Origin of the sequence: Actinoplanes sp. TBRC 11911 (assembly GCF_012933445.1) — a bacterium.
GTDB lineage: Bacteria > Actinomycetota > Actinomycetes > Mycobacteriales > Micromonosporaceae > Actinoplanes.
In genome coordinates, this window is record NZ_JABBNC010000001.1 from 171760 (window position 1) to 228092 (window position 56333).

General features: G+C 70.6%; 53 protein-coding genes (2 of these 53 only partly in view). 27 read left to right on the top strand and 26 right to left on the bottom strand.

All coding sequences use genetic code 11. From position 1 onward, the window contains the following. Positions 1 to 75, top strand: the end of a protein-coding gene (locus HH310_RS00745; RefSeq protein WP_169173391.1) for an ABC transporter permease. Its footprint begins 720 nt before the window's first position; the window shows 75 of its 795 coding nt (coding positions 721-795); its start codon lies off the left edge, out of view; it ends in the stop codon at positions 73 to 75. Here HH310_RS00745 and HH310_RS00750 read toward each other — a convergent pair. From HH310_RS00750 to HH310_RS00760, 3 genes are read right to left on the bottom strand one after another with little or no spacing between them, the layout of a single operon-like run. After that, positions 57 to 590, bottom strand: coding sequence for an HD domain-containing protein (locus HH310_RS00750; protein WP_169173392.1), 534 nt, complete (start codon positions 588 to 590; stop codon positions 57 to 59). The genes HH310_RS00745 and HH310_RS00750 overlap by 19 nt on opposite strands. After that, the gene (locus HH310_RS00755) at positions 584 to 1051 is read right to left on the bottom strand and encodes a hypothetical protein (RefSeq protein WP_169173393.1); all 468 of its coding nucleotides are present in this window, start codon (positions 1049 to 1051) and stop codon (positions 584 to 586) included. Before HH310_RS00755 ends, HH310_RS00750 begins: the two co-directional genes overlap by 7 nt. A 46-nt stretch (positions 1052 to 1097) precedes the next feature. After that, on the bottom strand, positions 1098 to 4955 hold the full coding sequence (locus tag HH310_RS00760; protein ID WP_169173394.1) for an AAA family ATPase: 3858 nt from the start codon (positions 4953 to 4955) through the stop codon (positions 1098 to 1100). Between the two features lie 115 nt (positions 4956 to 5070). Here HH310_RS00760 and HH310_RS00765 point away from each other — a divergent pair, with 115 nt between their 5' ends. Continuing rightward, positions 5071 to 6135 (top strand): trans-aconitate 2-methyltransferase, encoded by a 1065-nt coding sequence (locus HH310_RS00765; protein ID WP_169173395.1) that lies wholly within the window; start codon positions 5071 to 5073, stop codon positions 6133 to 6135. Here HH310_RS00765 and HH310_RS00770 read toward each other — a convergent pair. Beyond that, on the bottom strand, positions 6107 to 6712 hold the full coding sequence (locus tag HH310_RS00770; protein ID WP_169173396.1) for a TetR/AcrR family transcriptional regulator: 606 nt from the start codon (positions 6710 to 6712) through the stop codon (positions 6107 to 6109). The genes HH310_RS00765 and HH310_RS00770 overlap by 29 nt on opposite strands. 99 nt (positions 6713 to 6811) lie before the next feature. On the opposite strand from HH310_RS00770, the gene HH310_RS00775 reads away from it, so the two are divergent. After that, positions 6812 to 7252 (top strand): universal stress protein, encoded by a 441-nt coding sequence (locus HH310_RS00775; RefSeq protein ID WP_312033735.1) that lies wholly within the window; start codon positions 6812 to 6814, stop codon positions 7250 to 7252. Between the two features lie 17 nt (positions 7253 to 7269). On the opposite strand, the gene HH310_RS00780 is transcribed toward HH310_RS00775, so the two are convergent. Next, positions 7270 to 7608: a DUF4440 domain-containing protein gene (locus HH310_RS00780; RefSeq protein WP_169173398.1), complete on the bottom strand. Its 339-nt coding sequence runs from the start codon at positions 7606 to 7608 to the stop codon at positions 7270 to 7272. Between the two features lie 159 nt (positions 7609 to 7767). On the opposite strand from HH310_RS00780, the gene HH310_RS00785 reads away from it, so the two are divergent. From HH310_RS00785 to HH310_RS00805, 5 genes are all read left to right on the top strand, one after another. Then, positions 7768 to 8649: a LysR family transcriptional regulator gene (locus HH310_RS00785; protein WP_169173399.1), complete on the top strand. Its 882-nt coding sequence runs from the start codon at positions 7768 to 7770 to the stop codon at positions 8647 to 8649. Positions 8650 to 8831: 182 nt separating this feature from the next. Beyond that, a complete protein-coding gene (locus tag HH310_RS45165; protein WP_169173400.1) occupies positions 8832 to 9935 on the top strand; it encodes a glycosyltransferase in 1104 nt (367 codons plus the stop codon). Between the two features lie 112 nt (positions 9936 to 10047). Further along, positions 10048 to 11091, top strand: a complete 1044-nt coding sequence (locus tag HH310_RS00795) for a serine/threonine-protein kinase (protein ID WP_169173401.1) — start codon at positions 10048 to 10050, stop codon at positions 11089 to 11091. Then, positions 11088 to 12191 (top strand): hypothetical protein, encoded by a 1104-nt coding sequence (locus HH310_RS00800; RefSeq protein WP_169173402.1) that lies wholly within the window; start codon positions 11088 to 11090, stop codon positions 12189 to 12191. Before HH310_RS00795 ends, HH310_RS00800 begins: the two co-directional genes overlap by 4 nt. After that, positions 12179 to 13780, top strand: coding sequence for a substrate-binding domain-containing protein (locus tag HH310_RS00805; protein ID WP_211191595.1), 1602 nt, complete (start codon positions 12179 to 12181; stop codon positions 13778 to 13780). The genes HH310_RS00800 and HH310_RS00805 overlap by 13 nt, the downstream gene beginning before the upstream one ends. Before the next feature lie 118 nt (positions 13781 to 13898). Here HH310_RS00805 and HH310_RS00810 read toward each other — a convergent pair whose 3' ends face one another. The 6 genes from HH310_RS00810 to HH310_RS00835 all read right to left on the bottom strand — a co-directional run bounded on the left by HH310_RS00810 (position 13899) and on the right by HH310_RS00835 (position 23042). Then, positions 13899 to 15290: an FAD-binding oxidoreductase gene (locus HH310_RS00810; RefSeq protein WP_169173403.1), complete on the bottom strand. Its 1392-nt coding sequence runs from the start codon at positions 15288 to 15290 to the stop codon at positions 13899 to 13901. Positions 15291 to 15417: 127 nt separating this feature from the next. Next, entirely contained in the window at positions 15418 to 18138 is a 2721-nt protein-coding gene (locus tag HH310_RS00815; protein WP_312033736.1) for an AAA family ATPase, read from the bottom strand. 91 nt (positions 18139 to 18229) lie between these two features. Beyond that, on the bottom strand, positions 18230 to 18994 hold the full coding sequence (locus tag HH310_RS00820; RefSeq protein WP_169173404.1) for an alpha/beta fold hydrolase: 765 nt from the start codon (positions 18992 to 18994) through the stop codon (positions 18230 to 18232). A 164-nt stretch (positions 18995 to 19158) separates the two neighbouring features. After that, positions 19159 to 20400 (bottom strand): GMC family oxidoreductase, encoded by a 1242-nt coding sequence (locus tag HH310_RS00825; protein ID WP_169173405.1) that lies wholly within the window; start codon positions 20398 to 20400, stop codon positions 19159 to 19161. 72 nt (positions 20401 to 20472) lie between these two features. Next, positions 20473 to 21036, bottom strand: a complete 564-nt coding sequence (locus tag HH310_RS45170; RefSeq protein WP_169173406.1) for a sigma-70 family RNA polymerase sigma factor — start codon at positions 21034 to 21036, stop codon at positions 20473 to 20475. An 851-nt stretch (positions 21037 to 21887) separates the two neighbouring features. Continuing rightward, positions 21888 to 23042, bottom strand: coding sequence for an MFS transporter (locus HH310_RS00835; protein WP_169173407.1), 1155 nt, complete (start codon positions 23040 to 23042; stop codon positions 21888 to 21890). Between the two features lie 235 nt (positions 23043 to 23277). Between HH310_RS00835 and HH310_RS00840 the strand changes: the two genes are divergently transcribed. Then, a complete protein-coding gene (locus HH310_RS00840) occupies positions 23278 to 24126 on the top strand; it encodes a helix-turn-helix domain-containing protein (protein ID WP_169173408.1) in 849 nt (282 codons plus the stop codon). 487 nt (positions 24127 to 24613) lie between these two features. Next, positions 24614 to 25141: a F0F1 ATP synthase subunit B gene (locus HH310_RS00845; RefSeq protein WP_169173409.1), complete on the top strand. Its 528-nt coding sequence runs from the start codon at positions 24614 to 24616 to the stop codon at positions 25139 to 25141. Positions 25142 to 27079: 1938 nt separating this feature from the next. Here the strand turns inward: HH310_RS00845 and HH310_RS00850 are convergent. Further along, entirely contained in the window at positions 27080 to 28405 is a 1326-nt protein-coding gene (locus tag HH310_RS00850) for a DUF1996 domain-containing protein (protein WP_169173410.1), read from the bottom strand. Between the two features lie 232 nt (positions 28406 to 28637). Here HH310_RS00850 and HH310_RS00855 point away from each other — a divergent pair, with 232 nt between their 5' ends. The 4 genes from HH310_RS00855 to HH310_RS00870 all read left to right on the top strand — a co-directional run bounded on the left by HH310_RS00855 (position 28638) and on the right by HH310_RS00870 (position 31955). Next, positions 28638 to 29675, top strand: a complete 1038-nt coding sequence (locus tag HH310_RS00855) for a M4 family metallopeptidase (protein WP_169173411.1) — start codon at positions 28638 to 28640, stop codon at positions 29673 to 29675. Next, positions 29676 to 29966, top strand: a complete 291-nt coding sequence (locus HH310_RS00860; RefSeq protein ID WP_169173412.1) for a protealysin inhibitor emfourin — start codon at positions 29676 to 29678, stop codon at positions 29964 to 29966. Between the two features lie 127 nt (positions 29967 to 30093). Continuing rightward, positions 30094 to 31155 (top strand): lipocalin-like domain-containing protein, encoded by a 1062-nt coding sequence (locus tag HH310_RS00865; RefSeq protein ID WP_169173413.1) that lies wholly within the window; start codon positions 30094 to 30096, stop codon positions 31153 to 31155. A 119-nt stretch (positions 31156 to 31274) separates the two neighbouring features. Then, positions 31275 to 31955 carry a hypothetical protein gene (locus HH310_RS00870; protein ID WP_169173414.1) on the top strand — a complete coding sequence of 227 codons (681 nt, stop codon included), beginning with the start codon at positions 31275 to 31277 and terminating at the stop codon, positions 31953 to 31955. Between the two features lie 33 nt (positions 31956 to 31988). Here HH310_RS00870 and aceE read toward each other — a convergent pair whose 3' ends face one another. Both aceE and HH310_RS00880 read right to left on the bottom strand, forming a co-directional pair. Beyond that, positions 31989 to 34634, bottom strand: coding sequence for a pyruvate dehydrogenase (acetyl-transferring), homodimeric type (gene aceE, locus HH310_RS00875; protein WP_396027483.1), 2646 nt, complete (start codon positions 34632 to 34634; stop codon positions 31989 to 31991). 79 nt (positions 34635 to 34713) lie between these two features. Next, positions 34714 to 35337, bottom strand: coding sequence for a GntR family transcriptional regulator (locus HH310_RS00880; protein WP_169173416.1), 624 nt, complete (start codon positions 35335 to 35337; stop codon positions 34714 to 34716). A 197-nt stretch (positions 35338 to 35534) separates the two neighbouring features. Here HH310_RS00880 and sigJ point away from each other — a divergent pair, with 197 nt between their 5' ends. The 3 genes from sigJ to HH310_RS00895 are packed head-to-tail and all read left to right on the top strand — an operon-like array spanning position 35535 to position 37930. Further along, entirely contained in the window at positions 35535 to 36434 is a 900-nt protein-coding gene (gene sigJ, locus HH310_RS00885; protein WP_211191596.1) for an RNA polymerase sigma factor SigJ, read from the top strand. Next, the gene (locus HH310_RS00890) at positions 36431 to 37012 is read left to right on the top strand and encodes a TetR/AcrR family transcriptional regulator (RefSeq protein WP_169173418.1); all 582 of its coding nucleotides are present in this window, start codon (positions 36431 to 36433) and stop codon (positions 37010 to 37012) included. The genes sigJ and HH310_RS00890 overlap by 4 nt, the downstream gene beginning before the upstream one ends. Positions 37013 to 37024: 12 nt before the next feature. Beyond that, positions 37025 to 37930 (top strand): NADP-dependent oxidoreductase, encoded by a 906-nt coding sequence (locus HH310_RS00895; protein WP_169173419.1) that lies wholly within the window; start codon positions 37025 to 37027, stop codon positions 37928 to 37930. A gap of 5 nt (positions 37931 to 37935) precedes the next feature. Here HH310_RS00895 and HH310_RS00900 read toward each other — a convergent pair whose 3' ends face one another. The 3 genes from HH310_RS00900 to HH310_RS00910 are packed head-to-tail and all read right to left on the bottom strand — an operon-like array spanning position 37936 to position 41426. Next, positions 37936 to 39354 (bottom strand): serine hydrolase, encoded by a 1419-nt coding sequence (locus tag HH310_RS00900; protein ID WP_211191597.1) that lies wholly within the window; start codon positions 39352 to 39354, stop codon positions 37936 to 37938. A gap of 57 nt (positions 39355 to 39411) precedes the next feature. After that, entirely contained in the window at positions 39412 to 41010 is a 1599-nt protein-coding gene (locus HH310_RS00905) for a cytochrome bc complex cytochrome b subunit (RefSeq protein ID WP_169173420.1), read from the bottom strand. Positions 41011 to 41033: 23 nt separating this feature from the next. Continuing rightward, positions 41034 to 41426, bottom strand: coding sequence for a hypothetical protein (locus tag HH310_RS00910; protein WP_169173421.1), 393 nt, complete (start codon positions 41424 to 41426; stop codon positions 41034 to 41036). Between the two features lie 97 nt (positions 41427 to 41523). On the opposite strand from HH310_RS00910, the gene HH310_RS00915 reads away from it, so the two are divergent. After that, a complete protein-coding gene (locus HH310_RS00915; RefSeq protein ID WP_211191648.1) occupies positions 41524 to 42348 on the top strand; it encodes an SCO6745 family protein in 825 nt (274 codons plus the stop codon). On the opposite strand, the gene HH310_RS00920 is transcribed toward HH310_RS00915, so the two are convergent. From HH310_RS00920 to HH310_RS00930, 3 genes are all read right to left on the bottom strand, one after another. Continuing rightward, positions 42264 to 43211: an alpha/beta hydrolase gene (locus HH310_RS00920; RefSeq protein ID WP_169173423.1), complete on the bottom strand. Its 948-nt coding sequence runs from the start codon at positions 43209 to 43211 to the stop codon at positions 42264 to 42266. The two genes, HH310_RS00915 and HH310_RS00920, sit on opposite strands and share 85 nt — an antisense overlap. Continuing rightward, positions 43211 to 44056, bottom strand: coding sequence for a helix-turn-helix domain-containing protein (locus tag HH310_RS00925; protein WP_169173424.1), 846 nt, complete (start codon positions 44054 to 44056; stop codon positions 43211 to 43213). Before HH310_RS00925 ends, HH310_RS00920 begins: the two co-directional genes overlap by 1 nt. A gap of 126 nt (positions 44057 to 44182) precedes the next feature. Continuing rightward, entirely contained in the window at positions 44183 to 45595 is a 1413-nt protein-coding gene (locus tag HH310_RS00930; protein WP_169173425.1) for an MFS transporter, read from the bottom strand. A 143-nt stretch (positions 45596 to 45738) separates the two neighbouring features. Here HH310_RS00930 and HH310_RS00935 point away from each other — a divergent pair, with 143 nt between their 5' ends. The 4 genes from HH310_RS00935 to HH310_RS00950 are packed head-to-tail and all read left to right on the top strand — an operon-like array spanning position 45739 to position 48268. After that, positions 45739 to 46071, top strand: coding sequence for a YciI family protein (locus HH310_RS00935; protein WP_169173426.1), 333 nt, complete (start codon positions 45739 to 45741; stop codon positions 46069 to 46071). After that, positions 46061 to 47350: an RNA polymerase sigma factor gene (locus tag HH310_RS00940; RefSeq protein ID WP_169173427.1), complete on the top strand. Its 1290-nt coding sequence runs from the start codon at positions 46061 to 46063 to the stop codon at positions 47348 to 47350. The genes HH310_RS00935 and HH310_RS00940 overlap by 11 nt, the downstream gene beginning before the upstream one ends. A gap of 14 nt (positions 47351 to 47364) precedes the next feature. Next, a complete protein-coding gene (locus HH310_RS00945; protein WP_169173428.1) occupies positions 47365 to 47883 on the top strand; it encodes a hypothetical protein in 519 nt (172 codons plus the stop codon). Between the two features lie 25 nt (positions 47884 to 47908). Beyond that, positions 47909 to 48268, top strand: a complete 360-nt coding sequence (locus HH310_RS00950; RefSeq protein WP_169173429.1) for a hypothetical protein — start codon at positions 47909 to 47911, stop codon at positions 48266 to 48268. Between the two features lie 23 nt (positions 48269 to 48291). Here HH310_RS00950 and rpmG (HH310_RS00955) read toward each other — a convergent pair whose 3' ends face one another. The 3 genes from rpmG (HH310_RS00955) to rpmG (HH310_RS00965) form a co-directional block, all read right to left on the bottom strand. Next, positions 48292 to 48459 carry a 50S ribosomal protein L33 gene (gene rpmG / locus HH310_RS00955; RefSeq protein WP_169173430.1) on the bottom strand — a complete coding sequence of 56 codons (168 nt, stop codon included), beginning with the start codon at positions 48457 to 48459 and terminating at the stop codon, positions 48292 to 48294. Further along, complete coding sequence (gene rpmB, locus HH310_RS00960) at positions 48459 to 48692, bottom strand: 50S ribosomal protein L28 (protein ID WP_169173431.1); 234 nt, start codon at positions 48690 to 48692, stop codon at positions 48459 to 48461. Before rpmB ends, rpmG (HH310_RS00955) begins: the two co-directional genes overlap by 1 nt. Before the next feature lie 133 nt (positions 48693 to 48825). After that, positions 48826 to 48993 (bottom strand): 50S ribosomal protein L33, encoded by a 168-nt coding sequence (gene rpmG, locus HH310_RS00965; RefSeq protein WP_169173432.1) that lies wholly within the window; start codon positions 48991 to 48993, stop codon positions 48826 to 48828. A gap of 279 nt (positions 48994 to 49272) precedes the next feature. Between rpmG (HH310_RS00965) and msrB the strand changes: the two genes are divergently transcribed. The 3 genes from msrB (at position 49273) to HH310_RS00980 (ending at position 51909) form a co-directional block, all read left to right on the top strand. Then, complete coding sequence (gene msrB, locus HH310_RS00970) at positions 49273 to 49743, top strand: peptide-methionine (R)-S-oxide reductase MsrB (RefSeq protein ID WP_211191598.1); 471 nt, start codon at positions 49273 to 49275, stop codon at positions 49741 to 49743. Continuing rightward, positions 49740 to 50300 carry a peptide-methionine (S)-S-oxide reductase MsrA gene (msrA, locus tag HH310_RS00975; RefSeq protein WP_169173434.1) on the top strand — a complete coding sequence of 187 codons (561 nt, stop codon included), beginning with the start codon at positions 49740 to 49742 and terminating at the stop codon, positions 50298 to 50300. Before msrB ends, msrA begins: the two co-directional genes overlap by 4 nt. A 400-nt stretch (positions 50301 to 50700) precedes the next feature. Beyond that, complete coding sequence (locus tag HH310_RS00980; protein WP_169173435.1) at positions 50701 to 51909, top strand: MFS transporter; 1209 nt, start codon at positions 50701 to 50703, stop codon at positions 51907 to 51909. A 3-nt stretch (positions 51910 to 51912) separates the two neighbouring features. On the opposite strand, the gene HH310_RS00985 is transcribed toward HH310_RS00980, so the two are convergent. Further along, positions 51913 to 52770: a helix-turn-helix transcriptional regulator gene (locus HH310_RS00985; RefSeq protein WP_169173436.1), complete on the bottom strand. Its 858-nt coding sequence runs from the start codon at positions 52768 to 52770 to the stop codon at positions 51913 to 51915. A gap of 136 nt (positions 52771 to 52906) precedes the next feature. On the opposite strand from HH310_RS00985, the gene HH310_RS00990 reads away from it, so the two are divergent. After that, positions 52907 to 53830, top strand: coding sequence for an SDR family oxidoreductase (locus tag HH310_RS00990; protein ID WP_169173437.1), 924 nt, complete (start codon positions 52907 to 52909; stop codon positions 53828 to 53830). A gap of 55 nt (positions 53831 to 53885) precedes the next feature. Further along, entirely contained in the window at positions 53886 to 54629 is a 744-nt protein-coding gene (locus HH310_RS00995) for a phosphotransferase (protein ID WP_169173438.1), read from the top strand. A 691-nt stretch (positions 54630 to 55320) separates the two neighbouring features. On the opposite strand, the gene HH310_RS01000 is transcribed toward HH310_RS00995, so the two are convergent. Both HH310_RS01000 and HH310_RS01005 read right to left on the bottom strand, forming a co-directional pair. Beyond that, positions 55321 to 55485 (bottom strand): hypothetical protein, encoded by a 165-nt coding sequence (locus HH310_RS01000; RefSeq protein ID WP_169173439.1) that lies wholly within the window; start codon positions 55483 to 55485, stop codon positions 55321 to 55323. 287 nt (positions 55486 to 55772) lie between these two features. Beyond that, a protein-coding gene (locus tag HH310_RS01005) for a helix-turn-helix transcriptional regulator (protein WP_396027484.1) crosses the window boundary here: on the bottom strand, positions 55773 to 56333 show its 3' portion. Its footprint extends 204 nt past the window's final position; the window shows 561 of its 765 coding nt (coding positions 205-765); its start codon lies off the right edge, out of view; it ends in the stop codon at positions 55773 to 55775.

Consider the following 56333-nt stretch of genomic DNA (forward strand, 5'->3'; position numbering starts at 1 on the left):
ACGCTGCTGTTGCTGGTGGCGACCGGGGTGCTGCTCCTGCTGATCGGGCGGATCCGTCAGCGGGTGCGCACGTAGTCGCGGACGCGCGGTGCCCAGGTCGCCAGGCCCGGCACCGCGCGCCCGACCTCCTTGGCGGCCTCGTCGGCGCGGCGCAACGCGACCGCGTCGGCGCTGCCCGGCCGGGCCTCGAACGCTTCGATCTCCGCGCGGGTCATGGCCGCGCCCTGCCGGCCGAGGCTGAGTTCGCTGGCCGGCGACAGCTCGTACGCCTCGGTGGCCGCGAGGTAGCGCTTGGCCTGCACGTGCAACCCCACCAGATCGGCCACCCGGTCGCCGAACAGCGGCCGGACCGCGTCGGCGCCCGCGCGGGCGTGGTCGGGGCCGTCGCCGGTCGCGTGCCCGATGTCGTGGACCAGCCCGGCCAGGTGCAGGCCGAGGTCCGCGGGATGCCGGGCGCGCAGCACGTCGGCGCATTGCAGCCCGTGCGCGAGCAGGTCGACCGGGTCGCCCTCGGGTGGCGGCGCGTCGAACACCCCGTCGAGCGCGGCGAACCAGTCCAGAAAGGCGTCGGCGTCCGCGAAGATCACCATGTGGCCAGCGTACGGCTGTCCCCGTCCGAGGTCACCGTGAGCTTCCACCCGGTGGTGGACGACACCAGCCGCACCTTGCCGATGGTCTCGTGCTGGTCGTCCGGGCACGGCTGGCCCGGCGCCGGCGGCACCGAGGTGCCGGAGATCCCGGAACGCGCCCCGCTGATCCGGAAACCCTGATATCCGGCAGTGTCGATCAGGTCGAAGCGTCCGAAGTCCCGGTGGTGCACCACCGGGACCACGCGTTCGCCGCAGGTGGCCCGATACGTGTCGTCGGTCCAGAAGTCGTGCTCGAAGACCAGCCCGGACGCCTTCGACGCCAGCTCCCGGCCGGTCCAGCCGAAGGCCTCGCGCACGTCGGCCGCGCCGACGAACCCGGTCTTGGTCTCCGGGTCGTAACGCACCGACGCGGGCGCCGGGGTCGCGGCGGTGAGAAGGGCGAGGGCGAGCGGGAAAAGCATGTCTGGCTCCTGAATGACCGGCGGATTCCTAACACCCAACGCCGGATCAGCGATTCCGGACACGCTCGGCGTCCGGCTCGGCCCCCAATCTCGTGTACGCCTCGAGCGCCGCGGCCCGGAGCTGCCCCGAGCGCCGCGGGCTGACCGTGGCGAGCCGCTCCCGGGCGCGGGCGGCGGCCAGCGGCATGGACAGCCGGTCGAAGCCCGCCACGGCCCGGGTGAAGAGCGCCTGTGCCGTCGCCCGGTCACCGGCCGCCGCCCGGACGACGCCCTCGGCCCGGTCGCACGTGGGCGTGACGGTCGCGAGGAACCCGGCCGTGGCGCGCACCGACGGGAGGAGCCGGGCCAGGGCCTCGTGCTCGCCGAGCGCTTCGAGAGCCTCGACCAGAACCAGCGTCTCGTACGGGATCTCCTCCGGTCCGGGACGGCGCCCGCGGCGTACGAGCAATTCGGCAAGGTTGCGCCCGGCCCGCGCGTCACCCAGCTCGATGGCCAATTGCCCGCGCAGCGCCTCGGTGTTGCCGGGATGCTCCAGATCGACGGGCACGCCGGCGGCCACCGACCGCGCGCCCGGCCGGTCACCTCGACGAGCCATCCCGAGGGCGCCGATCAGCGGCCCACCCTTGATGTACGGGCAGCTCATCTCCCGTTCCGGACCGTCCCGCAAGGTCAGGTGCTCGTCGAGGTACGGCTCCATCTCGGACCATCGGCCGAGCTGGAGAAGGTTGGCCATGACGAGATAGGTGGCGTGCAGCCGGTCGTGCGGCGACAACGGCCGGGCCGTCTCGTACGACCGCAGGGCATGGTTCAGCGACAGCCGATAGTCGCCGCGGACGTCGGCCAGCACCAGACCGGCGATCGTGTGCCCGAGCGCCCGATCCCGGTCGCGGCCGTCGCGCTCGACGAGCTTGACCTCGTCCAGGATGACCTCGACCGCCTCCGGGTAGCGGCCGTCGAGGAAATGCACCGCCGCGCGCCCGAGCAGCGCCAGCCCGCGCAGCGACGGCGAGGCGAGCCGATCGGCCAGGGTGAACGCCGCCGCCGCGGCCGCACGGCGCTGCTCCACCGCGACCGGGTCGGCCAGACCCGTCCACGCCCAGCGGCCGCCGCACAGTGCCCGCAGGGACAGCAGCTGAGCCTTCGTCGGCGGGTCGCTCACCGCGGCCAGGCCCTCGTCGATGACCCGGTCGGCCATCGCGGGCTCGGCCGGCGCCCGGAACCCGCCCCACCGGGCCACCGCCATCCGCGCGGTCTTGAGGCACAGCTCGGCGCGGCGGTCGTCGAAGCCCGGCGAGGTGCGCAGGATCGTGATGGCCTCCCGCCACGCGCGCGCCGCCTCGTCCCCGGCGTACGCGGTTTCGTGGTCGTCGCCGATCGCCTCCATGGCCTCGGCGCGCTCGCCCGCGCCCGAGGCGTACCGGAGCGCTCGTTTGTGCAGGTCGAGCGCCTTGGCGATGGCGTACCGGCGGCGGGCGCCGGTCCCGGCGGCGACGAGCGAGCGGAACGCCTTGCCGCGCACCCAGTCGCCCTTGCGATCCTCGCCGGGGATCGCGTGCCAGGTGTCGGCCGCCGCCGCGTAGTGGAACGCGACCAGCTCGATGACCTCGCCGACCCGCTCGCGGGACAGTTCCTCGAGCCAGGCCGCGACGTCCGCGTGGCCGTGGGCGCGGCGCGCGGCGGGCAGACTCGCGTACGCCACATCGCGCAGCAACGCGTGTTTGAAGGCGAACTCGTTGTCTCGCGCGACGATCAGCCCGCGCGCCTCCAGCGCGCCCAGCTCGTCGTCGAGGTCCTCGCCGAGCGGCTCGGTCCGGAACACCCGGCCCATCACCGACGCCGCCTGCAGCAACCGTTTCTCCGGCGCCGGCAGGGCGTCGACCCGGGCCGCCAGCAAGGCGTGCAACGTGTCCGGCAGCGTGACCGCGCCGCCCTCCGCCAGGTGCGCCGCGAGCTCGTCGAGGAAGTACGGGTTGCCCTCGGCCCGGGCCAGGATCTCGTCGCGGCGGCGGGGATCGACCGCCTTCGCGGTGAGCAGTTCCCGGCTGGCCTCGTCGGTCAGCGCGCCCAGCGACACCGTCGACACGTCCGCGGCGCCGAACCCGCCGAACTCGGGACGCGCGGTGGCCAGCACCACCACCGGTCCGGTCGAGCGCGCCACCAGCCGGATCAGCATGTCCACCAACGGTTTCCCGGCCCAGTGCAGGTCCTCGACCACCATGATGACCGGGCCGTCCTGAGCGAACGCGCTGGCGAACCGCGGCCACGCCCGGCCCAGCTCCTCGGCGACCGCGCGCGGGTCGGCGGCGTCCAGCGGGTTGTCCGGCAGCCGCACGGCCGCGGTGGTGGCCAGCGCGAAGATGGTCGCATCCACATCGGACCGACCACGGAACAGCTGTGCCAGGCGGGTCCGCAACCGTTGCTGCGTCTGCGGTCCGGAGTCGCCGAGCGGGATGCCGCACGCCTCGCGCAGAATCTCGCCGAGCGCCCAATAGGTGATGCCGTCGCCGGCCGCGAGGCATCGCCCGCGCAACACCCGGGTGTCCGGCCGCGCCAGCAACACCTCACGGACCAGCCGGGTCTTCCCGATCCCGGCGGCACCGGTGATGGTGAGCAGTCGCGGGCGCCGGCTGGCCTCGGCCTCCTCGATGAGGCCGAGCACCGCGCGGATCTCGCCGGTGCGGCCCACCATCGGCGCCTCGTGCTCGCGCCGCCGCTCGTCCGGCGCCCAGGACGCGGACAGCAGCCGGCCGCCGCGGAACCGGAAATGGCCGTGCCGCGCGGCGAGCCGGGTCCGTTCGGCGGCGAGCAACGTGTGCGGGCCGGCCGCCTCGCGCAGCCGGGCCGCGCCGTCGAGCACCGCGCCGCCGATGTCCGGCAGCAGGGCGGGCGCGATGATCTCGCCGGTGTCCACGCCGAGCCGGATCGCCACCGGCAGCCGTTGCAGGATCTCGAAACCGGCCCACAGCGCGCGGTCGGCGTGCTCCTCGCGGGCCGCCGGATAGCCGAACACGGCCACCACGCCGCCGCCGACCCGCTTCTGCACCGCGCCGCCCCAGCGTTGCAGGACCTCGCAGAGCAGGTCGGTCCACACGCCGATCGCGCGCCGGTTGCGCTCCGGATCGGCGTCGACCACCCCGCGGAAGTCCGCGTCGAGGACCGTGACGAGCTTGCGTTCCTCCTTGTGGTCCGGTTGCGGCGCGACCGTGCTCGGCGCCGTCAGCTCGCGGTAGACGCGCTGCACCTCGTCGCCCGGTTCGACCTCGAGCTCCTTGCGCAGCAGCTCGGCCAGGCGGTCGTACCAGCGCAGCGCGACGTGCCGGTCCTCCAAGGACATCAGCCGCGCGTACGCCTGTTCGTGCAGCCGATCGAGGCCGATCAACCGTTCCAGCGACGCGATCGCGCCCCGGTTGTCGCCGCGCGACTCCCTCGCGGCGGCCTGATCGAGCAGCAGCGGCACCACGGCATCACGCAGTTGGGCGCGGCGCGTCCCGGCCCAGTCGTCGAAACGGTTCTCCGGCAGCAGATCCCCGGCGTACAGCGCGAGCGCGCCCTCCACGTCCCCGCGCCGCGCGGCCGCCTCGAACGCGTCGACATCGACCCACAACTCGGCCGCGCGCAGGCTGAGCATGTCATCCTGCAAGATCAAATGCTCGTTTCCCACCGTACGCCTCGCGAAGTGCAGCGCCTTGTTGAGCCGCGCGGCGCCCGGGGCGTCCGGCCACAGGAGGTCCGCGACCTGCTCGCGATGCAGCCGGTGACCGGGCCGCAGCGCGAGCAGCTTGACCAGCGCCGTGGCACCGCTGCGCCGCCACTCCCCGGCCGGCACGCTGTGCCCGGCGGCCTCGACCCGGAAGCCGCCGAGAAGCCAAATGCGCAGGTCGCCCGGCATCCTGAGATTGTCCACCCGGCGCTGCCCCGGGCGGGGACGTCAAACGGACACTTGCGGGAAATCGAGGTGGTTAGCGTGCCCCCTATTCGACCGGCGCCGCCCGGCGCCGGGAAGTTTGGGGGGACATAGCATGACAACCACGACAGCGGTCGACGAGCAGCGCTTGATGGAGTTCGTCTTCAAGGCGGTCGGCGACTTCGGCTCGATGCTGACCGGGTCGATGGCGGTGATCGGCGACCGGCTGGGCCTGTACCGGGCCATGGCCGGCGCGGGCCCGCTGACCCCGGCCGAACTGGCCGGGAAGACCGGCACCGTCGAGCGGTACGTCCGCGAGTGGCTGAGCGCCCAGGCCGCCGCCGGATACGTCACGGTCGACAGCGACGGCCGCTTCGAGTTACCCGCCGAGAACGCGATCGCGCTCACCGACGAGACCAGCCCGGCCTGCGTCATCGGCGGCTTCGGCCTGATGCTGGCCGCGCTGCGCTCCACCGACAAGCTGGTCACCGCGTTCCGCACCGGCGAGGGCGTCGGGTGGCACGAGCACCACGCGGACCTCTACGAGGGCACCGAGCGCTTCTTCCGGCCCGGCTACCTGGCGAACCTGGTCGACGCCTGGATCCCGGCGATGGACGGGGTGGAGGCGGCGCTGAAGCACGGGGCCCGGGTCGCCGACATCGGCTGCGGGCACGGTGCGTCCACGATCCTGATGGCCACGGCGTACCCGAACTCGACCTTCGTCGGCACCGACTACCACCGGGGCTCGATCGACGCCGCGGTCAGCCGGGCGGGCGAGGCGGCGGTCGGCAACCGGACCCGCTTCGAGGTCGGCCGCGCGACCGAACTGGACGGCACGTACGACCTGATCTGTCTCTTCGATTGCCTGCACGACATGGGTGACCCGGTCGGCGCGCTCGCCCACCTGCGCGAGCATCTCGACCCGGCGGGCTCGATCCTGATCGTCGAGCCGTTCGCCGGCGACCACATCACCGACAACCTCAACCCGGTCGGCGTGGTCTATTACGGCGCCTCAACCCTTTTGTGTACGCCCAACTCACTGTCCCAGGAGGTCGGTCTGGCGCTCGGTGCGCAGGCCGGCGAGTCCCGGTTGCGCGAGGTGGCCACGAGCGCGGGTCTCACCGACTTCCGCCGCGTCGCGGAGACGCCGTTCAACCTGGTCTTCCAGGCCCGTCGCTGACCGCTGCGAGCAGGAAGTCGACCAGTCGCCGGGCATGCCTCGCGGTGTCGCCGCGCTTGCCCGGCGGGGTGTTCAGCGCGTGCATCATCGCCCCGCCCATGAGCGTCTCGAGCAGCAGCGTGACACTCGCCGCGGCGGGCAGCTCATCACGGGCGATGCCGCGGCGCACGATCGAGCGGGCGGCCCCGATCTGCGCGGTGCGCATCGCCTGGTACTGCTCGGCGACACCCGGGATCGTGCTCGCCTCGAAGGACAGCCGCATCGCCGCGCGGCTCGACGGCCCCAGGTACAGCTCGATGATCTGCTTCGCCAGCTCGACCAGATCGCCGTGCAGCGTGCCGGTGTCGACGTCGCTGACGCGCACGAGCCCGGTGGTCAGCGCGTGCGTCAGCAGCGCCTCCTTGCTGCTCCATCGCAGGTAGAGCGAGGCCTTGCCGACTCCGGCTCGGCGCGCGACGGTCTCCATCGCGAACCCGGCCCACCCGGCGTCACCGAACACGTCCAGGGCGGCCCGCGCGATCCGGCGATCCACCTCCGGATCTCGCGGCCGGCCCTGGGCCGCTGGCGCGGCACCCATCGCGGCTCCCCGTTGTATTGCTGAACGCTCTGCGTCAGGATACTCTCGGATAAGTGAACGGAATACGTTCAGTATGTGTCTCGCCCCGCGGGAGATGACGTGACCGAGGACGGACCCGGCGCCATCCTCGTCGGCATCGACGGGTCGACCTCGTCGCTGCGCGCGGCCGCCTACGCCGTCGGGCTGGCCCGGCGGCAGCGATGCGAGCTGGTCGCCGTCTACGTGCGGGAGTCGGTGCCGTTCCTGCTCCCGATGGCCGACACCAGCGGCACCGCGACGGCCACCGTGGTCGACGCGCACGACGCCGTGGAGCAGCAGTTACGCGACGCGCTCGAGCAGAATGTGCCCGGGCTGGGCGTCGCGATGAGACTCGTGGTGCGCCTCGGCGAGCCGTACGCCGAGCTGATCAGTGTGGCCGAGGAGGTCCGGGCCGACGCGGTGATCGTGGGCCGCTCCACCAAGTTCGTGCACCGGGTGGCCGGCTCGCTCCCGGTAAAGCTGATCCGCTGCCGCCGCTGGCCCGTCACCGTCGTCCCGTAGCCCGCCCGGCCCCGCCGTCAGTCGGTGATCGCCGTCTGCTGGTGGTACCGCAGGAGCCACTCGCCGGACCCGTCGCGCACCCACACCGAGCTGTGCATGATCGTGTCGTCGCGATAGGTCAGCAACACCACGCCCGGTGCGAGGCTCGCGGACTCCACCTCCGTCATCGGCTGCTGCACGTAGCCGACCTGCCCGGCCAGGGCCTCGATCACCCCCTCGGCGTCCCACGCGCGGCCGGTGCGGTCCACCTCGATGAAAGCGGGGTCAAGCAGCGCGCGCACCGCCGCACGGTCGCGGCGGACCTGCGGGCGCTGAAGCGCGGCCTCGTTCTCGACGATGCGTTCGAAGTCGTCCATCACGTTCCCTTCGTTCTCGTGAAGCCTGACGTTCAAAACGACGGATTGTTGCCACACCGGTCAGTTATCCGCGTCACCAAACGTTGCCGCCGCGATCGCGCTCATGCACAGTTCTAACGGTTGAAACTAAATCTAAACGTTAGGACGAACGAAGGACGGATGGCTACCTTACGGGCGCTCGAGTGCTTGGTATCCCTTGTGGACAAGGGTTCGTTCACCGAGGCGGCAGCCGCGCTGCACATGACTCAGCCGGCGTTGTCGCACCAGATCATGGCCCTCGAACGGGAACTAGGCACCCGGCTCGTGGAGCGTCTGCCGCGCGGCGTGCGCCCGACGGCGGCCGGCCGCGCGGCCGCCCAGGAAGCCCGCGCCGCCCTCCAGCACGCCGCCCGTGCCATCACCGCGGGCCGCCGCGCCGCGCGGGGCGAGGCCGGCGTCCTGCGGGTAGCCACCCTGGAAACCCTCACGCCATGGCTGCTCGCGCCGACGATCCAGGCGTGGCACCGCCGGCACCCCGAGGTCGATTTCGAGCTGAGCGAGTTCACCAGCACCGCGCGCATGGACAGCGTCATGACCTCGCAGTACGCCGATCTGATCGTCGGCCCGAAGCCGGCACGCACCGCGCACCACGTCGAGCCGCTGGGCCGCGAGGAGATGGTGGTGGTCGCCGGCGGCGCGCACGCCTTCGCCGCCCGCCCGGCCGTCAGCGTCGCGGCCCTGACCGACCAGCCGTTCATCCGCCACGATCCGGACGTCGACGACCTGGCCTCGCGGCACAAGCTGACCCTCACCCCGGTCCTGCACACCCGCAACCAGTGCACCGCCGCCGCCCTGGCCATGGCCGGACTCGGCGTCACGATCGTGCCCGTCTCGGCCCTGTGCGGCCGCGACGACGGAACGGTGCGCCCGCTGCAGCCGCAGCTCTACCGCGACATCGTCGCAACCCTGGCCGCCCCGACCGACCAGCTGACCCGCAGATTCGTAGCCGACCTCCAGCGACGCGGCCTGCCAGGCGACGGCCGGGCTCGAGCAGCCGGATAAGGCCCGCCGGACAAAGCCGCACGACCAGGTCCGGCGGCCCGATACTCGGCAGGTTCACCCACCAGAACGCCTCCTCGCAGCGGGTCCTGACCAAGGCCCCACCGAGCCGGGACGGGTGGCCTCGATCACGCCGACGTCCCGGAAGGTATCCGGAAAGCATCACGCCGACCTACCTTGTGATCGTGCGGCTTCTCGTCTCGACCACCGCCGGAGTCGGTCACCTGCGGCCCCTCCTGCCGTTCGCGTCCGCCGCCCGCGACGCCGGCCACGAGGTCCTCTTCGCCGCCCCGCGCTCCCTGGCCGCGAAGGTCGAATCGTACGGATATCGGGTGATGCCGTTCGACGACGCCTCGGCCGCCGCCCCGATGGGGATGAGCGCGGCGGACGATCGCCCGCTGTTCGCCCGCATCATCGGCGACCCCGCGCCGCGTGCCGCGCTGCCCGGCCTGCTGGCTACGTTCGAGCAGTTCCGGCCCGATCTGGTGCTGCGCGACGACGCCGAGATGGGTTCGATGGTCGCGGCCGAGGCGCACGGCGTCCCGGACATCGCGGTGTTCTCCAGCGTGCACCGCGCCCAAGTCCGTCTGCTGAGCGCGGCGCTGCCCCTGCTCGGCCCGGCCCGCGTCGTGGCCGGCCTGCCGGAACAGGGCGGTGAGTCGCTGGCGGACATGCGGGTCGTGTCGTTGTTCCCGGAGTCGTTCGACCCGGCCGACGGCCCGCCGCCGCCGCACCGGTTCCGCACCGGCGGCACGGTCCGGAAGGTCGCGCGTACCCGGCCGCTGATCTACCTCTCGTTCGGCACGATCGCGTCGGCCTCGGCCATGGGTGGCGCGCTCCTGCGCGAGACCGTCGGCGCGCTCGCCGCGCTGCCGGTCGATCTCGTGGTCAGCATCGGCCGCGGCGGGAATCCCGCCCAATGGCAGGGCGCGAACGTCGACGCCCGCCCGTGGGTCGACGAGGACGAGGTCCTGCCCCAGTCCGCCGCCGTCGTCTGTCACGGCGGCGGTGGCACCACCCTCGCCGCGCTGCGGTCCGGCGTGCCGCTCGTCGTGCTGCCGCAGTTCGGGGATCAGCCCGCGGTCGCCGAGGCGGTCCAGGCCAGCGGCGCCGGGCTCGGCCTTTCCCGCCGGCCCGGTCCGGCCGCGACCCGCGAGGCCGTCGAACAGGTGCTGGGCAAACCCTCCTTCGGTACGCGCGTACGGGCCATCGCCGACGACATCGCGGCCCTGCCCGACGTCGCCGAGGCCGTGCACCTGTTCGCGGAGACCGCCCGACTGCCGAGGTAGATCTGTCGATGAAACTTCAGATGACAGACAGTTCCCGGTCGTCCTGACGCTGGACACCGACAACTAGCATCGATGGCGCCCGACCTCTTGCCTACGCAGCCCGGAGTGGATAGTGCGCGGAGCAATCGGCCCCTACGAGTTGAAGACGCTGATCGGCCGGGGCGGCATGGGCGAGGTCTGGGAAAGCATCGACTCCCGCAACAACCGGCGGGTCGCGCTGAAGATCCTCACCGACGAGGCGCTGCGCAACGAGGAACTGCGGGCCCGCTTCCTGCTCGAGATGGAGGTGGCGTCCGAGATCGAGAACCCGTACGTGGTTCCCGTCTACGACTTCGGGATCGGCCCACCGCCGTACATCGCCATGCCGTTGATCCGGGGTGGCAACCTGGCCACCGAGATCAAGGCGGGACGGATGACCGCCGGCCGTGCCGTGCTGATCGTGGAGCAGGTCGCGTCGGCGCTGGCCGCGGCGCACCGCAAGGGTCTGCGGCACCGCGACGTCAAGCCGTCCAACATCCTGCTCGACGTGGGCGTGCGCGAGGGCGTCGACCACGCGTACCTGATCGACTGGGGCATCGCGCACCGCGTCGACACGAGCGACCCGGCCATCACCCGCAACGGTCAGATGGTCGGCACCCCGCCGTACATCGCGCCGGAACGCCTGATGGGCACCCAGGCCGACCATCGGGCGGACATCTACTCGCTGGCCGTCGTGCTGTACGAGTCGCTGTCCGGGGTGCTGCCGTTCGGCGCCGAGGGCAAGCCGTTCCCGCTGGTCGCCCATCTGTTCGATCCGCCCCGGCCGCTGCCGCCGGAGGTGCCCGCGCCGCTGCGCGAGGTGGTGATGAAGGGGCTGGCCAAGGATCCGGACGACCGTTATCCGGAGGCGAGCGCGTTCGGCCGGGCCGCGCACGAGGCGCTCGGCGCTCCGGTTACCGCGCCGGTACGGCGTCGTCCGGCCGTTCTGCCGGTCGCCGCCGGCACGGCCGGGCTGGGCGCCGGTTTCGCGCTTTCCTCGGCCGGGCTGCTGGACGGTCTGCCGGTGTGGCTGTGGCCGCTGCTCGGGCCGGCCTTCGCGGCGCTGGCGTGGCTCACCCAATCGCGGAGCAGGACCCCGGACACCACCAGGACCATGACCCTCAGAAGGACGCGATGACGCGGGTTCGGATTCTCCTCGGCGCGGCGAGCGTCGCGCTGCTGCTGATCGTCGGATTCGCCGTGGTCCGCAACGTGCTGCACACCGGCGAGCCGCGCGCCGCCGACTGTGCCGCGAAGGTGGTGGCGGCACGCGGCATCGTCGGCTCGGAGAAGGAGGCGTTCCTGCGCGACGCCCGGGTGCGGCAGATCTTCCGATGCGCGGGCCTCGACCTGCGGATCGACCCGAGCGGATCCCGCGAGATGGTCGCGGCCATGCGCAACGGGACGCAGCGTTACGACTTCGCGTTCCCGTCGAGCACCCCGACGGCCCGCAAGATCATGGAGTTGTCGCACGTCACCGAGGCCGTCCGGCCCTTCTCCTCGGTGATGGCGGTGGCCACCTTCACGGACACGGCAGCGGTGCTGCGAGCCAACGGCGTCATCAAGAAGGTCGGCGGGTCGGACGTCATCCTCGTACAAAAGCTGATTGATCTTGCTCGGTCCGGCACGCGCTGGCGGCAGCTCGCCGGAAACCAGGACTCGCCGAACGGCAACGTGGTCCTGATGCGCACCACCGACCCGGCCGACTCGAACTCCGCGATCATGTTCCTGTCCATCGTGTCCGCGGTGCTCAACGGCGACCAGCCGATCGCCGGAACGGACGCGCTCGGCAAGGTCATGCCGGACCTGTGCCGGCTGATGTCGTATCAGGGCCAGAAGCCCAACACCAGCGAGGTGCTGTTCGGCGAGTACGTCACCGACGGCCCCAGCCGTACGCCGATGGCCCTGGTCTACGAGTCGCAATACCTCGACCAGGCGTCCCCGGAGCAGGTGCCCGACGACGGCAAGCACGTGATGCTCTTCCCCAGCCCCACCGTGTACGCCTGGCACACCCTGCTTCCGTTCACCGATGCCGGCCGTACCGTGGGCCGTCTGCTGCGGGACGACGCCGAGCTCAAGGACATCGCCGCGCGGTACGGGTTCCGTCCCGAGGGCCGGGCGCTACCGGACCGGCCCCATCCGCCGGTGGTCGTGGAACCACCCGACTACCCGGTGCTCGAAACCATGCTCGACCAGCTCGGCGGCTTCAACCAGGAGACCGGGAAATGCGCGAGATGACGCGCCGGGTTTGCGCCGCGGTCGTGGCGCTGGCCCTGCTGGCCGGATGCACCCCGTCGCATGACGACCCGCCCGCCCCGGCCGTCACCGCCGGGCCGCCGGTCACGTTGCGGGTGCTGGCCGGCAGCGAGCTGGCCGACATGCAGCCGATTCTCGACCAGGCCGCGAAGGCCACCGGCGTCACCGTCAAGATGACGTTCACGGGCAGCCTCGAAGGCGCCGAGACCGTGGCGTCCGGCAAGGCCGACGGGGCGTACGACGCGCTCTGGTTCTCCTCGAACCGCTACCTGGAGACGCTGGCCGACGGCAAGCGACGGCTGGGGACGGCGACCCGGATCATGAGTTCGCCGGTGCTGCTCGGCCTGCGCGAGTCCACCGCCCGCAAGCTCGGCTGGACCGGGCGCGCGGTGAGCTGGCCGGACATCGTGGCGGCCGCCTCCGCCGGGAAGTTCACGTTCGCGATGACCAATCCGGCGGACTCCAACACCGGCTTCTCGGCCCTCGTCGCCGGCGCGTCCGCCCTGGACAGCAGCGGGCGCGCCCTGGACGCGGCGGCCATCGACCGGGTCGCGGCGCCGCTCACCGGCTTCTTCCGCGCCCAGCAGCTCACCGCGGGCTCGTCGGGCTGGCTCACCGACGCGTTCGTCAAGCGGACGCCCCCCTTGGACGGGCTGTTCAACTACGAGAGCTCACTGGTCGAGCTGAATCGCGCGAACAAGCTGTCCGAGCCCCTCACGCTGATCTACCCGGCCGACGGCGTGGTCAGCGCGGACTACCCGCTGACGCTGCTCGCCCGGGCGCCGGCCGAGGCCCGGGACGCGCACCAGCGGCTCACCGACTATCTGCGGACCGAGGCGGTGCAGCGGCAGATCGCGGATTCGACGGCCCGGCGCCCGGCGGTGGCGAGCGTGCCGCGCCCGGCCGGCCTGCCGGAATCCCCGGTCGAGCTGCCCTTCCCGGAGACCCGCGCCGCGATCGACGCTCTGCTGACCGCCTACCTCGACCGGCTGCGGCGGCCGTCGCGCACGGTGTACGTGCTCGATCTGTCCGGTTCCATGAAGGGTGCGCGGATCGCCGCGCTGAAGGGTGCGTTGTCCGGGCTCACCGGCGTGAACACGTCGCTGACCGGCTCGTACTGCCGGTTCCGCAGCCGCGAGGACGTGGTGCTGCTGCCGTTCAGCGACACCCCCGGCAGGCCGCTGGTGTATCCGATCGACGCGGCGGACCCGCAGCCGTCGCGCGACCGTCTGCGCGGCGCGATCGGGACGTTGCAGGTGCACGGCAACACGGCCGTCTACGACTCGCTGATCGCCGCGTACCAGGGGCTGACGCCGGCGATGGCCAAGGACCGTTTCGTGAGCATCGTGCTGATGACCGACGGCGAGAGCAATCGGGGGCGCGATCTGGCCGCGTTCACGAAGTTTCTGGCCGCGCGCGGTGCCGCCGCGATCCCGGTGTTCCCGGTCCTGTTCGGCGAGGCCAGCCAGGCGCAGATGCGCGCGATCGCCACGGCCACCGGCGGCGAGCTGTGGGACGCGCGCGGCGGGGATCTCACCCGTGCGTTCTGCCAGATCCGCGGCTATCAGTAGGCCGTGGTTCCTCCTCTGGGGAGGATGACCGCACCTGCCGGACGGTGGATGCTTCGGCCCATGGGTTGGTTGATGTGGGGCCTTATCCTGCCGATTCTGCTGGTCGTGGCGGGGGTGATCACGCTGCGGCGACGTCGCTGATGTTCTGGTTGATCCGGAACAGGTTCTTCGGGTCGTACCGGTGCTTGATCTGGGTCAGCCGCTCGTACGCCTCCGGGTCGTAGCCGGTCGCCACCACCTCGGGCGCCACGTCGAACACCTCCATGAAGTTGACCGAGCGGCGGCCGGTGTCCCAGGACGCCAGCGCGCCCATCATCTCCGCCAGGCGCGGGTGGATCGACTCTGCCATGCCGGGTTCACCGTCCGTGCCGGCGAAGAACTGGAACGGCGCGGCCCGGTTGCCGACCGCGTCGGGGGTCGCGGGCGCCTCCGCCATCGCGCCACCGAGCTGCCGGATCTCGATCAGCGAGATCGAGGTGCCGGAGCCGGGTCCGGCCGCGTCCACGAGCCGGTCGGCGGCCTCCGCCGGGAAGTCCGAGAGCAGCGTCGCGATCCCGTATCCCGGCACCGGGCGCACCGGCTCGGCGTGGATCGAGCCGATCGCCGTGTACGGCATCTCCGCCACGGTGTCGACCACCGGCGGCGCCGCGGCCCGCAGATCGGCGACGAGCGCCTCGCCGTCCTCGGCCGACCCCAGGTATGCGATCCGCACGTGCACGGACAACCGGCCCCGCAACGGCTCGGGCAGTTCTGGCACCGGCGGCAGCCGCAGGAACGCGACCGAGGTGGTGAACTCCCGGGGCGTGTTCGCGAGCAGCCGGCGGAACGCGGCGAGCACCTCGGTCGCGTCCTCACCGGCGTAGTACAGGCCGCCGCCGTACAGCCGGGTGACCGGGAAGAGGTCGATGGTCAGGGCGGTGACCACACCGAAGTTGCCCTTGCCGCCGCGCAGCGCCCAGAACAGGTCGGGAAACGCGGTCGCGTCCACGTGACGCTTCTCGCCGTCCGGCGTGACGATCTCGACGGACCGGACGTGGTCGGCCGCGAACCCGTACGTGCGGCCCAGCACCGGGCTGAGCCCGCCGCCGAGTGTCAGGCCCACCACGCCCACCGTCACGTTGGAGCCGACGATCGGGGCCAGCCCGGCCGCGGCGGCCTTCTCGACGAGGGACTGCACCACCGCGCCGCCGCCCACGGTCGCGGTCCGGGCCGCCGCGTCGATGACGATCCCGTCGAGGCGGCGCAGGTTGATCAGGAGCGCGCCGTCGGACGGGATCAGCGCGCCGTGGCCGGTGGCGAGGACCGCGATCGGCAGGTTGCGGGCCTCGGCGAAGCGTACGGCGGCCTGCACGTCCGCCACGCCGGTGGCGCCGACGACGACGGCCGGGTGCTGGGGCACGGCCTGGTTCCAGGCCGCGGTCTCCTCCTCGTACCCTTCGTCGCCGGGCGTCAGGACCGGGCCGGCGACCTCGGCGGTCAGGGCGTCGAGGTCGGCAGAGTCGATGATCATTTGAGTCTTCTTCCGAAGGTGGCGGGTCGCGCTTCGGAAACGCAATCGATCACCCGGAATTCGGTCAGGGGCGTGTCTGCTCGGTCACCCCCACGCGGCCGGCTTCCGCTGCGTCTGATCCCGGCCATCAGCGCAGCGCGGCCCCCAGCTCGCGCCGCGAACCGATGCCCAGCTTGGTGAAAACCTTGCGCAGATGCCATTCCACCGTACGCGGACTGAGGAACAGCACCGCGCCGATCTCCACATTGGTGCGTCCCGCCACGGCCAGGCGCGCGATCTGACTCTCCTGCGCGGTCAGTTCGTCGGGCACGTGCGCGACCCGTTTGCGGACCGTCTCGCCGGTCGCGGTCAGCTCCCGCCCGGCCCGTTCCGCGAACGCCTCGGCCCCCATCGTGAGCAACGCCTGATGGGCGCCGCGAAGCTGCTCGCGCGCCTCGGTCCGCCGGTTCTCCCGGCGCAGCCACTCGCCGAACATCAGCCGGGCGCGGGCCACCTGCAATCCGAGGCGCCCGGCCGGGATCCGCTCGATCGCCTCCCGGAAGTGTTCCTCGGCACGACCGGGCGGACCGGCCAGCGCGTCGGCCAAGGCTTGAGTACCGAGCGCCCATTCGGTGCCGGACGCGGCGGTCTGCTCGGCGAGGCGTTCCCGTGCTTCGGCGGCGCCCCCGACTTCCCCGGTACGCGTCGCCGCCTCGATCTGTTCGGTCAGCACCCAGTGGTAGAAGCCGAGATCCGGGTACTCGGCGGCGCGGGTCGCGGCCTCCAGCGCGGCCGGGTACCGTCCCGTTCCGTTGTACAGCACGGCGCGTACGTGATCGGCCATGTTGAGCGTGCGGCCCTCGCCACGCGCCGAAGCGCCGCGGGTGACCTTGTCGATCAGTTCGAGCGCCGGTCCCGCATCACCACGGAAGGCGAGCAGGTTCATCGGCCCGGACGGGTCCGGCGGAATCCGGGTGGCCTTGCCGTACGCGTCCATCTCGTCGAGCAGCGCCGAGGCGTCGGCGAAGCGACCGGCGTACATCAGCGCGCCGGCCCGCAACGACAGCGCGGACGGCAGCAGCGATATCGAGCCGGTGCCGCGGGCGAAGCCGACCGCCTGATCGGTGACGCGGTGCCAGAACTCGTCGTCCCACAGCTCGTGCGCCACCGGGATGGTCAGCCACAGCAGGCCGACCTCGTCGCACGCGGCCAACGCCTTCTTCAGCAGCGGCGCGGCCGCCCGCAACCCGTCGAGAACCCAGGTCGCGAGCCCGGTGAGCAGCAGCCCCTGCGGCTCGGCTCCGGGTGTGAGGGCGCGTGCGGCCTCGGCGACCCGTCGTGCGTCCGTGCCGCCCAGCCGCCCGGCGTGCAGCGTGGCGCCGAGCGCCGTCAGATATGTCTCCCGGGCCGCGACCAGGTCCAGGTCTTCGAGCCGCCGGGCCGCGTCCAGCAGCAGCGGTCCGGCCTCACGCCCCGGGTTCAGCGCGAACGCCACCTGCGCCCGCAGCCGCTCGGCCTCGGCGCGTTGCATCGGGTCGAGCGGGCCCAGCTCGGCCGCGTCCACCAGTTCCGGCACCAGGGCCGGCTGACCGGATCGAAGCCGGGCGTTCGCCGCGGCCAGGACCCGGGCCGCACGTGGTTTCGGATCGGGGCTGAGCTCCGCGGCGCGTTGCAGGAACGCGGCCGCGGCGGCCCGGCCACCGCGGGCCAGCGCCCGGCCGGCGCAGCGTTCGAGTTCCTCGGCGACCGACTCGTCCGGGCCGATCGCGGCGTGCGCGCGGTGCCAGGCCCGGCGATCCGGGTCGGCGCCGGGGTCGGTGGCCTCGGCGAGCGCCGCGTGCACCGCCCGCAGCTCGGTGTCCTCGGCGCACCGCCAGCTCGCCGACCGTACGAGGGGATGCCGGAAGCGGACCCGGGTGCCGATCTCGACCAGTCCGGCGGCCTCGGCCGGCGCCGCGGCGTCCGGCCCGACGCCGAGCCGCTGCAGCGCCCGCCAGAGCAGCGGCACGTCGCCGATCGGCTCGACGGCGGCGGCGAGCAGCAGCGTGCGGGTGTTGGCCGGCAGCAGCGCGATGCGCCGCTGGAAGCCCTCCTCGACGCGACCGGCCAGCGAGCTCGGGCCGTGCCCGCCCCCGCGGCCGCCGAGGCCGAACGCCAGCTCGGCGGCGGTGAGCCCGCGCGGCAACTCGAGCAGCGCCAGGGGGTTGCCGCGGGTCTCGGCGACGATCCGGTCGCGCACCCGGTTGTCGACCGGGCCGGGCAGCACCGAGTCGAGCAGGGCGCGCGCGTCCGCGTCCGCGAGGCCCGGCACCCGCATCTCGGGCATGCCGTCGAGAATCCGCTCGTCGCCGGGGCTGCGGGACGCGAAGACCAGGGCCACCGATTCCGAGTCCAGCCGCCGCGCCACGAAGGTGAGGATCACCTCGGACATCCGGTCCAGCCACTGCACGTCGTCGACGACGCAGATCAGCGGCTGCTCGGTGGCGGCGTCGGCGAACAGGCCGAGCACGGCCAGCCCGATCAGCAACGCGTCCGGCGGCGGCCCGGCGGCGAGCCCGAGGCCGGTGGCCAGCGCCTGCCGCTGCGGCTCGGGCAGCCGGTCGAGGCCGCCGAGCAGCGGCGCGACCAGTTGCTGCAGGGCCGAGTAGGCGATCTCGGTCTCCGGTTCCACCCCGGCGGCGCGGACCACCCGCCCGGCCGCGGCGGCGTCGCTCAGATAGTCCAGCAGAGCGGTCTTGCCGGAGCCCGCCTCGCCGCGCAGCACCAGCACCCGGCTCTGCCCGCCGCGGACGTCGCGCAGCAGCCGGTCCAGGTGTTCCAGCTCACGCCGGCGTCCCCGCAACACCACATGCTCGCTGTAGATCGGCACGTCAACCCCCTGCGGAGGAGGCTACCGGCGCCGCCGCGGCCGAGCAGCCGAAGGTGACCCTGGACTCACGCCCGGCGTACCACCAGACAGCTCAGCGCGCCGCCACCAGACGGGCGATGTCGGCCGGCCGCGCCAGGTGCGGGAAATGGCTGTCCGGCAACACCATGACGTCCACTCGCGGCAGGTGGCTGGTCATCCATTTCCGGTACGCCACGGGCGGCTCGGACGCGGTGACCCAGCGATAGCCGACCCCGTTCCCGGCGATGGCGTGCAGATCGCGGCCCCGCTCGCCCCGGATCGCGTCGTCGTCCTCGGTGAGCGCCTCGTCGTAGTACCCGAGCAGCAGCTCTTTTCGGGGCCGCCCGGCTCTGCTCACCAGGGAGCGGGCGGGGGCCGGCAGCCGTTGCGCCCCGAGCCCGGCGAGGATGCCGTCCCACGCGTCGCGCCAGTGCCCGCCGCGCAGTCCGGGCCCGGCGTCGCGAATGGCGTTGTCCGGCAGCAGCGCCTGGTCGATGTTCAGCACGCTGTGCACCGGATAGCGGGCCGCGTACGCGGTGGCGACGGCCGCGCCGACCCCGTGCCCGACGATTGCCGGCGCCGGCAGCCCGGCCGCGGTCACCGCGCAGTGCACCTGGGTGGCGACGTCCGCGGCCCGATACGAGTCCTGCACCGGGGACGCCCCGTGCCCGGGCAGGTCGAGCGCCAGCGCGAGGCGCGCCGGTTCGAGCACCTGCAGCTCGCGCAGCAGCGGACCCCAGTGCCGCCGGTCGAAGGTGAGTCCGTGCAGCAGCACCAGCGGCGGACGGTCGTCGGGCAGTCCGGTCAGGGTTCCGCTCAGGGCATCGAACAGTGGCACGTGGCGCTCCTTCGATGAGGCAGCTCGCCGACGTCGATGTCGCGGTCATTTCTCACAACGAGCGAAAACAGCCGCGGTATCGCTTTTGTGACCCACGGCATGAACTCGATTGCTTTTGTGACCCACGGCATGAACCCAATTGCTTTGTGACTCATGGCATGAACTCAGCGGCCGGCGTCACCGAGGATGAGGTCGGCGGCGCGCTCGGCGATGGCGTACCCGGTCGCGGTGAGGTCGGCCGACGGGATCGAAGGCATCACCGAGGCGTCCGCGACGTGGACGCCGCCGACGCCACGCAGGCGCAGCCCACCGTCCACAACGGAACCGAGGGCGAGCGTCCCGGCCCATTGCCCGTACGAGGTGACGGTCCGCCGGGCGTAGTCGCTCAGTTCGCGTTCCTCGCCGTTCGCCGGGCCGGGCACCTCCTCGCCCGCCAGCCAGCCGGACAGGGCCGCGGTGGCGGCGATGCGGCGGCCGAGGCGCAGGCCGGCCACGACGGCGGCGGCGTCCCGTTCGTCGCGATAGAAGTTCGCTTCGATCAGCGGGGGCGTGCCCGGCACCGCGTCGGCGAGCCGCAGCCGGCCACGGCTGTGCGGCCGGACGACCGACACGGCGATGTCGTCGCCGAAGATGAGCCGCAGGTCCGGTCCGCTCAGCTCGGGCCGGCTGCGCACCAGACCGATCGCCCGGCCGGACGGGCGCTGCCGGGTCCGGTACACGAGCCGCGCGACCGGGTGTGCCTGCACGTTCGCGCCGACCCCGGGCAGGTCCGCGACCACGTCGATGCCCAGGTCGCCTAGGTGGCCGGCCGGTCCGATCCCGGAGAGCATGAGCAGCTGCGCCGACTCGGCGGCGCCGGCCGCGACGACGACCTGCCCGGCGGAGACCGAGAACAGCCGGGAGCCGACGCTGTAGTCCACGCCCACCGCCCGCCCCTTCGCGAAGCGCAGCCGGTGCACCAGAGCGCCCGCGACGACGTTGGCGGCGGGCACCGGGTACGCGCCGTCGACGCTGTCCACCGTGCCGAAACCCTCGTCCCAGCCGGCGCCGAGGTCGGCCGCCCGGTGCTCGCCGGCCTCCGCCGCGGCGTCCAGCACCGCGGCCATGAACGGGCTCGTCTCGGCCGGCGGCGCCACGGTGAGCGGGCCGCCGCGCCCGCGCAGAATCAGATCCCGCCCGTACGCATTCTCGGAACGTTTGAAGTACGGCAGGAGATCGTAGAAACTCCAGTCCTCGCCCCATTGGTGATAAGCGCTGCGGTGACCGCGGGCGAAATGATTGACGGAACGTTTCCGGGCACCGTTCTCGATCAGCAGAACCTTGCGCCGGGCACCCTCGGCGAGCCGCGCGGCGAGGACATCAGCGGCGTCGTCACCACCGACCACGATCACGTCGTGGGTCTCCATACCAACCCCCCGATCCACACCAAAAATAGGCATCGGAAACCCGGAAAACCGGCCGAGGTCGGTAACGTCACGTCATTGAACGCCGGGCCCTTCGCACAGGACCGCGTCCCGCAGGCTGCGCAGCGCGTAGAAGGTTCGCGACTTCACCGTGCCGAGCGGGATGCCCAGCCGGCGGGCAGCCTCCTTTGTCGAGGAACCGTGGAGGTAGAGCTCGGCCAGAATCATGCGCTGCTCGCGGCTCAGGCTCCGGATCGCGCGCCGCATCGCGTCGGCCGCGAGCACGGTCTCGGTCGTCGGGTTCGGGCCGGACACGAGTTCGACGTCGAGCAGGTTCACCTCGGCGGGACGCGTCTGCCGGCTGCGGGCCGCGTCGATGGCTATCCGGCGGGCCACGATGAACAGCCACCGGCGCGAATTCTCCTCCGCCACCGGAACGCGGTCGATGTTGCGCCAAGCACGGATCAGGGTCTCTTGCAGAAGGTCCTCGGCCAGATCGCGTTCGCCGTGGGTCAGGCGCAACAGGAAATGGAACAGCGCGCGGCCGTGCCGATTCTTCAGTTCGGTGATCCGGGCCTCCGCGTCGACCGGTTCGATTACTTCAGGTTCCCCGGAACTTCGCGTGGGTTCCGCTTTCACACCTGAACTGTCGTGCCGGATCGGGCACCATCGCCCCAGGGACTGTCCCTGGGCCGATCCCTGGCCCGTCGGCCGCCGCGCGGTAGCCGGGCGAATCGTGGTCGAGGCTCGTCGCCATGGCCCGCTTGGTCGCCACGTAGTCGACGAACCGGCGCAGCCACGCGGCGATCCCGGCCCACGGATCCATGCCGGCACCGCACGGGTCGAGCAAGCGGCAGCCAGCAACCGGCGTTCTCCGACTCGCAGCCCGCGGCCGACGCCCGCGGCCGAGATGCCCAACGAGCCGCACCTGTCTGCAGGTCGACGCGCGCCTCGCCCCTCCGTCCCACTATGTGGCGATCCCGACCACATTCTGGGCTTGGTCGAGACCTTGGAGAGTTACGCCCACATGCGAACCCGAAGTATCCAAGGTCTACGAAACGTCAGAAAACACGGCCGAACAAACCGGGACGAAACTGGGGAAAAAGACACTCTACTGTGGATTTAATTCTCACGATGTGGACCCGCTACCACCATGTGGTCGCCAATCCCGCACAACGGACGCGCATCCCACATGATGGCGCGCGGCGTCGCCGGCCGGCTACGACGGCGCTGCAGAGCGCGGTGGGGTACCGGCCGACGCTACCCGCCCGGCGAAGCGCAGCAATGCCCGCCCCACGCCGCGATCCCGATCGCCGACGCTACGAAACAGCCTGGGCCGCCATCGTCAGAGCCAACCCGACGCCCAGACGACGCGAGCAACAAAGTCGATACGACCAGATGGCGTAGCGGCAAGTCGATCGGAGCCGAACCTCCGACGCGAAGGTCGCTAGCAGTCCGGGGCGGGCACCACGGATCACGCGGGGCGCGCTTCACCGCCGGTTTGCTTGTGGGGCGCGCGATTTGGCGTACGCAAGCAGGAATGCGCCGACGCCGAGGCTGGTGACCGCCGCGCCCAGCACCGGCAGCAGGCGAAAGTCGGGGCGGATGTCGAGGACCGCGCCGCCGAGGCCCGAGCCGAACGCGACGCCCGCGTTGAACGCCGCGGCAGCCAGCGCCGAGACGACCGCCGACGCGGTTCCGGCGACGTGGATCACATACGACTGCAGCGGCGGCACCATGCCGAACCCCGCCGCACCCAGGAAAATCAAGAGCACCAGCACCGCGTACGCCACCGGGCCGAGCACCCAGAGAGCGACAAGTCCCGCGACGAGCACCGTAAGGATCACCAGCACGGTCGCCACCACGGACCGGTCGGCGAACCGGCCGCCGAGCGTGTTCCCGGCGATGAGCCCGGCGCCGAAGAGCAGCAGAATCCAGGTGACGTCGCGCGGCGCCACACCGGTGACGTCGGTCAGAAACGGGGCGATGTAGGTGTAGGCGACGAACAGTCCGCCATAGCCGAGCGCGATCGCGAGGAAGGCGTACCAGAGGGGTCCGTTGCGCAGCACCCGCAACCCGCCGTCGTCCTCACGCGCCGGCTCGCGGTTGGGCAGCACGACGGCCATCGCCAGGAGGCCGAGCGCGGCGAGCCCCGAAACGATCCAGAACGCCGCCTGCCACCCGTCGGCCCGTCCCGCGAGGTTCCCGACCGGGACGCCGATCACATTCGAGACGGTGAATCCGGTGAACACGACGGCGATCGCGGTCGCCCGGCGGCCGGGCGCGACGAGCCCGGTGGCGACGGTGATGGCGGTGCCGAGGAAGCCGCCGAGCATCGCTCCCGCCACCCCACGGCAGATTCCGATGACGAGCAGCGTGTGCGCGAGGGCGGTGCCGGCGTTGGCGGCCAGGAAGACGGCGGTGAGCGCGAGGACCAGCGGTTTGCGCGGCAGCCGGAGGGTGGCCGCCGCGACGACGGGTCCGCCGAGCATGGCCCCGAGGGCGAAACTGGTGGTCACCCATCCCGCGGCCGACACATCGACGCCGAGCCCTTGACCGATGAGCGGCAACAGCCCGTTCGGCACGAGCTCGGCGGTGCCGAGGGCGAACGCGGTGAGCGCCAGCGCGAAAACAGGAAGCGGCACGCCCCGATCGTCGCCGCGGTCGTGCCAGGCAACCAGTTCCCAGTCTTTCAGCTCCCCGGCAGGGTTGTGGTCCCGCTCTCCGGCCAGCGGTTGCGGCTCCCTCGGAGGGTTGTGGTGCCGCTCTCCGGCCTGCGGTTGCGGCTCCCGGTGAGGGATGGTGTCGCCCTCCCCGCCGACGGTTTCCGTTCCCCGGCAGGGATAGGGTGGCCGTCCCCGGCCGACGTAACGTTGGCGGATGCGGAACCCCGGTGACCTGGCGATCTTCCTGCGTGGCAAGCGGTCGACGCTGCCGCCGGACGCGACTCCGCTGGCCGGCTACGGGATTCGCCGGCGGGTGCCCGGGCTGCGTCGCGAGGAGGTCGCGCAGCTGGCCGGGGTGAGTGTCGCGTATTACACGCGGCTCGAGCAGGGCCACAGCCGCAACGCGTCGGATGAGGTGCTGGTCGCGCTGGCCCGCGCGCTCCAGCTCAGCGTCACCGAGACCGAGCACCTCCTGGACCTCGGCCGAGGCAAGCGACTCCCGGTCCCGACGCCGGACGGCCCCGAACACGCGTCCCCCGCGGCGCTGTCCCTCCTGGCCGTGGTGCAGGACCGTCCCGCGATGATCCTGGGCCGCCGCAACGAGGTCCTGGCCTGGAACCCGCTCGGCCACGCGCTGCTGGCACCGCATCTCGACGCCGACGCCCCGCTGGACCCGGCGACCAGGCCGTCGATGCCCCGCCTGCTCTTCCTGGATCCGGCGGTGCGAGCGATGTACCGCGACTGGCCGGAGGAGGCCGCGGACTATGTCGCCTACCTCCGCCTGATCAGCGGCAAATACCCCGACGACCCGGCCTTGACCCGCATGATCGGCGAGCTGTGCGTACGCGACGACGCGTTCGCCGCCCTGTGGGCAAGCGGCCAGGTCGGCGAGTGCGCCGCCGGCACGAAGCGACTCGAGCACCCGACCGCCGGCCCGATCACCGTCGGCTTCCAGCTGTGGGCCCAAACCGACCGCCCCGACCAGCGCCTGGAAATCTACGAGCTCCAAAACGACCCAGCCGGCACCCACACCCGCTCGTTGCTGGCCGCCGTGCACGCTTAGTTCCCGCTTGCGCACCACCGGCCAACAACCGCCAGGGCCGCCGTGCGCGCTCGGCTCGTAGCGACCGGGTAACAGCGCCGTGTCAGGCAACAGCGCCAGGTTCACGGACAGCACCGCGTCCGAGCCCAGCTCCGCGTTGGCGGACAGCACTGCGTCCGGGCCCAGCGCCGCGTCCGGGCCCAGCACCGCGTCCGGGCCCAGCACCGCGTCCGCGGACAGCGCAGCATTTCCGGACAGCGTCGCGTTGACGGACAACGCCACGTTCACGGACAGCCCCGCGTGCGGCGGGACTCGCGGATCTCGGGTATGCCCACGGATTCGCGGGGGATCACGCGAGTATCGCGGGTCCGCGCCGCCGAGGCACGGCCATGACCCGCGATGGCCAGCGTTGTCGATCACACATAGGATCGGGTCAACTACCGACCGACAGCCAGCGATACCCCCCGTCCCGAGTGATAGTCCACACGAGACAGCAGGAGGAAAGTCAATGGGCTCCGGGCACGACGCACTCACTCCAATCTGGCAAGAAATCGTCCTCGGCATCATCGCCTTCGCGATCGTCAGCTTCGTCCTGATGAGGTTCGTCTTCCCGCTGATGGAGAGGGTCTTCGCGGCGCGGCAAGACGTCATCGAGGGCGGCGTCAAGCGCGCCGAGGCCACCCTGGCCGAGGCGAACGACCTGATCGAGCAATACCGCGCGCAGCTGGCCGAGGCCCACACCGAGGCGGCACAGATCCGCGACCAGGCCCGAGCTGACGCCGAAGCCATCCGCCAGGACGCCCTGACCACAGCCCGCCACCAAGCCGACCGAATCGTCACCGCTGGTCAGCAGCAGCTGGCCGCCCAGCGCGAGGCCATCGTCACCGACCTGCGCGCTGCGGTCGGCGCCCTAGCCGTCGACCTCAGCGGCCGAATCGTGGGCGAGTCGCTGGCCGACGAGGCACGCGCCCGCGGCACCGTCGACCGTTTCCTCGACGAACTCGGCGCGGCCGGCTCCACAAGCGGCCGACACTGACCACGCGTCATCGTTTTAGCCCACGGTTCCAACGCGCCCCGTCCGTACAGCACGGGAGCCGCAATCTCGGGCGCGTGAGCGGCCGACCAAACAACCCGGATGCCGAAGGGGGCCGCGTGGCCGTCGACCGCTCGGCCGGAGACTCACCGGCCCACGTGATCTCTGTGTGGCAAGGCAGCCGAGCTCTCAAGAAGTGATCGGGGCACGCGGGCGGTCGTTCTATTGGCGACGGGCCACTAGGCTTTTGATTGACGCGTGTGGCGGTGGCCGAGCTTTCGGTCTGCCGGATTGTCGAGGTCGGCCGTTGACGACTGACGACTGACTCCCACCTCCTCGTGCGCTAGCCGCGCTGCCTGTCTCCAGCGTCGAGCGCGATTCCGCAACAGCTTCGTGCTCGCGGTGTGCCGACGCCCGGACTGGGTTGCGGGCGGCGGCCGCTTTCGATCGCTGTAGCGGGCCGGTGAGTAGGGCGGGTTTGGGTTTGGCTTTCGGCTCGCCACCGCCTGCCGTCTGCGCTTCCGTGGAACGTGTGCGGTCGGGTGGTTGATCTGCGAGCGGCTGACGTGCGGCGTGACCAACTCGCAGCGGCCGGCCGTGACCGGAAGGCGACATCGGCTCGCCGGGCTCTGCGTTACGCGCCGTGTAGGCCTTCGCCGTGCGCGCCGGCGCGGACCTCCGATGGGTGTCCGGCGAAGGCGCGGCACGGTCGATGGCCGGCGACGGCGCGCTATCCGCCGACGGCATGGCATCAACGACCCGAGACGGCGCGGCGGCAATGATCGGCGGCCGCGCGGCACGCACAATCCGAGACCCCGCGGCGGCAACTGGAGACGGCGCGGCGCTCACAGGCTGAGACGCCGTGTCGGCGGCAACTGGAGAGAACGCGGCAGGCACAACCTGAGACGCCTCGGCCCGGATGACCGGAGACGACGCGGCGGGGACGTCTGCGGAAGGCGCGACGTGGACAGCCGAAGACGTCGCGGCGCCGACGACCGGAGGCGGCGTGGCAGGAGCGACCGAAGGGGGCCTGGCAGGAGCAACCGAAGACGGCCTGGCAGGAGCGACCGAAGGGGGCCTGGCAGGAGCAACCGAAGACGGCCTGGCGGGGGCAACGGGAGTCGTCTCGGTGCGGACGACCGGCGACCCAGCGGCAGAGGCGACCGCCGCCGGCGCGGCGCGGGCGACCGGCCGCACGGGGCGAACGGCTGGAGGTGCCTTTGCCGAGGGTGAAGAGCGGGGACGCGGCGGGGGCGCGGTTTCACGGCGGGCCGGCGGGCGCGGGCTTCTCGGGTTTTCGGCTGGTTTTGTTGTCTGTGCACTGCGGATGCGGCGCAATTTTTCGGCGTGGCGTTGGGTCAAGCCCCATGCGCGGTGGCGTTCGTGTTCGCGGCGGAAATCGTCGCGCTCAGCGGAATAGTTGCGCGATTTTGTCCGGTCGCGCATGGTGGCTAATTGGGCCGAGGTGAAGAGTTGGAGCTGCCGCATGAGGGAATTATTCCAGCGGCCGAGCTTGATCGCTTCCTGGAAGGCTCTTTCGATCATGCCGAAATGAAAATATGCCGTTCGGCGTAATTGGGGGTCGGCCATTCGGATTAATGCCAGCAGGTCGACACGCAGGGCACGACGACGGCGCGGCCAGATGCGGTGCACCCGGGAACCGTCGGGACAGACTGGGGAACGCATGGGACAGAGAGGGCTGGCGCGCGCAGGACCGCGCGCGTCCCTGACTGGCATGGTGCGGAACGAGCTTTGCGGTCAACACCGGCTGCGCGTCAGGTCCCGCAGCGTTGCGGGCTTTATGACAAACGAACATCATGAGCCGCTGCCGTTGGATGACACTCCGAATCAAAGTGCCTTCCGGTGGAAACGCAGAGGCTAAGCCGGGAGGGCCGCCGGACGGGGGCGACCCTCCCGGTCTACAAAGCGGCATACCGGGAATCAGAAGTTGCCGTCCGTGTTGCACTTCGCCTTTTGGACGATGCAATTCTTCACGCGCTGCGACTGCGCCAAATTCTCCCACGCGAAAAACGCATCCCCATGCATCGAAGACGCCATTCCAGAGGCCAGCCGGAAGCCCGCCGCCGAACCGCTCGTCGGATACGAGATCAGGAACGACAAGTTAGGAATGGCCACCGGATAATCACCCTTACACGTGCCGTCGTAACTATAAGAAACGTGCGCCTTGTGGGTCGGGCTGTCCAGGTGCTTGCCGTCCCAGCAATCCTGGAACACCAGATGGAACATCAGGTTCGCCGTCGGCGCGCACACCGGCCAATTGCCGTCCGTGCTCCGGCCTGTCTCGCCGCCCGGGCCGGCGCAATAGAACGCGTTCACCGAACCGGCCGGCGTCGGGGTCTGCAGCTTCGCGTCGCCGGCGATCATGCGGAAGCCCTGCGGGAACGGCACGGTCCGCGACGGATCGGTCAGCCGCGAGCCGTAGTAGACCACGACGTCCTTGGGCTCCAGGGCGCGGTCATTCTGGTACAGCGTGGGAATCCAGTACGCCGACAGGTCCGGTGCCGGGCGGCAGGTCGTGCCAGCGTTCGCCAGGAGACTGCCGGTCGTCGTGTACGCGTCGGCACCGTTATTGCCCAGGAAGCTGTGCATGTGCGACGCCCCGGGCAGCCCGGGGAAAATGATCGGATCGTCCGGGTGGGAGTGGCTGTACGCGCAGGTGGCGTTGAACTCGGACACGCGTACGGCATTGGCCGGCACCGGTTTTGGGGTCAGGCCGTTGAATTGAGCCAGTTGTGCGTTCCAGGCGGCCGCGTCGACCGCGATCCAGCCGGCGCCCGAGTCGGCGGGGGCGCCGTCGCCGAACGAGAACCAATTGACGTTCACGAAATCGCCGCCGGTTGTGTTGCGCAGCACCGCGAACACGATCTGCGCGCCGGTCGGATGGCTGGCGATGGTGGCGGTCAATGTGGTCCAGGACTGCCAGCCGCCGGTCGCCGCGATGGGGAACTGTGCCAGCAGCGGGCCGGTGACGCTGGACGTGCGCAGCTCGACACTGCCGGTGCCGACCGCCGACGCCACCCGCGCGGAGACGGTCAGCGTGCCCGCTCCGCCCAGGTCGACGCCGTCGTAGCGTAACCAGTCGCCGTTGGCGAGGTAGGCGACATTCTGCCCGCCGCCACTGTCCGCGGTGGCCTCGACCTGCGCGCCGGACTGCGCCGCGTAGGACTCGGCCTGGACGGTGACGGTGGCGGCCTGGGCGGGGCTCGGCGCCAGCACCACCACGGCCGCCACCAGGGCGGCAGCCATCAGTCGTGGGGATCTATACATCGACACTCCTCCATGTAAAGGGGTGGGAGGAGTATCGGCACCAAGGAAGCGCTTTCTCAATCCCCACGTACGCGGATACGCGTCATATGGAAAACATTGGGGGAAGCGCTTCCCCGAATCGAAAGCCGTACCACTGTCCGAATGAGGACTGACCCGCTCGTTGATCACTGAGAGTATCGAAGGTCTAGCTCAACGCGATCCGAGGTGCACCATGTCCATCAGCTGCATTACCCCGCCTTACATCCTGACCAGGCTCCTCGACAGCGACAACGTGGACATCCGGCAGTCCGCCCTGTCCACCCTGCTCACCACGGCTCAGTTACGCGGCGAACGCAACGTGCGCGGGCTGATCGCCGGTGCCCTGGCCACGCCCGCCGACGGGCGCCGGAGCATCTTCGACTGCGACCACTCGACGTTCCTGCCGCTGGCCAGGCTGGTCCGCTCCGAGGACGACGCGACCGTCCCCGACGCGTCGGTCAACCAGGCCTTCGACGGCTTCGGCACGACCCGGACGTTCTACCGCGAGGTGTTCCAGCGCAACTCCATCGACGACCGTGGCATGCGGCTGCTGGGGTACGTGCATCGCGGCATCCAATACAACAACGCGTTCTGGGACGGCCAGCAGATGGTCTTCGGGGACGGCGACGGGCAGGTCTTCACCGACTTCACCGGATCGACGGACGTCATCGCGCACGAGCTGACCCACGGCGTCACCGAGCACACCGCGAACCTGGAGTACCACTTCCAGTCCGGCGCGCTGAACGAATCGATGTCCGACGTTTTCGGCTCGATGGCGAAGCAGTGGAAACTCGGGCAGACGGCGGATCAGGCGGACTGGCTGATCGGCCCCGAGATCTTCACCCCGCACATCGACGCCGACGCACTGCGGTCGATGAAGGCACCGGGGACCGCGTTCGACAACAAGCTGTTCGGCAAGGACCCGCAACCCGACCACATGGACCGCTTCGCCAATCTGCCGGACACCGACGAGGGCGACAACGGCGGCGTGCACATCAACTCGGGCATCCCGAACAAGGCGTTCTACCTGGTAGCGGTCGGGATCGGCGGCAAGTCCTGGGACGCGCCGGGCCACATCTGGTACGAGTCGTTGAAAGCCTCCACCCCCACCACGCAGTTCCAGGACTTCGCCGAGACGACGTTCCGCAAGGCGGATCAGTTGTATGGTGCGCGGGAGCAGCAGGCGGTCAAGGAGGCGTGGGCCGAGGTGGGCATCCGGGTGAGCGGCTAGATGCGGGTCGTGCTGGCGACCCACGGCGGGCAGGCAGCCGCGATCAACATGCGGCTGCCCCCCCGCGTGCTCGACAGCGACCGGTTGCCGGCCGAGGCGACCGCGCAGCTACGAGATCTGGTGACGGCCGCCAGGGCGGAAGCGGCGCCGGAAAAATCTGGGAACGCCCGGGACGCGATGAGCTACACGATCACCGTCGAGGACGGCGACGACTCCACCACCATCACGGCGTCCGACACGGCGATGTCACCGGCCTTCGCCGCCCTGCTGACCTGGCTGCAGACACACTGAGATCGCCGATCCGGGGACGCGCCGCGCGACACATCGACAAGTCTGTCACCTAGCTGTCGAACCCCGCGAAGTGACATCGGCGTACGTCAAAGGGCTCATACGCTCGGGTTTTCGGAAGGGAACCCACATGCTCAGCGACGACTACGCACGCTTCGGTCTGGACCCCCGGCACGTACGGGAATGGGAGGACGGCGCCCGCACCGACGGCGCCGCCGGCTCGTACGAATGGTGGTATTTCGACGCCCATCTCGACGACGGCGCCAAGGTCGTGGTGGTGTTCATGAACAAGGATCTGGGCGCGGCGAACAGCCCGTTGTCCCCGCAGTTACGGGTCGACGTGGAACTGCCGGACGGCACGCTGTCCCATCACACGATCGCGATCCCGGCGGCGGAGTGGTCGGCCGCGAGCGGGCGTACGGACGTACGGATGGGGCCGTTGAATCGTTTCCGGGGTGAGAAGCTGGTGGAGTATCGGGTCGAGGCGACCGCCGGCGGCACCCACGTCGACTTCACGCTGACCTCGGACGTCCCCGCGTGGCGTCCCCGAACCGGGCACATGCTCTTCGGGGAGAGGCAGGCGTACGAGTTCAACTGGTTACCCGCCGTCCCGCAGGGCACCGTGCGCGGTTCCTACACCGTCGACGGCGAGCGCCACGAGACGACCGGTATCGGCTACCACGACCACAACTGGGGCAACGTCGGGCTTCAGCGGATTATCCACGACTGGTATTGGGGTCGTGGGCACGCCGGACCGCACACGGTCATCGCCTCCTTCATCACCGGCGTCGAGGACGACGAGATCCCCATCTTCATGCTGGCCCGCGACGGCCGGATCATCGGCGACGACCCGGCGAAGCTGACCTTCGAGCGCCGCGACGTGTATGCCGACGGCAAGACCGGCAAGCCGGTGGCGGGCGTGGTGCGATACACCTATGTGGACGGCGACGACCGCTACGTCGTGAGCTTCGACCGCAAGCGCGACCTGGCCCGCAACTGGCTGGTCCAGGACCTGCCGTGGCTGAAGCGCACGGCGGCCCGGCTGACCGGCTTCGACGGGGCCTATCTGCGTTTCGCCGGCCTGCTCACGATCGAGCACCACAAGGGCGGCCGCCTTGTCGAAACGTTCGCCGACGAAGCCATTTGGGAACTCATGTATTTCGGGCACGCCCCGGCACAAAGCCCCGCGTGATCAATTAATTTTGGTCTATTGACAAGGGGTGCATCATGCTTGGCGTGACACTTGATTCGCGGAATCTCGGCGGCCCGGAACAAGAACACATAACGTTATCGATCACTCACTCAAGCGAATTGCTGAGCGACGGATCGACGCGCGGTGGCGCCCTGGAGGCGATCAGCGGCGAGGTTCTCACAAGGCGCTCGCTGGAGGTCTCGCCGACCAGCTTCATCACGATCATCAGCATCATTCTCGGCGTCGCGCTCGGGCTCCTCGCGCAGAACACGTTTCCGGCGCCGTCCCCGCTGATCGCCGTGCAGAGCGCCAGCCTGTTGTTGCTGTTCGCGTGCACGTTCTACTACTACCTGTCGATGAGCATCGTGCTCCGCTGGGCGCCGTCCTTCGTCGACTGCTCGGCGCCCTTCCTGATCGCCAGCCTGGAGATCCCGCCGGCCTACTTCCTGGGGCACGTCGCTGCCTGGAACGGCTGGCTCTCGGCCCTTTTCCTGTCGGTCGCCGCGGGTGTCTACAGCACGATCAAGTATTCGCCGATCTCGCATTTCGGCGGCGACCGGCAGCCGCAGGAAATGTGGCACCGGCTCCAGCGCGAACTCACCTACGGCCTGGTCGTCGGCGCCCTTTTCCTGGGCGCGCTCGGCTTGCTGGCGCAATTCGCGCCGGCCGGTGAAATGTGGTGGGGTTTCACCGGCTGCGTCGCCGAGCTCGCCACGCTGGTGATGATCGTGGCCCGGATGGAGCTCCGGATGTCGCAGATTCACGCCTATTACGGAGTGGATCGCCCGCCGTTCAATTGATCACGACCGGCGGGCCACACACATCGGACCGGCTCAGCCGAAGTATCTCTGACGCGCCTCCTGGACCGCGGACGGCTTGACCTCACCGCGCCGGGCCAGCACCGCGAGCGTCTCCACCACGATCGACTGCGGATCGACCCCGAAATGCCGGCGGACCGCCTCGCGCGTGTCGGACAGCCCGAAGCCGTCCGTGCCGATCGAGTGCCACTCCTGCGGCACCCACTGGTTGATCTGGTCGGGCACCGCCCGCATCCAATCGCTGACCGCGATCACCGGGCCGGGCGCGCCGTCCAAGGCCTTGGTCACGTACGGGATCCGGTCCTCGCCGTCGAGCCGCGCGGCGTCACAGGCCAGCGCGTCCCGCCGCAGTTCGGTCCACGAGGTCGCGGACCAGACGTCGGCCGCCACGCCCCAGTCGGACGCGAGCAGCCGCTGCGCCTCGAGGGCCCAGTGAATGGCCGTGCCGGACGCGAGCAACTGGGTGCGCGGCGCGTCCGCCTCGGCCGGCGCGGCGGCCGGCCGGGACCGGTACAGGCCCTTGATGATGCCCTCCTCGATGGAGGGGTCCGACGGCATCGCGGGCTGCACTTTCGGCTCGTTGTAGACCGTCAGGTAGTAGAAGACGTCCTCCGCGGCGGGCCCGTACATCCGGCGCAGCCCGTCCCGCACGATCACGGCGATCTCGTACGCGAACGCGGGATCGTAGGCGACCGCCGCCGGGTTGGTGGACGCGATCAGGTGCGAGTGCCCGTCCGCGTGCTGCAGCCCCTCCCCGGTCATCGTGGTGCGGCCCGAGGTGGCCCCGATGAGGAACCCGCGCCCCAGCTGGTCGGCGAGCGCCCACATCTGATCGGCGGTCCGCTGCCAGCCGAACATCGCGTAGAAGATGTAGAACGGGATCATCGGCTCGCCGTGCGTGGCGTACGACGTGGCCGCCGCGGTGAAGTCGGCCATCGACCCGGCCTCGGTGATGCCCTCGTTGAGGATCTGCCCGTCGGTGGCTTCCTTGTAGTACAGCAGCATGTCCCGGTCGACCGGGTCGTAGGTCTGCCCGGACGGCGAATAGATACCGGCGGTGGGGAACAACGACTCCATGCCGAAGGTGCGTGCCTCGTCCGGGACCACCGGGACCCATCGCTTGCCGGTCTCCTTGTCGCGCATCAGGTCCTTGATGAGGCGTACGAAGGCCATGGTTGTCGCGATTTCCTGGGTGCCCGAGCCCTTGGCCAGGGCCTCGAACGGCTTCGGCGACGGCGCCGGGAGCGCCACTGGGTGGACCCGCCGGGCGGGAGCGGGTCCACCGAGGGCGGCGCGGCGCTCCCGGAGATAACGAACCTCCGGGGAATCGGCGCCGGGATGAACGTACGGAACCAGATCGTCGCCGAGCTTGCTGTCCGGGATCGGGAGTTCGAGCAGGTCGCGCAGCGCGCGGAACTCGTCGCCGGTCAGCTTCTTCATCTGGTGGTTGGCGTTGCGCGACTCGAAGCCGGGGCCGAGCGTGTAGCCCTTGACGGTCTGCACGAGGATCACCGTCGGCGCGCCCTGGTGAGCCACGGCGGCCTGGTACGCCGCATACACCTTGCGGGGCTCGTGACCCGCGCGCGAGGAGTGGAAGGTCTCGAGAATTTTGGCGTCGCTCAGCTTGGCGGACAAATCCGACAAATCGCGGCTTGAGCCGAAGAAATGCTCCCGGATGTACGAGGCATCTCGAGCGGCGTATGTCTGGAACTGACCGTCGGGCACCTCGCCGAGGCGGCGCACCAGCGCACCGGTGGTGTCGAGGGCGAACAACTCGTCCCACGCCGAGCCCCAGAGCGACTTCACGACGTTCCACCCGGCGGCGCGGAACTGCGACTCGAGCTCCTGGACGATCTTGAAGTTGGAGCGGACCGGACCGTCGAGTCGCTGCAGGTTGCAGTTGATCACGAAGGTGAGGTTGTCCAGGCCCTCGCGACCGGCCAGGGCGAGCGCGGCGGTCGATTCCGGCTCGTCCATCTCGCCGTCGCCGAGGAACGCCCACACGTGCGAGCCGGAGGTGTCCTTGATGTCGCGGTTCTGCAGATAGCGGTTGAAACGCGCCTGGTAGATAGCGGAGATCGGGCCCAGGCCCATCGAGACGGTGGGGAACTCCCAGAGCCACGGCAGCCGGCGGGGATGCGGGTACGACGGGAGGCCGTCGCCGCCGGCCTCCTGCCGGAACCGGTCGAGCTGGCCCTCGCTGAGCCGCCCGTCGAGGAACGCGCGGGCGTAGATGCCGGGCGACGCGTGCCCCTGCAAGTAGAGCTGGTCGCCGGAGCCGTCCGCCTCCTTGCCGCGGAAGAAGTGCTGGAAGCCGATCTCGTAGAGCCACGCGGCCGAGGCGTACGTGGCGATGTGGCCGCCCAGGCCGAGCTTGCTGCCGCGGGTGACCATCGCGGCGGCGTTCCAGCGGTTCCAGGCGGTGATGCGCCGTTCCAGTTCCTCGTCGCCGGGGAAGGCCGGCTCGGCGGCGGTGGAGATCGTGTTCAGATAGTCCGTGCCGAGTAACGGGGGCAGCAGCAGACCGGCGTGCTCCAGGGTGCGGCGCATCAGATAGGCGGCGCGCTCCGGCCCGGCCGCCGCCGTCACGGCGTCGAGGGACTCGGCCCACTCAGCCGTCTCCTCCGGGTCGCGGTCCGGGATCTGGTCGAGCTCACTCATCATTCGCCGCCTTCCACGTGTGTCCCCGCAAACTCTAGCTCTGATCGATGATCGATCAAAGCCCCGGGGCGTGACACCCTCAAAGCTGCGGAGCGCACCCCAGGACGTGGGCCCGGACCAGCTCGGCGACCTCGGGATCGCGCCGCCGGAACGCGGCCACGACGGCCTCGTGCTCCTCCGCGTACGACTGCTGCCGGGTGCCCAGCCACCGGATCGCCAGCGTCGTCCACACCTCGATGCCGAGCGACTCCCAGGTGTGCAGCAGCACGCTGTTGCCGGAGGCGCGCACCAGTTCGCGGTGGAAGGCCACGGTATGCCGGACCTGCGCCGCGCCGTCGCCGAGACGATCGGCCTCGTACAGCGCCGCGACCTCGGGTTCCAGCACCGTGACGGCCTCGTACAGCCGCGGCGCGGCCAGCGTCGCCGCGAGCTGCTCCAGGCCGGCCCGCACCGGGTAGATCTCCTCGAGATCGGCCGCGGACAGGTTGCGGACCCGGACCCCCTTGTTCGGTGCCGACTCGATCAGCCGCAGCACCTCAAGCTCGCGCAGCGCCTCCCGGACCGGGGTCTGGCTGACGTCCAGCTCGGCCGCGATCCCCCGCTCGACGATCCGCTCGCCCGGCTTCCAGCGGCCGCTGACGATCCCCTCGAGGATGTACTCGCGGATCTGCCGCGGCAGCGACTGGACGACCGGCGTGGCCATGGGCACGGCGTACCCCTCCGACGAAAAGGGCGAGCAGGAACTGCCTAGACAATACGGCGGACCGGCCGACCCACGAATGTCACCGCCGGTTTACCCTCGGCCGAAAGAGGCAGCCGTCACATGCTGGGCGTTCATGTCACTTCTCGCGGCTCTGCCTCGTCCACAGGGTGAAAAGTCCGGAGGGGGGCGAACGAGCCGTGGGCCGTGAAGAGGAACTAGCGCAGGCGTACGACGCCGCACGCCCGCGGCTGATCCGCGTGGCGTACTCGGTGCTGGGCACGTACAGCGACGCGGAGGACGCCGTCTCGGACACCTGGCTGAAGCTGGTCGGCGCGGACCGCCGGGACCGGGTGCTCGACGTCGAGGCGTGGGCCACCGTGGCGGTCGCCCGGGCCGCGCTCGACACGCTGCGCTCGACCCGGATGCGCCGCGAGACCTACGTGGGGCCGTGGCTGCCGGAGCCGATCGTGGAGCGCCTGCCGAGCGAGTCGAACCCGGCCGACCGGGTCACCCTGGACGACAGCGTCAGTTACGCGCTGCTGGTGGTGCTGGAGTCGCTGACCCCGGCCGAGCGTACGGCGTTCGTACTGCACGATCTGTTCGCGATGCCGTTCCAGGACGTCGCCTCGGTGGTCGGCCGCACGCCCGCGGCGGTCCGGCAGCTGGCGTCGCGGGCGCGCGGCCATGTGCAGGCCAGCACGCCGCGGCTGAAGGTGGACGCGGACGAGCACAAGAGGACGGTGTCGGCGTTCCTCGCGGCGGCCGCCGGCGGGGACCTGAACGGGCTGGTCTCGCTGCTGGACCACGACGTCGTCGCGACGTCGGACGGCGGCGGCCAGGTCAGCGCGGCCCGGCGCCCGGTCCAGGGCGCGGAGAAGGTGGCCCGGTTCATCCTCGGGCTGCTGGCCCGGTACGTCCCGGACCGGCGCGCCGACCTCGTCATGGTCAACGGGGTGCTGGGCATCGCCCGCTACGACGGCGACCACCTGGACTTCGTGGTGTCGTTCGGCACCGGCGGCGGGCGCATCGAGACCATCGACATCGTGCGCGCGCCGGAGAAACTGGAACACGCAGCCGCGGGGGATCACCTTTCATGAGCCAGGATCGCCGGTCCCGCCGGACCCGCAAGGTGCTCCAGGAGTCGATCATCGACCTGTTGCGGCGCGAGTCGCTGTCGAAGGTCACCGTCAGTCAGATAGCGGCCCACGCGGACGTGTCCCGGCAGGCGTTCTACCTGCACTTCACGTCCAAGGAAGATCTGCTGCTGAGCCACATCGACGACATCTTCGACAGCATCCGCGCGGCTCTCGTGCCGGCGCCCTCGCACCCCCACCGGACCGGCCTGCGCGAGCTGTTCGTCGCGGCGTTCGAGGAGTGGCGCCGGCACGCGGGGTCCCTGGAGCTGGTGATGCGGCTGGAGGACCGGGACCGGCTGATGGACCGCATCCGGCTGCACATTTCCGACCTGATGTATATGTTCACCCGCTACGGGCGGGAGGACATCGCTTCTCCCCCACTGCTCGGCTATGTGATCGACTACCGTAGCGGGGGGATGTTCCTGCTGCTGAAGTCGTGGCTGCACGACGGCTGCTCGGTGCCGCCCAAGGAGATGGCCGACCTGGTGTACGAGCTGACCGCGACCTACGTCCGGGAGCCGGCCACGCGAACCCGCTGAGGAGGGGCCGCCGTGCGCGCTGCCGGAATCGCCGAACCGTCGGGCGAGGTACGCCCGCTCGACCTGCCCCGCCCGCCCGCGCCGGCCCACGACGAGGTGCTCATCGACGTCCGCGCCGCCGGGGTGGCGAGCTGGGACGACATCATGCGCGTCGAGGACTGGGCCAGCGGGCTGGAGCTGCCGCACGCCCTGGGCGTCGAGGCGGCCGGGGTGGTCGCGGCGACCGGCTCCGACGACTTCATGGTCGGCGACGCGGTGATGACCTTCGTGTATCCGCTGCGCCGCGGCGCGTGCTGGGCCGAGCAGGTGCTAGCCCCGGTTACCGCGGTCGCGATCCGGCCCGAGGAGCTCGACGAGGCGGCCGCGGGGGCCTTCCCGGTGCCGGCGCTGACCGCGTACCAGGTCCTGCACGACGTGCTGCGGCTCGACTCCGGCGAACGGCTGCTGGTGCACGGCGCCGGCGGCGTGACCGGCTCGCTGATCGTCCAGCTCGCCCTGCTGGTCGGCGCCGAGGTGGTGGCCACCGCGGGTCCGCGCGGCCTGGAGCGCCTCGCCGGCCACGGCAAGGTGCGGCTGGTCGACCGTACCCGGGACGGCTGGCAGCGCGAGGTGGGCCAGGGCCTCGACGCGGCCGTCAACGCGGCCCCGGACGGCATCGATTTCGCGATGTCCGTGGTGCGCGACGGCGGCCGGCTGGCCAGCATCACCGACTCGACGCTGCCCGAGGCCCGCGACATCGAGACCCATTACCACGTCGTCCGCCCGGACGGCGCCCAGCTGGCGCTGCTCGGCTCGATGACCGGCGACGGCGGCGTCCGCTTCCCGCCCGTGCGCACGTTCCCGCTGACCGAGGCGAACGCCGCGTTACAGCTCGCCACCCAGGGCGCGGGCGGCGACGCGGTGGTCCTGCTGCCGTAGCCGCGTCAGGCGACGTCGGGCCGTGTCATCAGCGGCGACCGCAGGTGCACCAGCAGATCGGGTTTGGTCAGGGGCACGGTGTTCCAGGTCGCCGTGGCCGTCCCGGCATCGGCGTCGATCACCAGCCGGACCCGGTGCGGGGTGGTGATGACATAGAGGTCGGCGACGAAGGTGTCGCCCTGCCAGGCGCCGGTCGTGGCGATCGGCCGGCCGAGCGGCGAACTTTCCCGCCAATCGCCGTATCCGGCCTCGACGGTGAGCTCCGACCCGAACCGCACAAGCCACCCGCCCTCGATCGGGTCGACGCACACCGTGGTGCCGCCGGCCAGCGGCGAATCCTCGGCGGAGGCCTCGAGTTTCGCTTCGGCCGAGCGTTCCGGGGCGGCTGCGCCGGGCACCGGCGGCAGCGACAGCAGCCACAGCCGATCGGCGAGAGCCTCGTCGTCATGGGCGCTGTCGGCGTCATCCATGCCGGGCAGCAGGCACTCCCAGATCGCGTCCAGCGCGAGTTGCTCGTCGATCGTGGCGGCGGTCATGGCGACGACGAGGTCGTGCTGGGGAACGACCAGGCATTGCTGGCCGTTGGCGCCGTTCCCGAAGTAGCCGTGCCGGGACATCCAGAACTGGTACCCGTATCCGCGGAGAAAATCGGCGCCCGCACCGCCAACCTCCGCGGGCAGCGTCTCGACGTGCCGGCTGGTCGCGAGCCGCACCCACTCGCGCGGAACGAGTTGCCGGTCTCCCCAGCGGCCGTCACGCCGCAGCAGCTCGCCGAACGCCGCGACGGCCTCGGTCGTGAGATGCAGCCCGTGGAACCCGAAGGCGGCGCCGCTCGCCACCCGGTCCCACTCGGCGTGATCGACACCCATCGGCTCGAACAGGCGCTCGTCGAGCAGCCCCGGCAGGTCGCGGCCGGTCACCCGTTCCACCATCCGGGCCAGCAGGAAGGTGGTCGCGTTGTCGTAGGCGTGTCGGGTTCCCTCCGGGTCGGGGAACGGCACACGCAGGAAGCCCTTCACCAGATCGTCCGGTTCGAGCTGCCAGGCCTCGGCGAGGCTGTCCGTACGGTGCCCGCTCGTCATCGACAGCAGGTGGTGAACGGTGACGCGGCGGCCTTGTTCGGAGACGTCCTCCGGAACGTGGCCGGGCAGCACGTCCACGACCCGATCGTCGAGCGAGAGCAGCCCGTCGGCGATGGCGAGCCCCACCGCGACGGAGGTGAACGATTTGGTCAGCGAGTAGAGGAGGTGCGGGCGGCCGGCCGAGTACGGCGCCCACCAGCCCTCGGCCAGCACGTGACCTCGGCGCACGACCATGATGGAGTGACACTCGACCGACTGTCGTTCGAGCCGGTCCAGCAAGGCGGCGATCGCGCGGGACGACACCCCCGAGGCTGCCGGCGTCGACCGCGGCAGGAAAGGCATCCGAGCACCCTAACGCCCGGCCACCCGAGAGGGGGGTGGCCGGGCCGTCTGGTCAGCTCACCTCTTCGACTCGACCTCGCGCGGCTTCGCGTCCGGGACCTGCTCCACCGGGAAGAAGAAGCCCTTCACCGCCGGCGCGAGGCCGCCCACCCGGTTCATCTTCTTGGGGACGGCCCAACCGGCGTACGGCAAAGGCTTGTCCGAAAGGGGTTGATGGACCTCGACGAAACCGCCGTTGGGCGAGCGGCGGATGATGCCGGTCTCGATGCCGTGCGCCAGCACCTCGCGGTCGTGCTGCTGCAGGCCGAGGCAGATCCGCACGGTGATGTAGTACGCGATCGGCGGGCCCAGCACCAGCGCGATCCGGCCGCCCCAGACCATCGCGTTCACGCTGATGTGGAACTTGTCGGCGATGATGTCGTTGGCGCCGGAGATCATCGCGACGGCGTAGAAGGTCAGCGCCATCGCGCCCACGCCGGTGCGCTGCGGCACGTCGCGCGGTCGCTGCAGCAGGTTGTGCCAGCCCTTGTCCTTGGTGAGCCGGCGTTCCAGCTGCGGATACAAGGCGGCCGCGGTGAGCATCCCGCCGAAGAGGACGACGCCGGGCCAGAACACCGGCGGGATCGAGTATCCGTCGCCGATCGGGATGGTGATCTGCCACGGCGGGAAGATGCGCAGCAGGCCGTCGAGGAACATCACGTACCAGTCGGGCTGGCTGGACGAGGCCGCGTTGGCGCCGGACGACGGGCCGTACAGCCAGATCGGGTTGATCTGCAGCAGGCCCGCGATCGCCGCCAGCACGCCGAAGACGATGAAGAACAGGCCGCCGCGCTTCATCGCGTACCGGGGGAACAGCCGCTCGCCGACCACGTTCTCCTCGGTGCGCCGCGGGCCGGGGAACTGGGCCGGCTTCTGCTTCAGCGACAGTCCGATGAGGAGCGCGAAGACGCCCAGCACGGCGACCGGCAGCACGAACGAGTGCAGCACGTTGAGCCGGGTGATGATGACGTCGCCCGGGTATTCGCCGCCGAACAGCGATGCCGAGATCCACGTGCCGGCCACCGGGATCGACAGCATGATGCCCTGCGCGATGTGCAGGCCGGTGCCGGAGAGCCCGTCGTCCGGCAGTCCGTAGCCGCTCCACCCCTCGAGGAAGCCGAGCACGAACAGCACGACGCCGATGATCCAGCTCGCCTCGCGCGGCCGGCGGAACGCGCCGGTGAAGAACATGCGCGCCAGGTGCGCCACGAGCGAGGCCATGAACAGCAGCGCCGCCCAGTGGTGCAACTGCCGGACGAAAAGACCCCCGCGCACGTCAAACGAAATATCAAGTGCGCTTTCGTACGCCCGGGAAACCTCGGTTCCGCGCAATGCCGTGTAGGAGCCGTGGTACGTCACGGGCTGCATCGACGGATCGAAGAATATGGTGAGGAAAACCCCGCTGATCAACAGGACAATGAACGAGAACAACGCGATCTCGCCCAGCAGGAACGACCAGTGATCCGGGAAGACCTTGTTCAGCAGCGACCGCAGCGGGGTCGCCACCCGATATTGTTGGTCGGCTTCGGCCGCCGCCGCGATAATGCGGTTCGGTCGGCGCTGCTTACTTGGCTTCGCCACGTTCTTAAGACGGAACAGGGGCCGCGTCTGTGACATCGCGGGCCCGCACGTCGGCTACGTCACACCCGATGGTTCCTACTGGTCACGGCCGCCACCCGGGGGTCGTCACCGAGAACGTAGAAAGCGACATTGCGCCGGCTGGCCGGACGCCGTACGCGTCCGGCGAGGGCCAGCAGGCCGATCGCCAGCAAAACTTCGAAGAGCAGCGCGGCGGTCATCGCGCGCGCTTGATCGAAATGCAGAACTTGGTAGACAAAATGGACACCGGCGTAGGCGGCGAACGCTGTCAACGACGCGATGAGCAGCCGATGATCGAGGCTCACCGCGGCGAACAACAACGCCACCACAAACCCCAGTCCGAGGCCCGCTATATCGAATTCGTACTGCCAGAATCCGACCACCGCCTCCATGACGATCAACAGGATCAGTCCGGCTCGCAGCCAACGTCTCATTCCCTGTAGACGGAATAGCCCGAACCGCTGTGACACGGTGTGATGTGGGTCGCCCGTTGTATCGTGCGGCATGGATTCCCTCTCGGTCCCGCGCCGCATGTGGTCTCTCTTCGAGCCGGTGCACGCGGTCACGTACTTCGCCCCGCACTCCGCGGCCATCTTCGAGGCGGCCGGGCTGCGCGGCTTCTGGCGCCGCTACTTCGCCGGCCGGGCGGCCCCGCTCGGCGCGGTCGGCCCGGCGCCGGTCATCGCCGCGTTCTTCGGTTTCGCGCCCGCGATGGTGTCGCGCGCGTTCCCGGACGTCTGGACCAGGATCACCCCGCAGGCGGCGCTGGAGGCGCGCACCGCCGGGGCCCGTGCCGCGCTGGACGAGTTGCGGTCCGGCGCGGACGTCACCGAGGCCGCCGATCTGTTGTCCACGGCCGCCCGTGCCGTGGATCTGCCCGGCCGGGTGCTCGCCGCGTCCTACGCCGCGCTTCCCGAGCCCGCGCACCCGGTCGAGCGGCTGTGGCACGCCGCCACGGTGCTGCGCGAGCACCGTGGCGACGGGCACGTGGCCGCGTTGCTGACCGCCGGGGTCGACGGGTGCGAGAGTCTGGTGTGGAGGGTCGCGCTCGAGGGCGGCGATCTGCGGGCGAGCATGCAGTCCGCGCGGGGCTGGACGGACGACGAGTGGCTGGCGGCCGCCGAGCGGTTACGCGGCCGGGGCTGGGTCGCCGCGGACGGGTCGGCCACGGCCGCGGGGCGGGAGGCGTACGAGAAGGTGGAAACCCTCACCGATGAGCTGGCCGCGCCGCCGTGGCGGCACCTGGGCGACGAGGCCACCCGCAGGTGCGCTCAGTTGCTCGAACCGCTGGCCGCGAGCGCCTGGTCGGTGGTGCCGGCGGACAACCCGATCCCGTTACGCCCGAGCACGGCGTAGAAGTCGGTGAGCTGCTCGACGGCGGGCCCGACGTACTCGCTCTTGTCGTAGAGGTCGACGTGGCTGGCACCCTCGATCCAGGACATCCGCTTCGGGCCGGTCGCCTTCCCGAGGGCCTCGACGGTCATCCAGGAGGTGACCGCCCGGCGCCCGACGATCATCAGCAGCGGCCGGGTGAGCAGCGGGATCGCGGCGTACGAGTCGAAGATCGCCATGCGGTCGACGCTCTCCCACGACATCTGCTTGATCGAGCGGGGGTGCTGGGCGCGCGGCGTCATGTAGTAGTCGTAGCCCTCACCCGCGTGCCCGCCGGCGGTGCGGAGCGCCTCGGGGAAGAGCTCGAAGGTCTGCGGCCCGGCGCCGCTGCGAGCCGCCGCGGCGGCGTCCAGCATGCCCTGGAAGACCGCCGGATCCTGGTCGCCGTCCGCGCCGAAGCGGAACTGCCGGGCGATGTCGGCGGCGCTGACGGTGGCGACCGCCCGGATGCGGTGGTCGCTGGCAGCCGCGTTGAGCACGTATCCGCCGGAGGCGCAGATACCGAGGGCACCGATCCGGTCCGGGTCGGCCTCGGGGCGGGTGCCCAGATAGGTCACCGCGGCCTTGAAGTCCTCGACGCGGTGGGCCGGGTCTTCCAGCCCGCGCGGCACTCCCCCGGACTCGCCCTGATAGGCGGCGTCGAAGGCGAGCGTCACGAAACCCCGCTCGGCCAGCAGCCGCGCGTACAGGCCGGCGGCCTGCTCCTTCACGCCGCTGCCGGGGTGGCCGACCACGATCGCCCTGCTTCCTGCGGCACCCTCGGGAACGTAGAGGTGGGCCGCGAGCGAGATCCCCGCGCTGTCGAACGACACATCATGCTTTTTCATCAAAAATCCTCTTTTATCAAGGTGGTCCACGACGCCAGGATGCGCAAAGCGTCGTGCGACGGTGTTCCGGGTTCGGCGGTGACGACCATGAGCTGCTGACCGCTGCCGTCCGGGCTGGCCCAGACGTCGCAGTCGAGCGTGAGGTCGCCGACCACCCGATGGTGGTAGTGCTTGGTTCCGTAGCTGGCGCTGTTCACCCGGCGCTCGGCCCACCAGGCACGGAAGTCGCTGTCGCGCACCGCGAGCTCGCCCACCAGCCGGGCCAGCTCGGGGTCGTCCGGATCGGCCGCCGCCTGCATCCGCAGCGCGGCCACCGCGTCCCGGGCGTCGTGCCGCCAGTCGCGGTGCAGGTCGCGAACGGCGGGTTCGGTGAACAGCAGGCTCACATAGTTGCGCCGGGCCGGCGGCAGCGCCCCGAAATCGGTGAACAGCGCGGCCGCCGTGTGGTTCCAGGCCAGCACGTCCATCCGTTTGCCGAGCACGATCGCCGGACTCTCGGTGAGCTGGTCGAGCAGCCGCCGCATGGCCGGGCGCACCTTCTGCGTGCCGCGGCGGCGACGCGGCCGTGCGTCCGTCTTGCCGGCGACCTCGTACAGGTAAGTCTCCTCGTCGTCGCCGAGTCGCAGCGCCCGGGAGAGCGTGGCGAGCACCGCCGCGGACGCCTGAACGCGGCCCTGTTCGAGCCGGGTGTAGTAGTCGACGCTGATCGCGGCGAGCTGCGCCACCTCCTCGCGGCGCAAGCCTTTCACCTTGCGCCGGCCGTCGAACTCCGGCAGACCGACCGCGTACGGGGTGAGGCTTGCGCGACGGGCCTTGAGGAAAGCGCCCAGCTCGGAGGAGGTCATGGGTGAATAGTGCGCCCCGCATCCGGACCGCTGGCAGGTCAAAATCCTTCCCCCGTACGCCTCCGCGACATCCGCCATGCAGTCGTCGACCCGCGTGTACTCGGGGTGGGCCAGGTAAAGCCGCAATCACCGCCGAACGGCCAGGGGCGTCTCGTCGAGGGGGCGGGACGCCTCGACCGGGGAGGTGCCGGCGGCCGGGATGACCCGCGCGGCCACGGCGCCCAGCGCGGCGAACACGGCGGCAGACCAGAGCGCCGGCCGGAAACCCGCGGTCACCGAGACCGGGTCACCCAACCGGCCGGACGCGGAGAACACCGCCGTGCCGATGGCGATCGCGAACACGGCGCCGAACCGCTGGGCCATGTAGTTGATACCGGAAGCCTTGCCCAGCCGGGCCGTCGGCACCGCGTTCAGGACCGCGGTCGGCACGGTCGGCAGAGCCATCGAGATGCCGACGCCGGCCACCGCGAGGGCCACGACCAACTCCACCCAAGTCGCGTCCAGGCCACCGCGCGCGGCCACCCAGGCGAAGCCGATGGCCTGCAGGGTCAGGCCGGTCACCATGATGCGGCGGCGGCCGATCCGGTCCGACAGCGCCCCGGCGAGCGGCGCCACGACCATCAGCGTCGCGAAGAACGGCAGCAAGCGCAAGCCGGTCGAGACCGGGGAGTACCCACGGGCGTACTGGAACTCCTGGGTGACCCAGAAGGCCGCGGCGAACGTCGCGCCGGACATGAAGAACGTCGCCACGTTGCCGGCCGCGAAGGCCCGGCCGCGGAACAGACCAAGCGGCACCATCGGCGCCGGGGCGCGCCGCTCCCAGCCGACGAACCCCGCCAGCAACGCGCCCCCGGCCAGCAGCGCGCCCACGGTTTGCGGGCTCGTCCAGCCGGCGTCGTTGGCGCGTACCAACGACCAGACCAGCGCGACCACCCCGCCGGTCACCAGCACCACGCCGAGCAGGTCGAGGCGCTCGGGCGTACCAAAGCTCTCCGGCAGCAGCCGCGCCCCGAGCACCAGGGCGACCACGCCGATCGGCACGTTGAGCCAGAAAATCCAATGCCAGTCCAAGCCCTCGGTGACGGCACCGCCGACGAGGGGGCCGGCCGCAATCGCGAGACCGGCGAGACCGCCGTAGATGCCGACGATGAGACCACGACGCTCCGGCGGGAACGCGGTGGTGAGAATGGTCAGGCTCAGCGGCAGCACGACGGCCGCGCCCAGTCCCTGAATCGTGCGGGCCGCGATCAGCGCGTGCACGTCCGGGGCGAGCGCGCACGCCGCCGAGGACACCGTGAACAGTGCCAGCCCGAGCGTGAAGACCCGGCGCCGCCCGAATCGGTCGCCGAGCGCGGCCGCCGTGATGATGCCGGCGGCGAAGGCGATCCCGTACGCGTTGACGGTCCACTGCAACGCGTCCAGGCCGGCGTTGAGGTCCTGCCGCATCCGGGGCAGCGCGGTGACCACGACCAGCGAGTCGAGCACCACCATGAAATACGCGACCGAGGTCAGGGCGAGTACCCATCGTTGCTTCATCATCGGCTCCTCCTCCGAGGGAATTTGGAGCCAAGACGAACGACCGGGCGCCGGGCGGACACGATTTCTCGCGCTTTTTTGTCCGTACGCCCGGACCCCGCTCGTCTGATACTCGAAGCGGTCTTCCGTCGCCGGTTGGAGGAGCTATGCGGTACGCCCTGTTGATCTATAACACCGAGAACGACCCGGACCGTGCGAGCCGTGACATTCCGGGCACCGTGGTCGAGATGCTCGACGAGCCGTTCGTGGACGGCTGGGCCCGCCTGCACGCCGCGGAGTCGGCCACCACGCTGCACCGGGGCGGGCTGCTCACCGATGGCCCGTTCGTGGAGAGCAAGGAGTATCTGGCCGGGCTGATCGTCATCGAGGCGGAGAACCTGGACGCGGCGCTCGCCGTCGCCCAGCAGGTGCACGGCAGCCGGCCCAGCGGCGCGATCGAGGTGCGTCCGGTGCTCGACGGGCGGTTCCGTGGCGCTTGACGCCGTCTTCCGCGAGCAGTGGGGGCGGGTGCTGGCCACGCTGGTCGGCATCCTCGGCGACATCGAGCTGGCCGAGGAGGCCGCCGCCGAGGCCTTCGCGATCGCCGCCGAGCGGTGGCCCCGCGACGGCGAGCCGAGCAACCCGACCCGCTGGTTGATCACCACGGCACGCAACCGGGCCGTCGACCGTCTTCGGCGGCAGCGGGTGCTGGCGGCGAAGACGAGGCTGCTCGCCCGCGATCTGGAGGCGGACGCTCCGGCATCGGTCTTTGAGGGGGCGGTTATGGACCACAGCGCGGCCATCCCGGACGAGCGGCTGGAGCTGATCTTCACCTGCTGCCACCCGGCGCTCGCGCTGGACGCCCAGGTGGCGCTCACCCTGCGCACGCTGGGCGGCCTGTCCACCGACGAGATCGCGCTCGCGTTCCTGATCCCGTTCGAGACCATGAGCAAGCGGCTGACCAGGGCCAAGCACAAGATCCGCGACGCCGGCATCCCGTTCGCGGTGCCGGCCGGCCATCAGTTGCCGGACCGGCTGGCGGCGGTGCTCGCGGTGGTCTACCTCATCTTCAACCAGGGCTGGGGCGGCGGCCGGGTCGATCTCGCGGCCGAGGCCATCCATCTGGGCCGGGCGCTCGCCACTCTGATGCCGGACGAGGGCGAGGTGCTCGCGCTGCTGGCGTTGATGCTGCTGCACGACGCCCGGCGTGCGGCCCGCCTCCGCGACGGCGAGGTGGTCCTGCTCGACGACCAGGACCGCACGCTGTGGGACGGGCCGCAGATCGCCGAGGGCCGCGAGCTGCTCGACCGGGCGATGACCCGCCAGAGCGGCGGCATCGCTAACGCCGACGCGAGCCCCAGCCTGGCGAACGAACGTTCGTTTTCGCGAAATCCCGCGAGGCCGTACCTGGTGCAGGCCGCCATCGCCGACCTGCACCTCCAGCAGCCCCGCGACTGGCGGCAGATCGCCGCCCTTTACGGGACGCTCGCCCGCTTGACGGGCTCGCCGATCGTCGAGATGAACCGGGCGATCGCGGTCGCGGAGATCGACGGGCCGGCCGCCGGGCTGGACATCCTCGACCGCCTCGACCTCGAGCACTATCGCTATTTCCATTCCACCCGGGCGCAGCTGCTGCGTCGCGCCGGGCGGGAAAGCGAGGCTCAACGGGCGTACCGGCAAGCTCTGGATCTTGCCCAGACCGAACCGGAGCAGCGTTTTCTGCGCCAACAGCTCAACCCGGGGCACGGGCTGCCGAAAGCAGTGGCCGACGAAGATTGAGAGGTGCGGCCTCGATGCAGCCCGGTTCTTACCCCAGCCCGTACGGGAATCCGGCCCCGCCGCCGTGGCTCGTGCAGCCGGAACCGCCCGGCCCCGCGCGAGGCGGCCGGCGAGGCGTACGCAAGGGTCCGTTCATCGGTGTGATCGCCGCGGTGGCCCTGCTGGGCACGGGAGTGTTCGGGGTGAACGCGTTCGCCCGGCACACCATCTGCTCGTCGCTGAGCGAGGGCACCTCGCTGCACCACTTCGCCGGGGACGCGGACGAGCCGCGCGCCGGCGACGTCGTGAAGCTGCGCGAGGCCAGCGACGAGTTGCGCGGGTACGGCCACATGCTGCTGTTCGACGGTGAGCTCAAGTCGGCGGTGAACGGCTTTGCCGGCGACATCGACCGGCTCGCCGACCTGATGGGCGAGAACGACGGCACCGGTTCCGGGTTCTCCGGTCTGGTCACGCTGGCGAAATCGATGGACACGCACGCGCGCCAGGCACAGCAGGCCTGCGATCTGCCGGTGACGGGCGTTTTCAACGGCTGAGGTCGTACGCGGCTACGCTGGCGTGATGGCATCGGACGCGGAGCTTCTCGGCGCGGTCGCGGACCGTCCCGCCGGCACCACGCCCGCCGAGGCGATCGTCCAGGTTCTCATCGCGGGGATCGATCCGGCGGATGTCCTGGACGGACCGCCGGGCGCCGGCCCCGACTTCGAGGACCAGCTCACCGCCGTCCTGGCCTCGTCAAGCGGCAGAGCCACGCCGGCGATCCGTGCCCACGCCATCCAGCTGGCCGGGCTCGTCCGGCTGCTCGCGTCCGACGAGGTGCGTCGCGCGGTGGCCGTGCGGATGCCCGGGCTGGCCGCCACCAACGAGGTCAAGGCGATCCTGTGGGCGGCGGCCGAGGCGGTCAACCGGGCATACCCGTAACCACCGAGCCGAGCCCCCGCGGCTTAACGGTCCTCGCGGAAGTCGACGTGCCGGCGGGCCACCGGGTCGTACTTGCGGAGCACCAGCCGGTCCGGGTTGGTGCGGCGGTTCTTGCGCGTGACGTAGGTGTATCCGGTGCCCGCGGTGCTGCGCAGTTTGATCACCGGGCGGATGTCGCTGCTCTTGGCCATCAGACCCGCACCCCCCGGGCCCGGATCCGGGCCACCACGGCGTCGATGCCGTCCCGGTCGATGATCTTCAGGCCGGTGGTGCTGACGTTGAGGCGTACGGCGCGGCCGTCCGCGAGCCGGAAACGGCGCCGCTGCACGTTGGGATTCCAGGTGCGGCGGGTGCGGCGGTGCGAGTGGGACACGGCGTTGCCGAAGCTGGGCTTGGCGCCGGTCACGTCACAGACGTTGGACATGGCGGCCACTTTACAACGAAAATCATTTCCAACAAGATGACCCCCACCGACGCAGCAGAGCCGTCAGACGCGCCGCGCTAGACCCGGGCATAAAAATGATGGGCGGACACGAGGTCCGCCCATCATTTTGTCGTCAGCGCTCCTCGCGGAACTCCACGTACCGGCGCAGGACAGGGTCGTACTTACGCAGAACCAGCCGGTCCGGGTCGTTGCGGCGGCTCTTGCGAGTGACATAGGTGGATCCGGTCCCGGCCGTGCTGCGCATCGTGACGATCGGGCGGATAGCGGTCGAACGAGCCATCAGTGCTTCTTCCCCCAGCTCAAGTCCAAAACCTCGGCACGTGCGATAACAAAAACCAGCTTCATAAATTCCGCCCGATGCCGGCCAGCACTAGACTGGACCATATGGTCCACGACAGGCTTCAGATCAGGCCGACGTGGATGACAACTGGCCTTCATGGTCCGACTGACGGCGGTGTGGGCCACATCACGCCCCACGCGCCAGAGCCGGGACCAAACCTCGTCGCTTCGGTGTTATGTCGATTGCCATCGCAGCCAGCGACGACAGAAAAGAGAGATCGTGTCGCACGAGTACAGCAAGACGCCTGAGGCGCTGAGCCGTCTCACCGACAACCAGTTCCGCGTCACCCAGAAGGACGCCACCGAGCCGGCCTTCCGTAACGAGTACTTCGACCACCACGAGCCCGGAATCTACGTGGATGTGGTCTCGGGTCAGCCGCTGTTCTCCTCCACCGACAAGTACGACAGCGGCACGGGATGGCCGAGCTTCACCAAGCCGATCGAGCCGGGTGTTGTCGCGACCAAGACCGACTGGTCGTACGGGATGATCCGCAAGGAGGCCCGCTCCACCGGGGCCGACAGTCACCTCGGCCACATCTTCGACGACGGTCCCATCGACGCCGGCGGCCAGCGCTACTGCATGAACTCGGCCGCGCTGCGGTTCATCCCGGTTTCCGAGCTCGAGGCGCAGGGCTACGGCCAGTACCTATCGCTGTTCGAGTCCGACAGCACCAAGGAGAACGCATCATGACCAGCGGTATCAACGACACCGGCCGGATCACCCGCGAGCCCGGCACCGAGACGGCCGTGCTGGCCGGAGGGTGTTTCTGGGGCATGGAGGATCTGATTCGCCGGCAGCCCGGGGTGCTGGACACCCGGGTCGGCTACACCGGTGGCGACAACGACCACGCGACCTACCGCAACCACCCCGGTCACGCGGAGGCCGTGGAGATCGTCTTCGACCCGAGTCTGACGACCTACCGGGACATCCTGGCGTTCTTCTTCCAGATCCACGACCCGTCGACGCTGAACCGGCAGGGCAACGACATGGGGACGAGCTACCGCTCGGCGATCTTCCCGGTCACGCCCGACCAGGAGCAGGTCGCCCGCGACACGATCGCGGACGTGGACGCGTCGGGGCTGTGGCCGGGTAAGGCCGTCACGGCGATCGAGCCCGCCGGCCCGTTCTGGGAGGCCGAGCCCGAGCACCAGGACTACCTGATCACCTACCCGAACGGCTACACCTGCCACTTCCCGCGGCCGAACTGGGTGCTGCCCAGGCGCGCCGCGGTGGCGACTCAGGAATAACCGAGGAATAGCAACCTAATGGTCCGGCCGCCCCACCGTCGGGGCGTTGCCGGACCATTCGCTAATTGCGGGAAAAGGGCCTAGCGGGTCGGGCCGGCCCAGAAGGTCGGGCCGACCCACTTGCGCGTCGGGCCGACCCACGTGGCCGACCGGCCCGGGCCCATCCACGTGCCCGAACGACCCGGACCGACATACCCCGGACCGACATACGTGGACGTCTGCGCCTGCATGATCATGAGATCCCCCGGTGCGAAGCGATTCCGAATTTCGATGATCCCGACCATAGCCCGGCGCGCCATGACCCGAAACACCGATTTGCTGTAGCGAACCCGACACCGCCTTATCCGAATTCATGAGTAACAATGCCTTGCGAGAAACGTCGAGGCACGGGGGTGTTCTCATGAATGCGGCATTCCATCGGTACTGGACCGCTCGGCTCGTGTCGTACGCGGGTGACCAGATCGCCCGCACCGCCCTGCTGGTCGCCGTCTTCGACCGCTACGGCGGCACCGCCGTCGGCTTCCTCCTGATCGCGGCCACCGTGCCCCGGCTGTTCGGCCCCGCACTCGGCGCGCTCGCCGACCGCTACGACCAGCGCCGCATCATCGTCGTCTGCGACCTGAGCCAGGCGGTGCTCTACACGGCGATCGCGTTGCTCAGCCCGTCGCTGCCGGTGCTGCTCGCGCTGGTCGCGGCCGCGTCGGTGGCCGCGACGACGTTCACGCCCGCGGGCCGCAGCCTGCTACCGGATCTGGTCGGCCGGGACCGTCTGGGCGAGGCGAACGCGCGCCTGGCCGTCGGCGTCAACACCGGGCTCGCGGCCGGCCCGGCACTCGGCGGCGTGCTGCTGTCGGTGGCCGGGCTGACGCCGACATTGCTGCTCGACGTGCTCTCGTTCCTCGTCTCCGCGGCGCTCGTGGCCGGGCTGCGACCACTGGCCCGCCGCGGCGCGACCACCGCCCAGCCGCTGCGCGCGGTCCTGCGCGACGGGCTCGGCGTGGTCCGTACCAATCAGGTCGTCCGGGCGGTCGCGTTCGGCTTCCTGCTGATGGTCACCTTCGCCGCGCTCGACAACGTGGCCCTGGTGCCGCTGGTCCAGGATGGTCTGGGCGCCGGCCCGGTCGCGGTCGGCCTGCTCACCTCCGCCTACGGCGTCGGCATGGTCGCCGGTCCGCTGCTGATCGCCCGCCGCGCCGACCGGGTCCGCATCGACCTCATCCTGTACGCGTCGCTGCTGGCCATCGGCACCGGAACGATCCTGACCGGTCTGAGCTTCGCGGTCGTCGCCGCGGTGGCCGCGCAGGCCCTGGCCGGTGCGGGCGCCGGATGGCACAACGTGGCCGCGGATACGCTGGTGCAGCGGCATGTGCCGGCCGACCGCCTGGGCACGGTCTTCGGCACCATCTATTTCTTCCCGTACGCCGCCGAAATGCTCGCGTACGTCGCCGGCGCCGCGCTGCTGGGCGCGGTCGGTGGCCGCTGGCTGCTCGTCATCTCCGGCCTCGGCGTGACCGCGACGCTGGCACTGGTTTTGCCGCTGCTGTCCGGCGCGCTGTCCGCAACCCGGCGGGCACCGGGCGCGGACACCCCGGCCCCGGCGCTGGTCTGACCGTCATCGACCGGGCACCGAGCGGCCCAGCTCCTGAGTTCCGATGACCGAAAGCAACTGCAGTTTCTCGTGGCTCTCACTACCGGGGGCGGCCGTGTAGACCATCAGAAACTGCGACTGATCGGGGTCCATCAGCGACTGGCAGGCCAGCTCGAGGACCCCGACCTCAGGGTGCACGAACCGCTTGACATCCTGATAGCTCACCCCGATCTCGTGCTCGTCCCACACGGCGCGGAACTCCTCGCTGCGCTCCAGCAGCAGCTTCTGAAGGCGCGCCGCCCACGACCCGGGCCCGCGAAGCGTGACCACCTTCCGCAGCCCCGAGGCGAAGACCCGGGCGTGCGTCGCATGGTCGTCCGGGTGGTACAACGCCCGCGTCGCCGGATCGGTGAACCAGCGATACCCGATACTGCGGGCCGGCCCGGTGAACCGCGTGAGATCCCCGGTCAGCGCCACCCCCGGAGCCGTCTGCCGCAACGTCTCGCCGAGCTCCGTGACGATCTCGGCAGGCGTGTCGGTGAGCCGGTCGAAGATGCGCAGCATGCCCGGCCCGATGTAATCGCTGGCGCCGCCGCGGGTGGGCGGATTGTGCCCGGCGAGCCGGAACAGGTGGTCGCGTTCATCCAGCGACAGATGCAGCCCTTGCGCGATCGACGCGATCATCTGCTCGGACGGATGCGGCCCTCGTTCCCGCTCGAGCCGGCTGTAGTAGTCGGCCGAGATGTGGCACAGCGTCGCCACCTCTTCGCGCCGCAACCCCGACGTCCGCCGCCGCTGCCCGCGCGTGAGCCCGACGTCCTCCGGCTGCAGCGACTCGCGGCGGCGGCGCAGGAACTCGGCCAGTCCGGCTCGATCGATCATGGTTGCTCCCCCCGACAGCTCGTTCCGTTTCTACCAGCCCTGCTCCACCGCAGCCTCGGCCTGCCGATCCCCCTCTGCGAAGTCCTGGATAAGAGGGCCGTGGATAGCCCGGCGCGCGACCGCGACCGTTAGCGGCATGAGCGCAGACATCACCGTCCCCGACCTCTCCGGAAAACTCGCCGTCGTCACGGGTGCCGCCAGCGGCGTCGGATCGGTCCTGGCCGCCCGGTTGGCCGCCGCCAACGCCGAGGTGATCATGCCCGTCCGCAACCGCGGCAAAGGCGAGGCGGCCATCGCGAAAATCAAACAGCGTTCCCCGTACGCCTCCGTGTCGTTACGAGAACTGGACCTGTCCTCGCTGAGCTCGGTCGCCGCGTTGGGCGCCACACTCCGCGCCGAGGACCGCCCGATCCACTTCCTCATCAACAACGCCGGAGTGATGACCCCGCCCAACCGGGAGTCCACAGCGGACGGTTTCGAGCTGCAGTTCGGGGCCAACCACCTGGGCCATTTCGCGCTGGTAGCCCACCTGCTGCCGTTGTTACGGGCGGGGCGGGCGAGGGTCACGTCACAGCTCAGCGTCGCCGCGAACGAGAACGCCATCAACTGGGACGACGTGCACTGGAAGCGTTCCTACCACCCGCGTCACGCGTACAGCCAATCAAAAATCGCCTTGGGCTTGTTCGGTCTGGAGCTGGACCAGCGCAGTCAGAGTGCCGGCTGGGGTATCACCAGCAACCTCGCCCATCCCGGCGTGGCCCCCACCAACCTGTTGGCCGCGCGCCCCGAGCTGGGCCGCCCCCGGGACACCTTGGGCGTACGGGCCATCCGTCTTCTGTCCCGCGTCGGCGTCCTCAACACGGTGGAGTCCGCCGCCCTGCCGGCCTTGTTCGCCGCCACGTCACCGGACGCGACCGGCGGCCGCCTGTACGGCCCCGGCGGCTTCCAGCACCTGTCCGGCGCCCCCGCCGAACAGCCCCTCTACGCCCCGCTGCGGAGCCGCGACGACGCCGGCCGCGCCTGGCAGATCTCCGAGGAACTGACCGGCGTCCTGCGGTAGCCCCCGGCGATAAACCGGGCGCCGCCGCGGGGATTTTCCGCGATACTTCCCCGTTGTGGACGAGGTTCAGGTCGTGGTCGCGCACTCCGAGCGGGTGACGCTGCGCGTCGGCGACGTCTTCCTCAAGGTCGACTCCGACCCGGCGCGCCTGGACGCCGAAGCCGAGGCGATGGCCGCGGCGCCGATCCCGACCGCTCCGATCCGGTGGCGCAAGCCGTCGGTGATAGCGCTCGGCGCCCTCCCCGGCCGGGCCCTCGGCCGCCTCGGCGAGCCGTCCCCCGCCTCGCCGGCGGCCTTGGCCGCCGCGGGTGCCGCGGTCCGCACCCTGCACGATGCGCCGCTGCCCGCACGCCCCGGCCGCGGCGTCGACGCGCACGTCCGGGCGGAGCTGGAATCCGAATGCGAACTGCTGGTCGCGACCGGCATGCTCCCCGCCGGCCTCGTCGCCCGCAACCGTACGGTCGCCGAGGCCGCCTTCCGCCCGTACTCGCCGGCGTTCACCCACGGCGACCTGCAGATCACCCACGTCTTCACCGACGGCGACCGGGTCACCGGCGTGCTCGACTGGTCCGAGGCGGGCCGCGGCGACCCGATGTTCGACCTCGCCACGCTGACGCTGGGCCACGAGGAGCGCCTCGCCGACGTCCTCGCCGGCTACGGCCCCGGCGCCGACCCGGCGGTCATCCGCGCCTGGTGGTCGCTGCGCAGCCTCCTCAATGTCCGCTGGCTCGCCGGCCACGGCTTCGACCCGTTCGCCCCGGGCGGCGAGGTCGACGTCCTCAAGTCACGCATGGAGTAGCACCTGCGCGGTGGCGATGGCGGCACGTTGACCCACCCGCCGTGACGTGAGACTGCGGACGATCCCGGTCGATCCACCCATCGGCCCGGCGAGTCAGCGGCCGTAGGCAAGTCAGCGGCCGTAGGCGAGTCAGCGATCTGATCGCCGTCCGTCCACCAGCCCCGCCGACCCCTCTCATATATCCGACATTTCCCGATATTTGCCGGATTGGTGGGGCAGGCGGACAGGCGGGCTCGACGCGCGGCCGCGCGGCGCTTCCATTCCGTGAGACGGGCGACCACCTGCTGAGACCCGCGTCCGCATCATGGACCCACCGTCCGCGATGCGAGACTAGCGTCCATTGTAGAGGATGCCTTTGTCACATAACGAGGCTTTCGCCCGGCAGATTTTTCCGGCCGGATGTGAACCTTGGAGAGTTATGGCTCGGATGTGGGCGCAACTCTCCAAGGTTCACAAAAATCCACGATGTGACCGCGGTGTCCACATAGCGAAACCGCCCGGCCGTGAACGGATCGCCACAGCGCCTCAGCTCTGGCACCACCGCGATCCGGCGGGTACCCGGCCGCGTCGCCGATCGCCGCATTCCCGGTTTCTTCCGTCCGTCCGTACGCTGTGACCGAATGCCTTGAGCCCGACCGTGCACGCGTTGAGCAACGCGATGTCGTCGTCGACGATCACTACGTTGGCCATGTCAGGCCTCCCGTGAGACGACCCGCTGCGCGAACCGGAGGGTGCCCCCGCCCGGGCCGCTCTCCTCCCAGATGCGCTGCCGGTGCGCGTCGATCAAGGTTTTCGCGATGGCCGTCGCCGAACCACGGCGCGCGAAACCGCGCAGCATCGCGACGGCGGCGGACACGAAACCGGAAGATCCCGTACGTGATCAGCAAGGCGACCGCGGAGAACCCGACGATCGAGGCGGCGTAACGCGGCGGTGGAGAGATGGTGAACGAGGCTGGAGACTCAGGTCACGGCGATGAACGGGGAACCTGACCGAACGTTAAACAGAGAGTGAACTTCACGCTTACGTCCGGCGCGGGTGATGACCGTCCTAACCGGATCGAGGTCAGCCTTCCGGCGAACCGCGGGCTTCGATGCCCGTTGGTTGCCGGGACACGTCAGGAAACGGCAGGGGACGAAATGGTATTACCCATCGGCTGATACGGCCGGTACGAACAGGAGCACGGTCTGATCCCGGGCGAAATTGACGGACAAGGTTTCCACTGTCATTTCGGTGGCGGTCCCGTCCGGCCGGCGCATCCGCAATTCCCGCCGGATGCCGACGGAAACCTTGTGTTCGGCCCACACCCGCCGGAAGAACTCGCTGCTCCGGTCGAGTTCGTCGACGAGACGCGTGATCGCGGGATGGCCCGGCGCACGGCCGGCCTGCAGCCGCAGCATGCCGATCAGTTCGGCGGTGACGGCGGCCCAGTCGTCGCCGAACAACTCCCGGGCCCGCGGATCGAAGAGCTGCCAGCGAATCGCGTTCAGCCCGACCGGCTCCGGCGTGGTGGCCTGGCAGAAGGACCGGGCCGCGGGGTTGACCGCCAGGATGTCCATGTTGGGCCCGAGCAGTATTCCCGGCACCCGGTCGAGCGCGTCGAGCAGCCGGAGCGTCTCCGGCCCGACCGGTGTCTCCGGCACCCGCGGCGCCCCGGCCGCACCGCCGGCCTCGGCGAGCTGGTGCAGGTAGGCACGATCGGCCGG

Coding starts and splice junctions, on each gene's coding strand:
- HH310_RS00750 (WP_169173392.1), bottom strand. CDS start 590: ATGGTGATCTTCGCGGACGCCGACGCCTTTCTGGACTGGTTCGCCGCG.
- HH310_RS00755 (WP_169173393.1), bottom strand. CDS start 1,051: ATGCTTTTCCCGCTCGCCCTCGCCCTTCTCACCGCCGCGACCCCGGCG.
- HH310_RS00765 (WP_169173395.1), top strand. CDS start 5,071: ATGACAACCACGACAGCGGTCGACGAGCAGCGCTTGATGGAGTTCGTC.
- HH310_RS00770 (WP_169173396.1), bottom strand. CDS start 6,712: ATGGGTGCCGCGCCAGCGGCCCAGGGCCGGCCGCGAGATCCGGAGGTG.
- HH310_RS00780 (WP_169173398.1), bottom strand. CDS start 7,608: ATGGACGACTTCGAACGCATCGTCGAGAACGAGGCCGCGCTTCAGCGC.
- HH310_RS00785 (WP_169173399.1), top strand. CDS start 7,768: ATGGCTACCTTACGGGCGCTCGAGTGCTTGGTATCCCTTGTGGACAAG.
- HH310_RS00800 (WP_169173402.1), top strand. CDS start 11,088: ATGACGCGGGTTCGGATTCTCCTCGGCGCGGCGAGCGTCGCGCTGCTG.
- HH310_RS00805 (WP_211191595.1), top strand. CDS start 12,179: ATGCGCGAGATGACGCGCCGGGTTTGCGCCGCGGTCGTGGCGCTGGCC.
- HH310_RS00810 (WP_169173403.1), bottom strand. CDS start 15,290: ATGATCATCGACTCTGCCGACCTCGACGCCCTGACCGCCGAGGTCGCC.
- HH310_RS00825 (WP_169173405.1), bottom strand. CDS start 20,400: ATGGAGACCCACGACGTGATCGTGGTCGGTGGTGACGACGCCGCTGAT.
- HH310_RS00840 (WP_169173408.1), top strand. CDS start 23,278: ATGCGGAACCCCGGTGACCTGGCGATCTTCCTGCGTGGCAAGCGGTCG.
- HH310_RS00845 (WP_169173409.1), top strand. CDS start 24,614: ATGGGCTCCGGGCACGACGCACTCACTCCAATCTGGCAAGAAATCGTC.
- HH310_RS00850 (WP_169173410.1), bottom strand. CDS start 28,405: ATGGCTGCCGCCCTGGTGGCGGCCGTGGTGGTGCTGGCGCCGAGCCCC.
- HH310_RS00855 (WP_169173411.1), top strand. CDS start 28,638: ATGTCCATCAGCTGCATTACCCCGCCTTACATCCTGACCAGGCTCCTC.
- HH310_RS00860 (WP_169173412.1), top strand. CDS start 29,676: ATGCGGGTCGTGCTGGCGACCCACGGCGGGCAGGCAGCCGCGATCAAC.
- HH310_RS00865 (WP_169173413.1), top strand. CDS start 30,094: ATGCTCAGCGACGACTACGCACGCTTCGGTCTGGACCCCCGGCACGTA.
- aceE (WP_396027483.1), bottom strand. CDS start 34,634: ATGAGTGAGCTCGACCAGATCCCGGACCGCGACCCGGAGGAGACGGCT.
- HH310_RS00880 (WP_169173416.1), bottom strand. CDS start 35,337: ATGGCCACGCCGGTCGTCCAGTCGCTGCCGCGGCAGATCCGCGAGTAC.
- HH310_RS00890 (WP_169173418.1), top strand. CDS start 36,431: ATGAGCCAGGATCGCCGGTCCCGCCGGACCCGCAAGGTGCTCCAGGAG.
- HH310_RS00900 (WP_211191597.1), bottom strand. CDS start 39,354: ATGCCTTTCCTGCCGCGGTCGACGCCGGCAGCCTCGGGGGTGTCGTCC.
- HH310_RS00905 (WP_169173420.1), bottom strand. CDS start 41,010: ATGTCACAGACGCGGCCCCTGTTCCGTCTTAAGAACGTGGCGAAGCCA.
- HH310_RS00910 (WP_169173421.1), bottom strand. CDS start 41,426: ATGAGACGTTGGCTGCGAGCCGGACTGATCCTGTTGATCGTCATGGAG.
- HH310_RS00915 (WP_211191648.1), top strand. CDS start 41,524: ATGTGGTCTCTCTTCGAGCCGGTGCACGCGGTCACGTACTTCGCCCCG.
- HH310_RS00920 (WP_169173423.1), bottom strand. CDS start 43,211: ATGAAAAAGCATGATGTGTCGTTCGACAGCGCGGGGATCTCGCTCGCG.
- HH310_RS00925 (WP_169173424.1), bottom strand. CDS start 44,056: ATGACCTCCTCCGAGCTGGGCGCTTTCCTCAAGGCCCGTCGCGCAAGC.
- HH310_RS00930 (WP_169173425.1), bottom strand. CDS start 45,595: ATGATGAAGCAACGATGGGTACTCGCCCTGACCTCGGTCGCGTATTTC.
- HH310_RS00935 (WP_169173426.1), top strand. CDS start 45,739: ATGCGGTACGCCCTGTTGATCTATAACACCGAGAACGACCCGGACCGT.
- HH310_RS00945 (WP_169173428.1), top strand. CDS start 47,365: ATGCAGCCCGGTTCTTACCCCAGCCCGTACGGGAATCCGGCCCCGCCG.
- HH310_RS00950 (WP_169173429.1), top strand. CDS start 47,909: ATGGCATCGGACGCGGAGCTTCTCGGCGCGGTCGCGGACCGTCCCGCC.
- rpmG (WP_169173430.1), bottom strand. CDS start 48,459: ATGGCCAAGAGCAGCGACATCCGCCCGGTGATCAAACTGCGCAGCACC.
- rpmB (WP_169173431.1), bottom strand. CDS start 48,692: ATGTCCAACGTCTGTGACGTGACCGGCGCCAAGCCCAGCTTCGGCAAC.
- rpmG (WP_169173432.1), bottom strand. CDS start 48,993: ATGGCTCGTTCGACCGCTATCCGCCCGATCGTCACGATGCGCAGCACG.
- msrA (WP_169173434.1), top strand. CDS start 49,740: ATGACCAGCGGTATCAACGACACCGGCCGGATCACCCGCGAGCCCGGC.
- HH310_RS00980 (WP_169173435.1), top strand. CDS start 50,701: ATGAATGCGGCATTCCATCGGTACTGGACCGCTCGGCTCGTGTCGTAC.
- HH310_RS00985 (WP_169173436.1), bottom strand. CDS start 52,770: ATGATCGATCGAGCCGGACTGGCCGAGTTCCTGCGCCGCCGCCGCGAG.
- HH310_RS00990 (WP_169173437.1), top strand. CDS start 52,907: ATGAGCGCAGACATCACCGTCCCCGACCTCTCCGGAAAACTCGCCGTC.